Annotated in this window: 43 protein-coding genes and 1 riboswitch (1 of these 44 running past the window's edge); of the genes, 27 read left to right on the forward strand and 16 right to left on the reverse strand. The window is 70.8% G+C overall.

Annotated features, from left to right (window positions below):
- The coding region (locus ABS78_RS16675; RefSeq protein WP_293381802.1) for an acyl-CoA dehydrogenase family protein at positions 1-764 on the reverse strand (764 nt) is incomplete at its 3' end.
- Positions 765-1,042: 278 nt separating this feature from the next.
- Between ABS78_RS16675 and ABS78_RS16680 the strand changes: the two genes are divergently transcribed.
- The 5 genes from ABS78_RS16680 to ABS78_RS16700 all read left to right on the forward strand — a co-directional run bounded on the left by ABS78_RS16680 (position 1,043) and on the right by ABS78_RS16700 (position 7,768).
- Positions 1,043-1,726: a Plug domain-containing protein gene (locus tag ABS78_RS16680; protein ID WP_293381805.1), complete on the forward strand. Its 684-nt coding sequence runs from the start codon at positions 1,043-1,045 to the stop codon at positions 1,724-1,726.
- Positions 1,663-3,348 carry a TonB-dependent receptor gene (locus ABS78_RS16685; RefSeq protein ID WP_293381808.1) on the forward strand — a complete coding sequence of 562 codons (1,686 nt, stop codon included), beginning with the start codon at positions 1,663-1,665 and terminating at the stop codon, positions 3,346-3,348. Before ABS78_RS16680 ends, ABS78_RS16685 begins: the two co-directional genes overlap by 64 nt.
- 173 nt (positions 3,349-3,521) lie before the next feature.
- The gene (locus ABS78_RS16690) at positions 3,522-4,454 is read left to right on the forward strand and encodes a LysR family transcriptional regulator (protein ID WP_293381811.1); all 933 of its coding nucleotides are present in this window, start codon (positions 3,522-3,524) and stop codon (positions 4,452-4,454) included.
- Positions 4,455-4,573: 119 nt separating this feature from the next.
- Entirely contained in the window at positions 4,574-6,250 is a 1,677-nt protein-coding gene (locus ABS78_RS16695; protein ID WP_293381814.1) for a class I adenylate-forming enzyme family protein, read from the forward strand.
- Between the two features lie 72 nt (positions 6,251-6,322).
- Positions 6,323-7,768: a sulfatase-like hydrolase/transferase gene (locus ABS78_RS16700; protein ID WP_293381817.1), complete on the forward strand. Its 1,446-nt coding sequence runs from the start codon at positions 6,323-6,325 to the stop codon at positions 7,766-7,768.
- 73 nt (positions 7,769-7,841) lie between these two features.
- Here ABS78_RS16700 and ABS78_RS16705 read toward each other — a convergent pair whose 3' ends face one another.
- Positions 7,842-8,957 carry a membrane dipeptidase gene (locus ABS78_RS16705; RefSeq protein WP_293381820.1) on the reverse strand — a complete coding sequence of 372 codons (1,116 nt, stop codon included), beginning with the start codon at positions 8,955-8,957 and terminating at the stop codon, positions 7,842-7,844.
- The gene (locus ABS78_RS16710) at positions 8,954-10,471 is read right to left on the reverse strand and encodes a hypothetical protein (RefSeq protein ID WP_293381823.1); all 1,518 of its coding nucleotides are present in this window, start codon (positions 10,469-10,471) and stop codon (positions 8,954-8,956) included. The genes ABS78_RS16705 and ABS78_RS16710 overlap by 4 nt, the downstream gene beginning before the upstream one ends.
- Before the next feature lie 138 nt (positions 10,472-10,609).
- On the opposite strand from ABS78_RS16710, the gene ABS78_RS16715 reads away from it, so the two are divergent.
- From ABS78_RS16715 to ABS78_RS16770, 12 genes are all read left to right on the forward strand, one after another.
- Complete coding sequence (locus ABS78_RS16715; protein WP_293381827.1) at positions 10,610-12,283, forward strand: hypothetical protein; 1,674 nt, start codon at positions 10,610-10,612, stop codon at positions 12,281-12,283.
- Positions 12,284-12,294: 11 nt separating this feature from the next.
- Complete coding sequence (locus tag ABS78_RS16720) at positions 12,295-13,734, forward strand: CapA family protein (protein WP_293381830.1); 1,440 nt, start codon at positions 12,295-12,297, stop codon at positions 13,732-13,734.
- A 16-nt stretch (positions 13,735-13,750) separates the two neighbouring features.
- Positions 13,751-15,406: a hypothetical protein gene (locus ABS78_RS16725; protein WP_293381832.1), complete on the forward strand. Its 1,656-nt coding sequence runs from the start codon at positions 13,751-13,753 to the stop codon at positions 15,404-15,406.
- Between the two features lie 96 nt (positions 15,407-15,502).
- Positions 15,503-16,015: a sigma-70 family RNA polymerase sigma factor gene (locus ABS78_RS16730; RefSeq protein WP_293381834.1), complete on the forward strand. Its 513-nt coding sequence runs from the start codon at positions 15,503-15,505 to the stop codon at positions 16,013-16,015.
- The gene (locus tag ABS78_RS16735) at positions 16,012-17,079 is read left to right on the forward strand and encodes a FecR domain-containing protein (protein ID WP_293381837.1); all 1,068 of its coding nucleotides are present in this window, start codon (positions 16,012-16,014) and stop codon (positions 17,077-17,079) included. The genes ABS78_RS16730 and ABS78_RS16735 overlap by 4 nt, the downstream gene beginning before the upstream one ends.
- A gap of 88 nt (positions 17,080-17,167) precedes the next feature.
- Positions 17,168-20,371 carry a TonB-dependent receptor gene (locus tag ABS78_RS16740; protein ID WP_293381840.1) on the forward strand — a complete coding sequence of 1,068 codons (3,204 nt, stop codon included), beginning with the start codon at positions 17,168-17,170 and terminating at the stop codon, positions 20,369-20,371.
- An 80-nt stretch (positions 20,372-20,451) separates the two neighbouring features.
- Positions 20,452-22,326: a CocE/NonD family hydrolase gene (locus ABS78_RS16745; RefSeq protein ID WP_293381843.1), complete on the forward strand. Its 1,875-nt coding sequence runs from the start codon at positions 20,452-20,454 to the stop codon at positions 22,324-22,326.
- 5 nt (positions 22,327-22,331) lie between these two features.
- Positions 22,332-23,588 carry an aminotransferase class V-fold PLP-dependent enzyme gene (locus ABS78_RS16750; protein ID WP_293381846.1) on the forward strand — a complete coding sequence of 419 codons (1,257 nt, stop codon included), beginning with the start codon at positions 22,332-22,334 and terminating at the stop codon, positions 23,586-23,588.
- A gap of 81 nt (positions 23,589-23,669) precedes the next feature.
- Positions 23,670-26,093, forward strand: coding sequence for a CHAT domain-containing protein (locus ABS78_RS16755; RefSeq protein ID WP_293381849.1), 2,424 nt, complete (start codon positions 23,670-23,672; stop codon positions 26,091-26,093).
- Positions 26,090-29,803, forward strand: a complete 3,714-nt coding sequence (locus ABS78_RS16760) for a filamentous hemagglutinin N-terminal domain-containing protein (protein WP_293381852.1) — start codon at positions 26,090-26,092, stop codon at positions 29,801-29,803. The genes ABS78_RS16755 and ABS78_RS16760 overlap by 4 nt, the downstream gene beginning before the upstream one ends.
- Positions 29,800-31,665 carry a ShlB/FhaC/HecB family hemolysin secretion/activation protein gene (locus ABS78_RS16765; protein WP_293381856.1) on the forward strand — a complete coding sequence of 622 codons (1,866 nt, stop codon included), beginning with the start codon at positions 29,800-29,802 and terminating at the stop codon, positions 31,663-31,665. The genes ABS78_RS16760 and ABS78_RS16765 overlap by 4 nt, the downstream gene beginning before the upstream one ends.
- Positions 31,666-31,784: 119 nt before the next feature.
- Entirely contained in the window at positions 31,785-32,765 is a 981-nt protein-coding gene (locus ABS78_RS16770; protein WP_293381859.1) for a nitronate monooxygenase family protein, read from the forward strand.
- A gap of 161 nt (positions 32,766-32,926) precedes the next feature.
- Here the strand turns inward: ABS78_RS16770 and ABS78_RS16775 are convergent, their stop codons facing one another.
- Positions 32,927-33,709 carry a cyclase family protein gene (locus ABS78_RS16775; RefSeq protein ID WP_293381862.1) on the reverse strand — a complete coding sequence of 261 codons (783 nt, stop codon included), beginning with the start codon at positions 33,707-33,709 and terminating at the stop codon, positions 32,927-32,929.
- A gap of 230 nt (positions 33,710-33,939) precedes the next feature.
- On the opposite strand from ABS78_RS16775, the gene ABS78_RS16780 reads away from it, so the two are divergent.
- From ABS78_RS16780 to ABS78_RS16800, 5 genes are all read left to right on the forward strand, one after another.
- On the forward strand, positions 33,940-34,578 hold the full coding sequence (locus tag ABS78_RS16780; RefSeq protein WP_293381865.1) for a sugar transferase: 639 nt from the start codon (positions 33,940-33,942) through the stop codon (positions 34,576-34,578).
- A 72-nt stretch (positions 34,579-34,650) separates the two neighbouring features.
- Positions 34,651-35,559 carry a DMT family transporter gene (locus tag ABS78_RS16785; RefSeq protein ID WP_293381868.1) on the forward strand — a complete coding sequence of 303 codons (909 nt, stop codon included), beginning with the start codon at positions 34,651-34,653 and terminating at the stop codon, positions 35,557-35,559.
- The gene (locus ABS78_RS16790) at positions 35,556-36,212 is read left to right on the forward strand and encodes a hypothetical protein (RefSeq protein WP_293381871.1); all 657 of its coding nucleotides are present in this window, start codon (positions 35,556-35,558) and stop codon (positions 36,210-36,212) included. Before ABS78_RS16785 ends, ABS78_RS16790 begins: the two co-directional genes overlap by 4 nt.
- Positions 36,213-36,233: 21 nt before the next feature.
- Entirely contained in the window at positions 36,234-36,593 is a 360-nt protein-coding gene (locus ABS78_RS16795; RefSeq protein ID WP_293381874.1) for a hypothetical protein, read from the forward strand.
- Complete coding sequence (locus ABS78_RS16800; protein WP_293381877.1) at positions 36,593-37,441, forward strand: neutral zinc metallopeptidase; 849 nt, start codon at positions 36,593-36,595, stop codon at positions 37,439-37,441. Before ABS78_RS16795 ends, ABS78_RS16800 begins: the two co-directional genes overlap by 1 nt.
- A 19-nt stretch (positions 37,442-37,460) precedes the next feature.
- On the opposite strand, the gene ABS78_RS16805 is transcribed toward ABS78_RS16800, so the two are convergent.
- The 3 genes from ABS78_RS16805 to ABS78_RS16815 form a co-directional block, all read right to left on the reverse strand.
- Positions 37,461-38,165 (reverse strand): amino acid racemase, encoded by a 705-nt coding sequence (locus ABS78_RS16805; protein ID WP_293381879.1) that lies wholly within the window; start codon positions 38,163-38,165, stop codon positions 37,461-37,463.
- Positions 38,166-38,259: 94 nt separating this feature from the next.
- Positions 38,260-38,688 (reverse strand): DUF6491 family protein, encoded by a 429-nt coding sequence (locus ABS78_RS16810; protein WP_293381882.1) that lies wholly within the window; start codon positions 38,686-38,688, stop codon positions 38,260-38,262.
- A gap of 170 nt (positions 38,689-38,858) precedes the next feature.
- Positions 38,859-41,312, reverse strand: coding sequence for a TonB-dependent receptor (locus ABS78_RS16815; protein WP_293381885.1), 2,454 nt, complete (start codon positions 41,310-41,312; stop codon positions 38,859-38,861).
- A 134-nt stretch (positions 41,313-41,446) separates the two neighbouring features.
- Between ABS78_RS16815 and ABS78_RS16820 the strand changes: the two genes are divergently transcribed.
- The 3 genes from ABS78_RS16820 to ABS78_RS16830 all read left to right on the forward strand — a co-directional run bounded on the left by ABS78_RS16820 (position 41,447) and on the right by ABS78_RS16830 (position 45,639).
- Entirely contained in the window at positions 41,447-43,033 is a 1,587-nt protein-coding gene (locus ABS78_RS16820) for a tetratricopeptide repeat-containing sulfotransferase family protein (RefSeq protein WP_293381888.1), read from the forward strand.
- A 5-nt stretch (positions 43,034-43,038) separates the two neighbouring features.
- A riboswitch (TPP riboswitch) is annotated at positions 43,039-43,146 on the forward strand.
- Positions 43,147-43,187: 41 nt separating this feature from the next.
- Positions 43,188-45,023, forward strand: a complete 1,836-nt coding sequence (gene thiC, locus ABS78_RS16825; protein WP_293381891.1) for a phosphomethylpyrimidine synthase ThiC — start codon at positions 43,188-43,190, stop codon at positions 45,021-45,023.
- A 112-nt stretch (positions 45,024-45,135) separates the two neighbouring features.
- Positions 45,136-45,639, forward strand: coding sequence for a c-type cytochrome (locus ABS78_RS16830; RefSeq protein ID WP_293381894.1), 504 nt, complete (start codon positions 45,136-45,138; stop codon positions 45,637-45,639).
- 18 nt (positions 45,640-45,657) lie between these two features.
- On the opposite strand, the gene ABS78_RS16835 is transcribed toward ABS78_RS16830, so the two are convergent.
- From ABS78_RS16835 to ABS78_RS16865, 7 genes are all read right to left on the reverse strand, one after another.
- Entirely contained in the window at positions 45,658-46,410 is a 753-nt protein-coding gene (locus ABS78_RS16835; protein ID WP_293381897.1) for a PEPxxWA-CTERM sorting domain-containing protein, read from the reverse strand.
- 195 nt (positions 46,411-46,605) lie between these two features.
- Positions 46,606-48,969, reverse strand: a complete 2,364-nt coding sequence (locus ABS78_RS16840; RefSeq protein WP_293381900.1) for a serine/threonine-protein kinase — start codon at positions 48,967-48,969, stop codon at positions 46,606-46,608.
- The gene (locus tag ABS78_RS16845) at positions 48,962-49,525 is read right to left on the reverse strand and encodes an ECF-type sigma factor (protein ID WP_293381903.1); all 564 of its coding nucleotides are present in this window, start codon (positions 49,523-49,525) and stop codon (positions 48,962-48,964) included. The genes ABS78_RS16840 and ABS78_RS16845 overlap by 8 nt, the downstream gene beginning before the upstream one ends.
- Before the next feature lie 268 nt (positions 49,526-49,793).
- Positions 49,794-50,003, reverse strand: coding sequence for a hypothetical protein (locus tag ABS78_RS16850; protein WP_293381906.1), 210 nt, complete (start codon positions 50,001-50,003; stop codon positions 49,794-49,796).
- Between the two features lie 138 nt (positions 50,004-50,141).
- A complete protein-coding gene (locus tag ABS78_RS16855) occupies positions 50,142-51,308 on the reverse strand; it encodes a LuxR C-terminal-related transcriptional regulator (protein WP_293381909.1) in 1,167 nt (388 codons plus the stop codon).
- 40 nt (positions 51,309-51,348) lie between these two features.
- Positions 51,349-53,868: an FtsX-like permease family protein gene (locus ABS78_RS16860; protein WP_293381912.1), complete on the reverse strand. Its 2,520-nt coding sequence runs from the start codon at positions 53,866-53,868 to the stop codon at positions 51,349-51,351.
- A complete protein-coding gene (locus ABS78_RS16865; protein ID WP_293381915.1) occupies positions 53,865-54,554 on the reverse strand; it encodes an ATP-binding cassette domain-containing protein in 690 nt (229 codons plus the stop codon). The genes ABS78_RS16860 and ABS78_RS16865 overlap by 4 nt, the downstream gene beginning before the upstream one ends.
- Positions 54,555-54,620: 66 nt before the next feature.
- Here ABS78_RS16865 and ABS78_RS16870 point away from each other — a divergent pair, with 66 nt between their 5' ends.
- A complete protein-coding gene (locus ABS78_RS16870; protein WP_293381918.1) occupies positions 54,621-55,292 on the forward strand; it encodes a GDSL-type esterase/lipase family protein in 672 nt (223 codons plus the stop codon).
- 38 nt (positions 55,293-55,330) lie between these two features.
- On the forward strand, positions 55,331-56,188 hold the full coding sequence (locus tag ABS78_RS16875; protein ID WP_293381921.1) for an MBL fold metallo-hydrolase: 858 nt from the start codon (positions 55,331-55,333) through the stop codon (positions 56,186-56,188).
- A gap of 6 nt (positions 56,189-56,194) precedes the next feature.
- On the opposite strand, the gene ABS78_RS16880 is transcribed toward ABS78_RS16875, so the two are convergent.
- On the reverse strand, positions 56,195-56,899 hold the full coding sequence (locus tag ABS78_RS16880) for a hypothetical protein (protein ID WP_293381924.1): 705 nt from the start codon (positions 56,897-56,899) through the stop codon (positions 56,195-56,197).
- Positions 56,900-57,228: 329 nt separating this feature from the next.
- Positions 57,229-57,671, reverse strand: partial view of a cytochrome P450 gene (locus tag ABS78_RS16885; protein ID WP_293381927.1) — the 3' end only. 772 nt of this gene lie beyond the right edge of the window; the window shows 443 of its 1,215 coding nt (coding positions 773-1,215); its start codon lies off the right edge, out of view — the gene reads right to left on this strand; the stop codon is at positions 57,229-57,231.

A 57,671-nucleotide genomic window follows, 5' to 3' on the forward strand; every position in this document is an offset into this window, starting at 1 on the left:
ATGTGCATGTGGCCGTGCGGCGCGTCGGGATCGCCGAACACCTGCTGGCCCTGGACGATCTCGACGCCCTCGGTCGGCAGCGGCACCAGGATCTGCGACAGCTGCAGGTGCGGCGGGTCGTTCGCGCCGCCGGTGCGCACCATGCAGATCATCACCTTGCAGCGTGGATCGCCCGCGCCCGAGATGTAGTGCTTCTCGCCGTTGATGATGTATTCGTCACCGACGCGGACGGCGCGGGTGTCGATGTTCTTGGCGTCCGAGCTGGCGGTGTTCAGCTCGGTCATGCAGTAGGCCGACCGGATCTTTCCTTCCAGAAGCGGTTCGAGCCACTGCTTCTTCTGCTCGGGCGTGCCCACGCGCTCCAGCACTTCCATGTTGCCGGTGTCGGGGGCCGAGCAGTTCATCGCCGGCGAAGCCAGGTGGTTCTTCCCGAGTTCGAAGGCGATGTAGGCGTAGTCGAGGTTCGACAGGCCCTCGCCGGTCTCGGCGTTCGGAAGGAAGAAGTTCCAGAGGCCCGCGGCCTTGGCCTTGTCCTTGGCGGCTTCCAGCACTTCGAGCTGGCCCGGAGCATGCCGCCAGATGTCCGGCCGGCCCTCGCCGAGACGATGGAATTCCACCGACATCGGATCGACGACGTCGCGGATGAAAGCCTTGACCTGATCGTAGAGCGGGATCGCCTTGTCGGACATCCGCAGGTCGTTCAGCGCGTCCTGCGGGCGCAGGCCGAAGCCCGACATTGCGCGATCGTGTAGGTCGGGCCCCATGTGCGTCCTGTTCCCCAATGGCGTAGCCGGCTCTGTTGGCGGGACATGCCCGGGGCGGCCGTCATCCGCACTGCGCCCTGAGGCTAGTCCTCGCCGTCGACGGCGGGGATAGAAGAAGGTTGGGGGCAGTCATGCATCCGGAACATGGTTGAATTCGCCCCCGTGTCGCGAGCGGCGCCCATGTCCGGGAGCTATGAGTCCGGTCAAATGCTTTCGATATCAGGTATGGCCTGCGATCCGTACACTTCCCTTCAATAAATAATCGTCGGGAGGAAATGATGATCAAGCTACGGGCTCGCCTTGCCGCCAGTACGGCGCTGGTGTTCGCGTCGTCGTTCTTCGGCATGGCGCAGGCTCAGGAGAGCGCCGCCGTCGAGGAGGTGGTCGTCACGGCGCAGAAGCGGGCCGAGAATGTCCAGGATGTGCCGATCTCGGTGACGGCCTTCAGCGGAGAGACCCTGGAAGCGGCCGGCGTGCAGGATGTCCGCGATCTCCGCCGGATCACGCCGAGCCTCTACCTGGCCACCTCCTCCAACACCAGCAACACGCGGATCATGATGCGCGGCGTCGGCACCAGCGGGAACACCGCGGTGGAGCCGAGCGTCGCGACCTTCGTGGACGGGGTCTATGTCCCGCGGATCGGCTCGCTTCTCGCGGGGCTCAACGACATCGGTTCGGTGGAAGTTCTCCGCGGTCCGCAGGGCACCCTGTTCGGGCGCAACGCGTCGATGGGCGCCGTGCTGATCCGCACCCAGGCGCCGGGCGACGTGCTTTCCGGCGAAGCGTCCGCCACGGTCGGAACCTACGGCGTGCGCCGCGTTGCGGCGGCAAGACCCGCGTCTCGCTGCTGGGCTACAAGGGCGACGGCTTCGGCCGAAACGACCTCACCGGCAAGCGCATGGGCCGCAACGACGGCTTCTCCGCTCGCGCGGCCGTGGAATGGAACATCACGCCCGAGGTGACCTGGACGTTGCGGGGCGACTACCAGAACCTCAGCGGCGACGGGTACAACACCATCACGGTGGTCACCGACACCGTGACCCCGCAGACGCTGGCGAACTGGCAGACGCGGCTGGATCCGGACGGCGCCGGGCCCCTGGTCGGGGTGCTTCCCTATACCTCCGACACCTATTCGCGACGGGTGCGCCAGTCCACCGAGGGCGACCTCAAGGACTATCAGACCGGAGTCGCCAGCGACCTGACCTGGGACATGGCGGGCGGCTATCAGCTCAAGCTGATCAGCGGCTATCGCGACTGGAAGAACATCCAGTATCAGGTCTCGAACGGGAACATCCCGCTGGAGCTTCAGCGCCGCACCACCTTCGCCGACAGCCAGAACCATTCGCAGGAGCTGCAACTGCTGTCGCCGGACACGCTGTTCGACGGGCGGTTCAACTTCGTCGCGGGCCTCTTCTACTACAAGGAGGCCTACGACATCGGCCAGAACATCGACCTCACGCGGGACTTCTGTGAGGTCTTCCTCCGCAACACGGCGACCGCAGCGCGCCTCAACCAGTGCCGGACCAATCCCCTAGAGGGGGCGTCGTTCTACGTGTTCACCCAGGACACCGAGTCGGTCGCGGCCTACGCCCAGGGCGTGTTCAAGCTCAGCGAGCAGTTCAGCGTCACCGGCGGGCTCCGCTACTCGGAGGATGAGAAGATCGCGACCTTCCGGGCGCTGACGCGCAATCCGGCGGCGGCCCAGGCGGCGGAGTCGACCGACATGTCGCTGAAGGAGGACAAGATCACCTGGCGGATCAGCGGCGCCTATCGGCCGAACGACGACCTGATGGTCTTCGCCAGCTACTCGACCGGCTTCAAGTCGGGCGGGTTCGACTCCGCGCCGGCGACGGGGACTCCCTCCACAGCCTTCGCCCGGACCTTCCAGGCGGAGACGGTCGAGAACTGGGAGCTGGGGGTGAAGTCGCAGCTCTTCGACCGACGGCTGGTGGCCAATGCGACGCTGTTCCGGACCGAGATCGACGACCTGCAGTTCCGGAGCTACGACGGGCTGCAGTTCCGGACCCGCAACAACGGCAAGGCCCGCCAGCAGGGGATCGAGTTCGAGACGGTGGCGCGACCGATTCCGCCGCTGACCCTGACCCTGGCGGGGACATTGCTCGATTCCGAATACCTCGACTTCCGGGGCGCGCCCGGGCTGCCGGGGCTCGGCGGGGACCAGGACCTCACCGGGCAACGGCTGCCCTACTCGCCGAAGTGGCAGGGCGCGGCGTCCGCGCAGTACATCGGCGACCTCTCCAACGGGATGTCGTGGCTCGTCCGTGCGGACCTGAGCTTCACGAGCCGCGCCAACCTCGCCACGGCGGGCGACAACAACCCGGACGCCGACCAGGGCGGCTACGCCGTCCTCGGCGGGCGCATCGCGCTGCGCGGTCCCCAGCAGACATGGGAGGTCGCGATGATCGGCCAGAACCTCACCGACAAGGCGTTCTGCACGGGGATCTTCAATCAGCCCAACAACGCGGCCTTCGGTCTCAACAACGCCGTGACCGGCGCCACGGCCCTGCGATGCACGCTCAACGATCCGCGGCAGGTCGCGGTCGAGGCGCGGGTGCGCTTCTAGGGGCCGCGACACACGGCGGGCGACCTCCCCCGATCCGCCGTGTGTCGTCGCCTATGGACGGTTCGATGCGAGCCGTCCGCCATGTCCTCGGGACCGGAAAGGGGCAGCCCTTGAGCCAGCCGGACAAGGGGGCGAGTCTTGTGGCCCGCTCCTGCAACGCTTACCCAAACCGCATGGACGTCCGACATGCTCGGCAGATACTCGAGATCTGGAGGCGAAAGAGTCTCGGCGGGGCGGCGCGCGCGCTGAAGATTTCCCAGCCTACGCTCAGCCGAAGTCTGGCCCGCGTCGAGGATCAACTCGGGGTCACCCTCTTCGAGCGCGGGCCCAACGGCGCGACGCCGACCACCTACGCCGAGTACATCGTCTCCCGCATCGCGCCGGCGCTCGAGCGCATGGACGCTCTGGCGATGGAGGTCCAGCAGATGGCGCGGGGCGAGGCCGGGCGCCTGCGCATCGGCGCGGCGCCGCTCGCCCGCGCCACGATCCTGGAGGACGTCTGTCTCGAAGTGTCCCGGCGCTTTCCGAACCTGCGCGTGCAGGTGTCGCTGGATCCGGCGGAAGCGCTCGCCCAGAAGCTGGTGGGGCGTCAGCTCGACATCGCCTTCTCGTCCTCGGAGATCCTGACCTCCGAGGCCCTGCGCCATGACCCCGAGGCCCGGGCGTTTTCGCTGTTCGCGTACGACACCCGCTTCCACGCCCATCACGAGCACCCGATCGTGGCCTTGAAACGCGAACTCACGGCCGACGACGTGCTCGCCTATCCCATCGCCTCGCTCTCGATCTCGCGCACGCTGCGGGAGTCGTTCCCGATTTCCCTGACCGACGCGCAGAACGGGCATCTGCGCGCGCTGCAGACCGGCGACTACGACCTCCTGCGCCGGGTGGTGTCGGAAGGCCGGGCGATCGGCTTCGGTCCGGCGCCGCTGTTCGAGCGGGATGTCCGGGAGGGACGGATCGTCTCCCTGCGGTTCGGCGCCGTGCGCGAGCGCCGCGGCATTGCGCTCCTGATGCCGGAGTACCTGCAATCGCCCCTGGCGCGGCAGATCATCGAAATCGCCATCCAGGCGGCGCGCCGGATGGAAGGGACGCGCGATCCCGGCTGATCGCGTCATGCATCCGGAACATGGCGCCGGACAAACATTCGCAGCAGCGAAGAGCCGCGGCCGGGCGCAAGGTGCGCCGAAGAGATCGAAGGATCCTGGGAAAAAGGGGAGGGGGAGACATGACGCGCGACAAGGCCCTCGCCCGCCTGACCGGGCCCGGCGAAGCCTACGAACTCATCGAATGCGAGGTGCTGGGTCGGCGTCGCCGGGTGTTCCGGAACGCGCCGGAATCGCTTCGGGACCTGTTCGAAGCGACCGCATCCGACGCGCCGTTCCTGGTCTTCGAGGACGAGCGCCTGACCTTCGCCCAGGCCTGGGCCCGCGCGCGGAGTCTTGCGGCCTGGCTCGTCCGGGACGCCGGGGTCGCCCGCGGCGATCGGGTCGCCATCGCCATGCGCAACTATCCGGAATGGATGATCGCGTTCCAGGCGATCACGGCGGTCGGCGCGGTGGCCGTGGCCCTCAACGCCCTGTGGACGGCCCAGGAGCTGGCGTTCGGCGTCGCCGATTCCGGCGCTGGGGTGCTGATCGCGGATCCGGAGCGCATCCAGCGCTGGCGGGACGCCGGCGGCGCAGCCGAGGTTCGGGTCGTCGGCGTTCGTCTCGCCGAGCCTCAGCCCGGCGTCACGCCCTGGGCGATGGCCGCGAGCCGGCGCGATCTTCCGTCCGACCTGCCGGTGCCGCGGGCCGATGACGACGCGACCATCCTCTACACCTCCGGCAGCACGGGCCGGCCGAAGGGCGTGGTGTCCACGCACCGCAACATCCTGAGCGCGCTGCTCTCGTGGGAACTGGACGTCAAGGTGGCCGAGCTGCGCAGCGACGGGCCGCCGGCGGCGCCCGCCGCGCGGCCGGCGGTCCTCCTGGCCATCCCGCTCTTCCATGTGACCGGCCTGCATGCGGTCTTCCTGAGTTCGTTCCGGGCCCAGCGGCGGGTGGTGTCGATGTACCGGTGGGATCCCGCCGTCGCCGCAGACCTGATCGCCCGCGAGGAGATCTCCCAGATCAATGCGCCGGCCGCCGTGACCGGCGACCTGCTGGAGCACGTTCGCCGGACCGGCCGCGACCTGCCGTCGCTGCGTCTCGTGGGCGGCGGCGGGGTGGCGCGTGCGCCCGAGCAGGTGCGGGCGATCCCCGAAGTGCTGCCCGCCGCCCTGCCGGTCACGGGCTGGGGGATGACGGAAACCAACGCCATCGGCGCGGGAATCCGCGGCCGGGACTACCTGGATCATCCGGGCAGCGTCGGCCAGGCGGCCGCCGTCCTCGACCTGCGCGTGAGGAACGCGGCGGGCGATCCCGATGCGCCGGGCGAACTGCAGGTCCGCGGCGCCTCGGTCATGCGGGGATATTGGGGACGCCCCGACGCCGACGCCGAGGTCTTCGACGGAGAGTGGCTGCGCACGGGCGATGTCGCCCGGATCGACCGGGACGGCTATGTCTGGATCGTCGACCGCCTCAAGGACCTGATCATCCGGGGCGGCGAGAACATCGCCTGCGCGACGGTCGAGGCGGCGCTGCTCGAGCATCCGGCGATCCTCGAGGCCGCGGTCTTCGCGACGCCGGACCCGCGGCTGGGTGAGGCCGTGGGCGCCGCGATCTTCGTTCGCGACGCGGTCTCGGCCGGCGAACTCGGGAGCTTTCTGGAGGGACGTCTGGCGCGTTTCGAGACGCCCACGCAACTCTGGGTCCACGACGGACCGCTTCCGCGTACGGCCTCGGGCAAGCTCTTCAAGCACGGCGTCCGCGACGCGGTCCTGAACGGCGCGCCGGCCTATCGGCGGCTGCTCCGTGGGTGAGCCGCTCGAACCCCCGCCCGGGACCCGCTCCGCGGCGTCGCCGCGTCCGGACCTCTCCAAAGGAGTAAGACCATGTCCCTGAAGCGTCCGCGCCAGCGCCGGTCCTGGAAGGTCTCCGCCTGCGGGTTCGCCATCGCCGTCGCGATGGGGGCCGCCCCCGCCACCGCGGCGCCCCCCAAGCGGCCCAACATCATCGTCATCGTGGCGGACGACCTCGGCTATGGCGACCTGTCGAGCTACGGGGCGCCGTACAGCACGCCGAACATCGACCGCCTTGCAAGCGACGGCGTGCGTTTCACTCAGGGCTATGCGACCGCCGCGCTCTGCAGCCCGTCGCGCGCGGCGTTGATGACCGGGCGCTATCAGCAGCGGTTCGGCCACGAGTACCAGCTCTACGACAACGCGCGCGACGGCGTCGACGCAGCGCAGCCGACGCTGGCCCGCACGCTGCGCGCGGCAGGTTATCGGACGGCGCTCTACGGGAAATGGCACCTGGGCATGCTGCCCGAGCGGCAGCCGCAGCAGATGGGTTTCGACGAGTTCTTCGGAATCCTGGGGGGACAGGCGCCCTACGCCGCCCCGACGCGGCCCGATGTCGTATCCAGTCCCCCACCCGCGCTAATGCCCCGGACCTACGCCGTCACGCCCACGAGCAAGTACCAGGAGAACGGGCGGCCGGTGGACATGCCTGACTATGCGACGACGGCCTTCACCGACCGCGCGCTGAGCTTCATCGACCGGAACAAGGACGGCCCCTTCTTCCTGATGCTGACCTACACGGCGCCGCACACGCCGCTTCAGGCGACACAGGCGCAACTCGCGAAGCTGGCCGAGATCCCGGATCCGGAGATGCGGCTCTACCGCGCCGTGATCGACGAACTCGACATCGGGGTCGGACAGATCCGCGAGCGGCTCGCCCGGCACGGCCTGACGAACGACACGATGATCGTCTTCGTCAGCGACAACGGCTGTCCCGACTACGTTCGCACGGTCTGCTCGAACGGGCCGCTGAACGCCTGGAAGCGCTACCTCACCGAAGGGGGCGTGCGCGTGCCCTACATGATGGCCTGGCCGGGAAAGATCCGCGGGGGGCAGACCTACGGGAACGCCGTCAGCACGCTGGACATATTTCCGACGGCCGTCGCGGCGGCCGGCGCCAAGGGCGATCCCGAAAGGCCCACCGACGGACGCAACCTGCTCCCGTTCCTCCAGGGCCTCGACAAGGGCCGTCCGCACGAGCGGCTCTACTGGCGCTCGCTTCCGTCCTACGCGATCCGCGACGGCGACTGGAAGCTGCTGGTCAACGCCAATCCGAAGGGCGAGACGGTGACCATGCTCTTCAACCTGGCGGGCGACCCATCCGAACAGAAGGACCTCGCGGCCCGGAACCCCGAGATCGTCGCGCGCCTGAACCAGGCGTGGAAGGCCTGGAGCGACGGCCTGGCCGCGCCGCGCTGGCCGACCGCCAAAGCGTTCGACGTGGAGATCAACGGCGTGCCGGTGCGGACCACCAACTGATGGCGTCGCAAGACCTGCTGTCCTCGGGCGCGGACGGACTCGAGCCGGCCTCGTTCGAGTGCGGCCCCGTAGGTCAGTCGCCCCAGATGTCGCGGGCGTAGCGGACGAAGTTCAGCCCCAGGATCTTCTCGATCCGGGCCGGCTTGTGGCCGCGTTCGGACAGGAGCCGGTGGAGCTTGCGGAACTGGTCGGGGCCGCGCAGGTCGAGGACGAACGGGTGCGTGTCGGCGCGTTCGCCGGGCGCGGCCACGCCCTTGGCCTTGCGGTCCTCGTGCTCCTGCCGGAGCATCTCCTTGTAGGTTTCCATGTTGTCGATGGGCGTCGTGCCGCCGTCGGTCCCGATACCCACGTGGTCTTCGCCGCAGATCTTGATGGCGTGCTCGATGTGCTGGACCACATCGGCGGCGGTGGCGTGGCCCGACAGATTCAGGAACGGCATAAAGTAGATGCCGACGAAGCCGCCCTTCTCGGCCACCAGGCGCAGTTCCTCGTCGGTCTTGTTGCGCGGCAGGTCGACCAGTGCGCGGCATCCGGTGTGGTTGATCGAGATCGGCTGGCGGGACGCCTGGATCGCGTCGAGGCAGATCTGGCGGCCCGAGTGGCTGAGGTCGACCATGATGCGGTTGGCGTTGAGGCGGTCGACGACCTTGCGGCCGAACTCGGTGAGCCCGCGGCCCTCGGGGACGATGGCGCCGTCGCCGAGCTGGTTGCGCAGATTGTAGGTGAGTTGGATCACCCGGACGCCCATGTCGGCGAAGATGTCGACGCGGCTGGCGTCGTCGCCCATCTGCGCGGCGTTCTGGAAGCCGAAGATGACCCCGATCTTCCCGTCGCGCTTGGCCCTGGCGATGTCGGCGGCGGTGAGGATCAGGGTGACGTCGTTCGGGTTTTCCCGGATCAGCCGGGTCCACTGGGCGACCTCGGCGACCGAGGCCTGGAACGGCTCGGCCTGGCCAGCGACGAAGCCGATCGTGATGTTGACCGCCGTCGTGCCCGAGGCGCGGGCGTCGGCCAGGATGCGCGGGGTCAGGACTGGGCGCGGGGGCTCGGGGAAATTGGGGTCGCCCAGTCCGCCCAGCGCGTTCACGACGATGACGTTCCTGAGCGGATCGGCTGTGGCGGCGGCCGCGGCCGGACTGGCGGCCGCAGCGGCGGAGAGGGCGAGCAGGGTGCGGCGGTCGAGAGTCATGGTTTGGCTCCGGAAAGGGGCGCCTGGACCTTCCGGGCCAGGGCGCGCATGTCTTGGGCGAATTCCGCGCGCGCAGGGGCGTCGCGGTAGATGGCGTGGCCGGCCAGGTAGCAGCGGAAAGTCACGCGCTCGCGGTCGGGCGGCGGCAGGCGGCGGCCCAGCTCGGCGTCGATCGAGCAGCCGCCCAGGGGGTCGTAGGCCCCGTGGGGAACCAGCACCTGGAGGCCGGGGCTGAGCGCCATGGCTTCGGCCGCGCCCGACAGGTTGGGTCCGAACTTGCCCAGGCCGATCGCGCCGGTGCGCGCGAAGTCGGCGCGGGCCTGGGCGATCTGCTCGTCGGTGGCGCCGTAGACGGTCGAGTGGGTCCAGGTGGCGTTGACGGGTTTCGGATGGACGCCGTCGGGGGCGAACCCGTCGTCGATCGGCTCGACCCCGAAGTAGGGCAGGTCGGTGGCGTAGCCCAGGTCGTGACGGAGATAGCGCACCCCGAGCCGTAGCGACGGGGCGACGTACGGCTCCTCACGACGATAGTCGGAATAGTAGAGGCGCTTTCCCCCGCCGATACGTCCCAGGAAGAGGCCCTGGGTGACCGACAGGGTCTTCGGATCTATGTCGGCGGCCGTCAGGCCGATGCGGCGGGCGAGGTCGACGGCCAGCGCCGCGCGTTCGGCGTCCGAAAGCTGGTCGAGGCGGCGCAGGGCGGGGAGGTAGACGTCGCGCGCCCATTGCTCGGCGATCGTGCGGGCCTGGTCGGGCGTCGTCCCGAGTTCGGGCGGCAGCCGGCCGAAATGGAGCGCCGCGACCGCATAGTCGCCGGTGTGCATGGCCAGGGCGATGCGGGGCCGGTCGGGATAGTCGGGCAGGCCGGTGGTGTTCGAGATCAGCGCCAGGCCGCGCACGTCGAACCCGCGCTTGAGCAGCTGGTACGTCACCGCGCCCGCCCGCACGGCGCCATAGCTCTGGCCGGCGATGATGAGCGGCGCCTCCTCGGCGCCGTGGCGCAGCACCCAGGCCCGGACGAACTCGGTGGTCGCCATCGCGTCGCCGATCCAGCTCGTGAACGCCTTCTGCGCCTCGGGGCTGACGGCGCGCGAGAAGCCGGTGGCCACGGGGTCCATGAACACGAGATCGGTGTCGGTCAGCCAGGTGTCGGCGTTGTCGACCAAGCGGTCGCCTTCGATCCGGCGCGGGCCGGCGCCCTCGAAGTGCAGCGAGGCGGCGGGCAGTCCCGGGCCGCCGTTCCACACGAAGGTGACCGGCCGGACCGCGCCGCGCCGGGCCGGCGCGCGATAGGCGACGTAGAAGACGTGGGCCAGCGGCTCGCCCGTGGCGACGTCGCGAATGGGTATGCGTCCGGCCTCGGCCGTATACTCCAGGGGACGGCCGCCGATCTCGATCCGGTGACGGGTCAGGATCGGGGGTGGCTCGGCGGCCGTGGCCGGGCCTGGGCGGGCTGCGAACGTCAGGCTCGCCGCGACCACGGCCAGCAACAGGCTGCGACAGCCGATCCGCATATCCGCGTCTCCCCCTCGGATCCCTGCTCCTAATACGCATGCGGCGGCCAAACCCGTCCGCCAAACCCGTCTGGGGGCGCCGGGATTTTGTCGGCTGGGGCGTACTAACAGGCGACGGTGACGAGCATGGAGGGGGCGATGCGGGCGGCATGGCGCGTAGGCGCGATCGCGGCGATCCTGGCTTTGGGGGGCGTAGCCCAGGCGGCGGCCGAGGCCCCGCTTGCGACGGTGGTCATCCGGCCCGGCAAGGTGGTGGACGCCAAGGCGCCCGTGGAGGTCACCATGACCCTTCCCGGTGTCGATGCGCCGGCCGGCCGGCCCTTCGTCTCGGCGGGCCTGTTCACCCCGGGCCTCTCGCGGCCCGCCGAACTGCTCGACCTCAGCGTCCGCGATGCGGCCGGGCCCGTCCCGCTTACGGTCGAGTCGGCGGGTGACGGCCCCCGCCGCTGGAGCCCGGCACGGGCGATCCGCGGCCAGACGGTGCTGAAGTACACGTTGCTGGCCGAGAACATTCCGGCCCTGTCGGGCGGCCCGCCCACGGCGCTGCGCGTGGACGGCGAGGGCGTCTCAGGCGTCGGCGGCGCCCTGATGATCACGCCCGACGTTCCCGGCGACCATCGCATCGCGCTGAAATGGGACATCTCGGCCATGGGGCGTGGGTTCGAGGGCGTTTCGAGCTGGGGGGACGGCGATGTGATCGTTCCGGCCGGCCCGCTCAGCCAGCTCGGTCGCGGCGTCTACATGGCGGGTCCGATCGAGCGCGAGACCCACGGCGCCTTCTCGGCGGTCTGGATCAAGGGGCAGCCGCCTTTCGACCCCCGGCCGTCGATGCAGTGGACCGCCAGGCTCCACAGCTTCATGAGCGGCTATTTCAAGGACACGACCGAGCCGCCCTACCGGGTGTTCATGCGCTTCAATCCGATGAACGCGGGCGGTGGCGCGGCGCTCACCCATTCCTTCCTCGTCACCTACGGCAAGGACGTCACCGGCGAGAGCTTCAAGGCCATCCTGGGCCATGAGATGACCCACACCTGGACGGCCAGTGGGGCGGTCGGGAATTGGTACTCGGAGGGCAATGCGGTCTTCTACCAGGCCATGATCCCGTGGAAGGCGGGCCTGTTCACCACCGACCAGTACCTCCAGGACATCAACGAAACCGCCTACCGCTACTTCACCAACGCCCTGCGCGACACGCCCGAGGATCAGGTCGTTCCGCGCTTCTGGGAGGACACCCGCATCCGGGTGCTGCCCTACGACCGGGGGGCCATGTACTTCGCGGTCCTGAACGGCAAGGTTCGCCGTGCATCGAGCGGCAGGCGGTCGATCGACGACCTGATCCTGGTGATGATGCAGAAGGCCCGGTCGCGGGAGCCGCTGAGTGAGCAGGTCTGGGTCGATCTGGTGCGCCAGGAACTGGGCGAGGACGGAGTGGCCGTGCACCGGTCGATGATGGCAGGAGGCTTGATGCTCCCGGAGTCCGACGATTTCGGCCCCTGTTTCCGCCGCACGACGACGAAGATGCGCCAGTTCGACCTTGGCTTCGACAACGCCTCGATCGTCTCGAACCCGAAGGTGATCAAGGGGCTGAAGCCCGGGTCCGAGGCCGAGAAGGCGGGCCTGCGCAACGGCGACATCGTCACCTACGGCGTGGCGCTGGACGCTGTCCAGGGCGACATCGGCCGCAAGCTGGAGATGAAGGTCACCCGCGACGGCAAGACCTTCGACGTCGCCTACCGCCCGCGCGGCGCCGAGGTCGAGACCTATCAGTGGGAGCGCGTCCCCGACGCCTCCGATCCGATCTGCAAGTCGTGAAGGGGGACGGAATGACCAAGACGACGATACGGCTGGCCGCCGGCGTGGCCGTGGCCGCGCTCCTGGCCGGCGTGGCCGTGGCCCAGCCTGCGGCGGCGCCCGAGACTCCGCGCCCGTCCAACGATCCCGCGGAGTTCCTGCGCGACCCGCCCAAACCGGCCAGCCCGAAGGGCAGGTTCTCGCTCGTCCTGCTGGGTGACCTCCTCTACTCGCGCCCGATGGCCGAGCGCCCCGACCCGAAGCTTCAGGAGGTGATCTCCCTGATCCGCTCGGGGGACGTGACGATCGCCAACCGCGAGAGCCCGATCCTCGACCTGGAGACCTTCCAGGGCACCGGCTACGCCAACGGCCTGCTGTGGGGCGAGGCGTCCCTGGCCAAGGATCAGAAGGCGATGGGCATCGACATGGTCTCGATGGCCAACAACCATTCCACCGACTGGGGGCCGGAGGGCGTGATCGAGACGATCCGCCTGCACGACGAGGCGGGCATCGTCCACTCGGGCGCGGGGCGCAACCTCCAGGAAGCGCGGCGTGCGGGCATCCTGACCACGCCGAAGGCCCGGGTCGCCCTGGTGTCGACCGCCTCGACCGTGAAGCCCAACGCCGGCGCCAACGATGCGTTCGGCGAGGTGAAGCAGCGGACCGGCATCAGCGTGCTGCGCGTGCGGCCGATCCAGATGGTGACCGCCGACCAGATGGCCCTGGTGCGGAAGATGGCCACCGAGTTCGCCTCGCCCCGCAAGCCGGCGCCGGCCGCCGACGCGGTGGAGGTGACGGTCAACGAGCAGATTTATCGCCTGGGACCGAAGACCGAGCTCAAGTGGGAGATGGACCTCTACGACCACGCGGGCCTGCTGAAGGCGGTGCGCGAGGCGAAGGACAACGCCGACGTTGTCGTCTTCACGATCCACGCCCACGAAAGCACCACGGGGGTCGACGACGACACGCCGCCGCCGCCCGACTTCCTGATCAGGCTGTTCCACGATGCGGTGGACGCGGGGGCCGACGTGATCCTGGGCGGCGGCCCCCACTCGCTGCGCGGCGTCGAGATCTACAAGGGCAAGGTCGTCCTCTACGGGATGGGCGTCTTCTTCATCAACGGCGAGATCAAGGCGCTGCAGGAGACCGCGCTGCGGGTCTGGCCCGATCCGGCGACCGGCAAGGCGCCGCCGCCCAGACCCGAGGAGCGCTCGGTGCGCGCCGGCGGCAATCCCGCGAGCTGGTACGACAGCGTGGTTGCAGTCACCGAGTTCGACGGACCGAAGATCAAGACGGTGAAGCTGTATCCGCTGGACATGGGCAATACCTACGACCGGTCGCGCCGGGGCATCCCTCACTTCGCCGATCCCGAGAACGCCCGGCGCATCCTGGCCAACCTCCAGCGCGACTCCGCCCCGTTCGGCACGAAGATCGACATCGAAGGGTCGGTCGGCGTCATACGCATCCCTTGAGGCCGGGGGCGAACCGATGAGACGGCTGACGGCGACGGTCCTGATGACTGCGGGCCTTGTCGCGGGCGCCGCGCGGGCCGAGCCCGCGCCCCTGATGACGGTCCTGCTGAAGCCGAGCGCCATGACGGCGCCGGCCGACGGCCACGTGGACGTGACGGTGACCGTGCCGGGCATGGACGTGGCGGCCGGCCAGCCGCTGTTCGTCCTGCCGACCATGGCGCCCAACATGCCGTCGCCGCAGCCTCGCACCGACCTCTCGGTCACCGACGCCGACGGGGCTGTGCCCCTCGTCACCGGCCAGACGGGCGATGCGCCGTGGACCTCGTCGCGGCGGGTGCATGGCGAGGTCGTGGCTCGCTATCGTCTGCCGATCGACAACGCGCGGGGCAGCGGCCCGCCCATCAACCTGCGCATCGACGGCGCCAGCTTCTCGACCCCGGGGCGCATGCTGGTCGCCATTCCGCAATCCGGCGCGGCCTATCGCGTGGCGATCCGCTGGGACGTGAGCGCCATGGGGCCGGGCGCGGTGGGCGTCACGGGCTATGGCGACGGCGACGTGGAGATTCCGGCAGGCCCTCCGGGGCGCCTGGCGACGACCATGTTCGCCGGCGGCCGTTTCTCGCGCGAGCCGGCTTTGGCCCAGGGTGGCTTCTCGGCGCTCTGGGGCGGCGAGCCGCCGTTCGATCCGCGCCCGCTGATGCAGTGGACCGGCCGGCTCCACGGCTGGATGAGCAGGTTCTTCAAGGACGAGGTCGAGCCGCCCTACCGCGTGATCCTGCGCTCGAACCCGCAGAATCCGGGTGGCGGCGTGGCCATGACCCAATCGTTCGCCGTGGGCTATGGCGAGGGCACGGATCCGGAGGCGCTGAAGTCGATCCTGGGCCACGAGATGACCCACACCTGGACGGCGATCGAGCCCCTGGGCAAATGGTGGAGCGAGGGCAACGCGGTCTACTATCAGGAACTGCTGCCCTGGCGCGCGGGCCAGATCACCACCGAGCAGTACCTGGCGGGCGTCAACCGCACGGCGATGCGCTACTACGCCAACACCCGGAAGCACACGCCGGAAGCCGAGGTGGCGGACCAGTTCTGGGACGACACCCGCGTGAGGCTCATGCCCTACGACCGGGGCGCGCTCTACTTCGCGGTGCTGAACGGCCAGATCGTACGGGCGTCGGGGGGCAGGCGATCGGTGGACGATCTGGTTCGGACCATGATGATGCGGTTCCGCGGCGGCGAGGAGATCACCGAGGCCAAATGGCTGGAGGTCCTGCGCGCCGAACTGGGCGAGGCGGGCCCGGCGACGCACCGGGCGATGATGAGCGGCCAACTCGTGCTGCCCGCCTCCGGCGACTACGGCCCCTGCTTCCGCCGCGTCGTGCGCAAGGCGCGCGTCTTCGAACCCGGCTACGACCTGCGGGCGACGGCGTCGGACAAGGTGGTGCGCGGCCTGGTGGCGGGGTCCGAGGCCGAGGCGGCGGGCCTGCGCGACGGGGACAGGATCGTCGCCGCGCCTTTCGGCGACTCCATGCAGCACGATCACGCGCGGGTCGTCACCGTGGAGGTCACGCGCGGCGACCAACCCCTCTCGTTCACCTATCTGCCGCGCGGCGAGTGGGTGGACGTCTACCAATGGGAGCGGACGGCCGTTCCCGAGACCTCCTGTCGATAGGGGAAATATCGGCCGCCGTTCTGGCGTTTCGGTGGGAATCCGTTCGCTGCGCGTACTACCCCGCGTTAGCGTCCCGGTTGAGAACTGGAGCAGATCGTGCAACCCGACGCCAAGGCGGCCGCCAGCGCGATGAGCCAACGGTTTCGACCGGCTCTCATCGCATTCTTCCTGCGGCGGATCCGTAACCATTCGGAGGCGGAAGACCTGACCCAGGAAGTGCTCTTGCGGGTCGCTCAGAGAGGCGCCGAGATCGATGCGGCCCGTCCCGACGCCTATGTGTTCCAGATCGCGGCCAACCTGCTGCGCGACCGCGGCCGCCGCCAGAAGGTGCGTGCGGCCTACCAGGCGGCCCTGGCCTCGAACGACGCGGCCTGGGTCGAGGAGCGTGACCCCGATCGGGTGCTCCAGGCCAAGCAGTCGCTGTCGACCGTGCTCGGCGCGCTTCAGGAACTGCCCGACCGGACGCGCACCATCTTCGTCCTCTTCCGCCTTGAGAACATGAAGCAGCGCGAGATCGCCGACATGCTCGGAATCTCGGTGCGCACCGTGGAGCAGCACGTGGTGCGCGCCAGCGTGCATCTGCGCGCCTGCTTCGGGAGCCAGCCGTGAGCTCCGTGTCCGACGAGGTGATCGAGCGCGCCGCGCTGTGGGCGGCCCGACTCGCCGACGGCCAGGTTCCCCGGGATCAGCAGCGCGAGTTCCAGGCCTGGCTCGACGCCGACCCAGCCCATGAGGTCGCGCTGTTCGAGATCGTCGGCTCCTGGGAGGCGGTGGGGCACTACGCCGCCAGCGCCGAGGTGATGGCGCTGCGCGAGGCGGCCCTGGCGTCGGCGCGCCGAAGCTTTCACCGCCATACGCGTGGCGAGATGCCGAGGCGTCGCGTCCTGGCGCTCATCGCCGCGACGCTGGCCGTGGCCATCGTGGGCCTGGGCGGCCTCGGGGTGTGGCTGTCGCCGCGCACCTATGAGACGGCCGTGGGCGAACGTCGCGTGGTGGTGCTGGCCGACGGGTCCAAGGTTTCGCTCGACGCCGCCACCGTGGTGAAGGTGCGCTACACCGGCGAGAAGCGCCGCCTGTGGCTGCAGCGCGGCCGGGCCAAGTTCGATGTGGCGCGCGATCCGCTGCGACCCTTCTCGGTCACCGCCGCCAATGAAATGGTGGTGGCCACCGGCACGGCCTTCAGTGTCGAACTGCTGCACGATCAGGTCCGCGTCGTCCTCTACGAGGGCCATGTGATGGTGCTGGATCGCGAGGGCGGGGCGGAGCGCCGGACCGTGGCGGTGGGGCCGCGGCGGGTCCCGGCCGACCAGCTCCTGGCGCCCGGCCGCGAACTGATCCTGCCGACGGCTCCCGTCGCGCAGGCCGTCACCGTGGCTGCGGCCGCCGTCGTTGCGCATACCGACCCCGTCCGTTCGTTGTCCTGGGAGGCGGGCCAGCTCGTGTTCGAGGACGAACCGCTGGGCGTCGTGGTCCAGCGGATGAACCGCTATGCGGACCGGCCGCTGGCGGTGGGCGACCAGGCGGCGGCGAACGTCCGGGTCTCGGGCGTCTTTCGGGCCGGAGACACCACCGCTCTGCTCCAGGGTCTGGCCGCGGCCTTCGATCTGGAGGCGCGGGGCGGGCCGGCCGGGATGACGATTTTCGGGGGTGAAGACACGCCGCCGCCCACTTGAGGTTCGGCTTTCCGAGGCTCGTGCGTACCACCCCATAAGACGGTTTGGCGACAACCGCCGATCGTCCGGAACGAAGGGGGCTTCGGACATGATGGGGATAAAGTTGGCGGGCCTCGGCGGCTCGGCCGCCGCGGCGGCGCTTCTGGTGTTCGCGGGACCGGCCGCGGCCCAGGTTCAGCAGCAGACATATCGCTTCGACGTACCGGCGCAGAACCTGGGCGGGGCGCTGCGGGTGTTCGGCCAGGCGTCGCGTCAGCAGATCATTTTCGCCGAGGACGACGTGCGTGGTAAGACGAGCCCCGCGCTGGTCGGTTCGTTCACTGCCGACGAGGGTCTTCAGCGTCTGCTCGCCGGCAGTGGCCTGTCGGTGCGCCGCACCGCCGCCGGAGTGATCTACGTGGGGCGAGACGGCGCCGCGTCCGCCGGGGCAAACGCCAGCGCCGCGGCCTCACAGGAAGTCGCCGAAGTCCTCGTGACCGGTTCGCGTATTCCGCGGACGTCCACCTCCACCGCGGCGCCGGTGACCATCCTGGACGACGAGGCGATCACCGAGCGCGGTTACGTGAACCTGGGTGAGATGCTGAACCAAGTCACGTCCAACGTTCCCTCGTTCCCGATCTCGGTCACTTCGGGCTTCCCGGCGGGTTCGGGCGCGACCTCGCCCAACCTGTTCAACCTCGGAGCCGGGCGCACGCTGACCCTGCTGAACGGCCGGCGGATGGTCACGTCCTCCTCGGGTCTGGGCGACCGTACGGTGGACACCAACGTCATCCCCACGGGCCTGATCCAGCGGGTCGATATCGTCCAGGCGGGCGGCGCGGCCGTCTACGGTTCGGACGCCATCGCCGGCGTGGTGAACTACATCCTCAAGGACAGCTTCGAGGGCCTGGAGCTCGACGCCCAGTACGGCGAGAGTACGAAGGGCGACTATCCCCGGACCTTCCTGCGCGCGACCTGGGGCAAGAACTTCGCCGAGGGCCGCGGCAACATCGCCGTCGATCTCGAGTATTCCAAGACCCGGCCGCTGCTGGAATATGCGCGTCGCCGTACGGCGGAGGGGCCCCGCAACGTCCCGAACCTCGCCAACCGAACGACCACGGACGGCATCCCGCCGACCGTCTGGGTGTTCAACGGCCACTTTTGGTCGCAGAACTATGACGGCGTCATCTTCCAGACCAACACCTCCCTGCCGACGGGCCTCCTGCGCCTGAACGGCGGCGCGCTGCAGTTCTCGCCGGGCGGGCAGGTGATCCCGTACGACACGGGCCTGATCCAGGGCACCAGCAGCACCGCCATCGGCGGTCAGGGCCTGGACGTGCGCGAGAACTCGACCCTCGCGGCCGGCGTCGAGCGCTGGAACGGCACGGTGATCGGGCGTTACGATCTCACCGACAGCATCCGGCTCTCGGGCGAGCTGCTCGTCGGCCGCCAGGAGGGCCGCGATCCCTACGGCACGCAGCAGATCTTCCGCACCGCCGGCAGCAACGCGGTGGCGTTCAACCGCAACAACCCGTTCCTGTCGGCCCAGGACATCGCGACCCTGAGCGCCGCCAGCCCGACCTTCGCCGCCGGCGGCAACCTGTTCGTGTCGCGGCGGTTCAACATCCTGCCGACCCGCGAGCGCTATTCCCGCACCGAGACCTTCCGCGGCCTCGTCGCCCTGGATGGCGACTTCGCGTTCGCCGAGCGGAACTTCAACTGGAGTCTCTCGTACAGCCGGGCCGAGACCGACGGCACCCAGCGGGTCTGGACGCCCAACGTGCAGACCATCGACCGGGCGCTCAACGCCACCCGCAACGCCGCCGGCCAGATCGTCTGCTCGATCAACGCCGACGCGAATCCCGCCAACGACGATCCGCGCTGCGTGCCGCTGAACCCCTTCGGTTCGCAGACCGCCTCGCAGGAGGCGATCCTGTATGTGTCGGTGCTTCAGGGGCAGAACTACAAGAACACCCAGGACGCCTTCCTCGCCGTCATGAGCGGCGATGTGATCAACCTGCCGGCCGGCCCCGCCAAGTTCAGCGTCTCCTACGAGCATCGCGCCGAGAGCGTGGCGTTCCGGCCGTTCGAAGCCGACCTGCGCGGCCTCACCACTACCGGCACGGCCCCGATCAACCGCGACGGCGAGTTCAATACGGACGAGTTCGCCGGCGAACTGCTGGTGCCGGTCCTGGGCGGCGACTTCACCCTGCCGTTCGTCGAGGCCCTCGAGTTTTCCGGCTCCTATCGCTTCGTCGACCACTCGCTGGCGGGCAAGGAAGAGGTCTGGGGCGTCGGGGGGCGCTGGGAGGTGGGCTACGGCCTGAGCTTCCGCGCTTCGAAGAGCCGCAATTTCCGGGCGCCGACCCTGGACCAGCTGTTCGCGCCGACCTTCGCGGCGCCCGGCAACCCCATCGGGACCGACCCCTGCGACGCCGACCGGATCAACGGCGGCCCGGCGCCGGCGACCCGCCTCGCCAACTGTCAGGCCGAGTGGGCCCGCAATCCGGGGTACGATCCGCTGGTGGGCTTCCAGGACCCGGCCGAGAACACCGGCCTAGTCACCATCACGAGCGGCGGCAACCCGAACCTGCGCAACGAACTGTCCGAGACCGTCACCTGGGGGATCAGCTTCCAGCCGAGCTACATTCCGGGCCTGACCTTCACGGCGGACCGGATCCAGGTGGACCTGACGGACGGCCTGTCCGCGTTCACGCCCGCCAGCTTCCTCGCCACCTGCTACGACAGTTCGCCTCAGCCGGCGGACATCTGCGCCACCTTCCAGCGCAACGCCATGGGCCACATCATCGCGGCGCGGCAGACGACGTTCAACGCGGGCAAGGTGCTGTACCGCGGCGAGGTCTACAACTTCAGCTACCGCTTCCCGATCGGGCGGTTCTTCGACGACGCCGACTTCGGCACGCTGGAGATCGCGGCCGAGGCCACCCACACCACGCGCCTCCTGACCTCGGTGACGGGCTTCGACAGCAGCCGTTCTGACGGCACGACGGCCACGCCCGACTGGCGCGTGCGCGGCGACCTCCGCTACTCGAAGGGCCCGCTGCGCCTGTTCTACTCGGTCTACTACCTGCCCAGCGTCAAGGCGGCCTTCACCGATACGATCGAGACCAATCCGATCCCGGTCGTGAAGGCGAACTACACCCACACGATCTCGGCGGCGTACGAGTGGGAGAACTACACGTTCCGCGCCGGCGTGAACAACCTGACCAACGAGATGCCGTCGTTCCCGACCCGGACCTACGGCGACATCTTCGGGCGGCAGTTCTTCGTCGGGGTGCGGGCGCGCTACTAGGCCGCCCGTGATCGATCATCCGACGCGTCCGGTCCCGTCGAGGCGGGGCCGGCGCTTCCGCCCGGCGGAGCGCTGAGACCATGCGTCACCGTCTTCTGTCGCTGCTCGCGGGCCTCGTCCTGGGGCTGACGGCGCCGGCCGTCGCGGGCTTGGCCGTCGCGGGGCCGGTCGACACCCTGCCGTCCGACGTGGCGACGGGGTATCAGCCGCCCGCGTCCGTCGGGCGTGTCCGGCGCGAGGCGATGATCCCCATGCGTGACGGCGTGCGGCTGCACACCGTCATCGTGATGAAGCCGGGCGCGCGCGACGCGCCGCTGGTGATGGAGCGAACGCCCTACGGCGCCGACGGGGCGTCGGCGCGGCCGTTGTCGCCGCTGGACGCCGAACTGGTCGACGACGGCTACATCCGCGTCTGGCAGGACGTTCGGGGGCGCTACCGCTCCGAGGGGACCTACGTCACCAACCGGCCGCTGTCGGGCCCGCTCAACCCCACCGGCATCGATCACGCGACCGATGCGGCCGACACCCTGGACTGGCTGGTCCGCAACGTGCCCGAAGCGAACGGACGGGTCGGCGTGATCGGCGGCTCCTACGCCGGCTTCACGGCGCTCATGGCGACGTTGTCCGGACATCCGGCGCTGAAGGCCGCGGTCCCGGTCAATCCGATGGTCGACGTCTGGATGGGCGACGACTGGTTCCATCACGGCGCCTTCCGGCAGATCACGCTGCCCGTGCTGCCGATCCTCATGGCCGGACGGCAGGGCGCCCCGCCCGCCGGCGGCGGGGTGGAACTCTACGCCCACATGCTGGAGCTGGGGTCGGCCGGCGCCTTCATGCGCCGCTACGGCCTGGACCGGTTTCCGATGGCCCGGCGGTTCGTGGCGCATCCGGCCTACGACGCCTTCTGGCAGGCCCAGGCGCTGGACAGGTTGCTCGCGGCGCATCCGATCCGCACGCCGATGCTGCTCGTGGGCGGCCTCTACGACGAGCAGGACCAGTACGGCGCGCCGGCCGTCTTCCGCGCGCTCGCGCCCCTCGATCGCGACCGCCGGGTCCACCTGCTGCTGGGGCCCTGGGCGCACATGGGGGTGTTCGGAGACGGCTCGGGACTGGGTGTCTTCCGGTTCGAGGAGGACACCGCCGCGCGGGCCCGGTGCGAGACGATCAAGCCCTTCCTCGACGCCCACCTGAAGACCGGCGCGCCCTCCGCAGCCCTGGCGCCGATCACCAGCTATGCGATGGGCGGCGGCTGGCGGCGGTCCGAGGCGATCCCCGAAGCGACCTGGCCCCTGTACCTGCGGGCGGGCGGCCGGCTCTCGGCGGGTCCGCCGGAGTCGGGCGAGCCGGCGCGCGACGACTATGTCTCCGATCCCGCGCGGCCGGTTCCGGTCATCGCCCGTCCGTTCTTCTTCGGCAGCCGCACGGACGGTTGGAAGACCTCGCTGGTCGCCGACCAGAGGTTCGCGGCCCAGCGGCCCGACGTCCTCACCTATGTGACCGAGCCGCTCGACCGGCCCGTGCGCATCTTCGGGCGGACCCAGGTTGAGCTGTTCGCCGCATCCACGGGCGCCGACGCCGACTTCGTCGTCAAGCTGATCGACGTCCATCCCGACGGGATGGACGATCCCGCCCTGGCCGGCTACCAGGCGCCGATCGCCATGGACATCTTCCGGGGCCGCTACCGGCGGGGGTTCGACCGGCCCGAGCCGTTGACGCCCGGCCGGACCGAGGCGTTCCGGTTCGCCCTGCCCATGGCCGACCACGTCGTAGGCAAGGGGCATCGCATCATGGTCCAGATCCAGTCGAGCTGGTTTCCCGTATACGACCGCAACCCCCAGACCTGGGTCGCCGACATCTTCAACGCGCCGCCCGAGGCCTATCGCAAGGCGACGCAGAGCGTCGCCCATACGCCGGCCCACCCCAGCGCGGTGCGGCTGCCCGTGGCGGCGGAGTAGGGCGCATGGCCCCGTCCGGCCGCGGACTTCCGTCACGCCGGGGCAGTCTCTCGCGACGTGGGGTTCTGGCGGCCGGCGTTCTGCCCGCCGGGGCCGCGGTCGGCGCAGCCGGCCTCCCCCGAGCAGGGACCCCGCCGGACGGCCCGGTCGGCTTCGCGGTGGAAGGGACCTATCTCGACGCCGCGTTCACACATCCCGTGGGCGACTTCGCCGCCGACGCGGCCGCGCGCTACGTCGAAGCCCGTCGCCGCGATCCTCAGGCCGTGGGACCTCGGGCGAACCCCCGCCGGGGCGCCGTGGAGCGGTTCGCCCGTCTCATCAACGCCGCGCCCGCCGACGTCGCCGTCGTTCCCAGCACCCTGGTGGGAGAGAACATGCTGGCCGCGTCCCTGGGGCTTGGACCGGACGCCGGGGTGGTGACCGACGCCTTCCACTACGACGGGTCGCTGGCCCTCTACGGCGAACTGGCCCGGCGTGGGGCGCCGCTCACGGTCGTCGCGCCGCGGGCCGGCCGCATCGACCTCGCCGACATCCGCGCCGCGATCGCGCCGAAGACGCGGCTGATCGCCGTCTCGCTGGTTTCGGGAGTCACGGGCTTCACGCACGATCTCGCCGAGCTGTGCGCACTGGCGCACGCCCGGGGCGTGCTGGTCTACGCCGACATCATCCAGGCCGCCGGGGCCATGCCGGTTGACGTTCAGGCCAGCGGCGTCGATTTCGCCGCCTGCGGGACCTACAAGTGGCTGATGGGCGACTTCGGCGCCGCCTTCCTCTACGTGCGTCCCGATCGGCTGGACCGCCTTGCGCGGGTCGAGGTGGGCTGGCGGCAGGTCGTCCGCCAGGCCAGCCATGTCCTGCCTTTCGAGCCGCCTGGCCCGGCGCTGGGCGCCTACGAACTGGCCGGCGGCGCGGCGGGCCTCTTCGAGGTCAGCACGCCGGCCTGGGGCGCGCTGGCCGTGGCCCAGGCGTCTCTGGATCACATCCTCGCGGTGGGCGTCGCCGATATCGCCGCTCACCGCCGTCCCCTGATCGACCGGCTTCAGGCCGAGTTGCCGTCCAGGGGCTTCCGGCCCCTGACGCCGGCCGGCGCCCCAGGGCCGGTGGTGGCTTTCGCGGCGCGCGACGCCGCCGCGCGCTATGGCGAACGGCTCCGCCGTCGGGACGTCCGGGTGTCGGTCTACGAGCACCGCATCCGTATCTCGCCGTCCGTCTACAACACCCAGGACGACATCGATCGCCTCCTCGTCGCGCTGGCCGACTGAACCCGAAGTCTCGAGACCAACGTATCGTTGACAAGCGGCGCCGTTGAGCGCCGTTAGGCGGCGTTACTGGGGGGAGTCGATATGGCGCGCACGGTGTCGGCGACCGGGCTGGGACGGCGACTTGCGCCGGCTGCGGCGAGCGTCGTCCTGCTGTGGGCGGGGGCCGCGCAGGCGGCGCTGACCGACACCCTGTGCATCCCCTCGGGGGGCGCGGCCCTGGCGGCCTATCCGTCCGACGAAGCGCTTCGACAAGCGACGGCGGCGGCCGAGGCCCGCCTGGCTCAGCGCGGCGCAGACGATCCCTATGCGGAGATTGCGCCGGTTCTGGAGCTGTCCGGCTCCGTCGGCGCCCGACCGTCGGCGCGGGCGGTGTCCGAATACTGCGCCGCCGCGGGCGAACTGATGCGGGTGAGCGTCCAGGGCAGCCAGTATCAGGCCCAGACCTATCTCCTGGGCGCATTCCAGGCGGCGAGCGCGGCGGGGCTGAACCGGCCGGCCTCGCTGGCGGCCTATCGCCTGGGCCTGGTGTCGCTGTCGGGTTCGACGGCTTCGGGCACGCGCGGCGGCGCGCGTCGCGGGGTCCGCGGCGCGGCGGCGGCCGTGGACGAAGTGCGCCAGCAGACCGCGGCTGTGACCTCGGGGCCTTGCGACCTGCTGCGCAACACCGCGCTGCTGATCAACGCCAACCTGGGGGTCTCGACCGCGTCGCTGGCGTGCGCCGCCGAGCAGGCGCGCCTGTCGGGCGACGAGCGGACGGCGGCGCTCGCCGACCTTCGCCTGGCCCGGCTGCGGCTCGCGGTCGCCGAGTCCGACGCCGCCGGAGCCGCCGACTTCCGCCGCCAGGCCGGCGAGGCCGCGTCGAGCGGCCTGGCTTCGGCGCATCGTCTGGCCGACCCGGCGCTGCGGGCCGAAGTGCTGGGCCGGCTGGCCCAGGCGGCCCTCGATGCTCGCGGTCTCGCCGCGGCGCCCGAGGTGGCTCACGCCGCGGATGCGATCCGCATGGCCCAGCCCGACGGTCCGGCCGCCCAGGCCGTGGCTGCGGCGCTGGAGGCGCGGGTCGCCTTCCTGGCGGGCGACGTCGCGCGCGCCCGTGGTCTGATGGACGCAGCCCTGCTGGCCGAGAGCCAGCGCGACCTGCCCGCGCGCCTGCCGGAATGGCGGCTGCTGCTGGCCGAGATGGACCCCGACCATCGGGAAGCCCACGTCCTGGCCGCCTACGACGCGCTGGAGGCCGTCCGTCCGCTCCTGCCGCGCTTCGATCCGCTGACCGAGGAGACGGCCTTCTCGCTCTACATGCGCCGCATCTTCCAGAGCGCCGTGGACGTCCAGCTCGCCGGCGCCGTAGGCGCGCGCGAGGCCATCCGGGTCCGGGACGCCCAGCAGATCGTGGAAGCCTACCGTCAGGCCGAGCTTCAGAGCGTGTTCGGCAGCGAGTGTATTCCCGCCCGCGAGCCGCTGACCCCCGAGGCCCTCAAGGCCGGAGAGGTGCTGCTCTATCCCATCCTTCTGCCCGACCGTCTGGAGTTGCTCTACGTGGCGGGCGGTGCGGGCGGCGAGGCGCGTTTCCGACGCCTTCCCCCCAATCGCGCGATCGACCGCCAGGCCCTGTCGCGGCTGGTCGAGCGCGCGGTCCTGTCGCTGAGCTATGGCGAGGACGAGACCTGGCGGCCGGCTTCCCGCCAGCTCTACGACCTGCTGATCCGCCCGATCGAGGGCGAACTGGCCGAAGGCTCCCTGCTGGTCGTGGTGCCCGACGGCGCGCTTCGCAGCCTGCCGTTCGCCATGCTGCTGGACGGCCAGGATCGCTACCTCGTCCAGAGAAGCCGGATCGCGGTGGCCCCCGCCCTGGCCTATTCCCAGGCGGGCGGCGCCGGACAGGACGAGCGCCTGCAACTCCTGGCGGCCTCGCTCGAGCTGGAGGTGCGGGTCCCCGCCGGCTACTTCGAGAAACTGGAGGGCACCGCCAACGAGGCCAAGGTGGCCGCCGTGGCCGACGGCCAGCGGATCGAACGGGCCCGGCTGATCGAGAACTTCCGCAAGGCCGACCTCGTCCAGGCGCTCACCCGCGAGCAGGTCAACGTCCTGCACCTCGCCACCCACGCCTCGTTCAACGGGCGGTCCGACCGGGCCTTCATCGTCGCCAACGGCGAGGTGATCCTGCTGTCCGAGCTGCGCCAGATCCTCAGCGCCAACCGCACCCGCGGCGACGAACTCGACCTCCTCGTGCTCAGCGCGTGCGAGACGGCGGTGGGCGACGACGAGGCCAGCATGGGCCTGGCCGGCGCCGCGGTGCAGGCGGGCGCCAGGAGCGCCATCGCCTCTCTGTGGCCCGTCAACGACGCCGGGACCGCCGAACTCATGAAGACCTTCTACAGCCTCTATCGCGACGGCCGCTCCAAGTCCGAGGCCCTGCGCGAGGCGCAGCTCGCCCTGATCGACGGCGGCGGCGAGAACGCCGCGCCCGGCATCTGGGCCGCCTTCACCCTGCTGGGAGCCTGGCGTTGAACCGGTCCCAGGCGGTCGCCGCCGTATCCCGCATCGCCTTGGCCGTCGCCCTCGGGCTCGCGGCGACCGCGCCGGCGCGCGCCCAGACGGCGATCACGCCCGACGTCGGCAACGCCTTCGCGGTAGGCACCACGGTCTCCGACATCGGCGGCGCCATCACCATCGACGGCGGGACGCGCGCCGGCGCCAACCTGTTCCACAGCTTCACCCGCTTCGACCTGGGCGTCGGCGCGACCGCGCGCTGGACGGCGGCGGACCCGGGCGGGATCGCGAACGTCGTCAACCGCGTGACCGGCGGCCAGGCCTCGACGATCGCGGGCACGCTCGATTCCATGGCCCTGCCGAACGCGGCGTTCTGGTTCATCAATCCGGCGGGCGTCGTCTTCGGCGCCGGCGCCCAGGTGAACGTGCCCGGCGCGGCGCATTTCTCGACGGCGTCGTACCTCGACTTCGCGGACGGTCAGCGCTTCACCGTCGCCGCGCCCGGCGGCTCGACGCTGTCGGTGGCCGCCCCCGAGGCCTGGGGCTTCGTCGGCGGCGAGGGCGCCATCTCGATCGCGAACGTGGGCCCCGAGTTCGCCCCGGTCACGGCCGGCCTGGCGTTCACGGCGTCAGACGTCGCCGTCGTCGACACCACCTTCGGCGTTCGCGGCCTCGACATGATCGCGGTCGGTGATCTGGCGACGCGCGTCAGCCTTGCCGATCCGCTCTCGGCCGGGCGAGGGGGCCGGATTCGCCTCGACGGCAGCCGGTTGAGCGTCCAGACCCAGGATGCGGCGGGGGCGCCGCTCCGCGTTTCGGCCGGAGAGGTTTTGATCTCGGCCGGCAATCTCGTGTCCGACACCGCAGGGATCGGTCGCGGGGGTGATGTTCTGCTGCAGGGTGACCGTGTCGTCGTCGCCCCAGACGCCATCGTGATCACGTCCGCGCGCGGCGGCGGAGACGGCGGCGACCTGCTCGTGACGGCCGGAAGCCTCGAGATCGACGCGCGGGGGGCCACGACCACCACAGGTTTCGGCGCCGTCTCCTCGGGCGCCGGCGCGGCCGGCGGAATCGCCATCGGGGCCGAGACCATCCGGCTCACGGGCGAGATCGACAATCCCACCGGCAGCGGCAACGCCTTCATCGGGTCCAACGTCATCGGTTCCGGCGGGGCGGGGGACATCCGGCTTGCGGCCGATCGCCTTGTCATCGACATCGGCCTGATCAGTTCGTCCTCGATCGGCGCCGGGGATGGCGGGAACATCAGGATCGACGCCGCGACGCAGGAACTCGGGGCCGCCCTCGTGCTGACCGGCGCGTTTGGCGGCGGGCGACCTGGTGACGTCCATATCGCAGGCGAGACCATCACGATCTCGGGAGGGTCGTTCGGCGCGGTTCCGGGCGCCAATCAGGAGTCCGGCGCGCTCTTGATCTCCGCCACACGCAGCCTGGAGGCCGAGGGCGGCGGATTTCAGGCCGTCAGCGCCAGCCCGAATTCGTCCGGCTCCATCACCCTCAGGGCGCCGTCGGTGTTCCTGTCCCAGAGCCGTATAGACACCCAGGCCTTTGACGAGGGCCTGGCCGGCCAGGTTCTGATCGAGTCCGACTCTCTGCTGCTCGATCGCGTGGACCTGCGGTCGGACGCCGCGAACGGACCTCGGGCCACCGGCGTCGTGCGGCTGAGTTCCACGGGCGACCTCGTCATGTACCAGGGCGCCTATTCGGCGAGCGCGTTCGGCGCCGCGAACGGGGGCCGGATCGAGATCGACGGTCGCAACGTCGAGTTGCTGGGCGCCATCGTCCGAACCGACGCCACCGCCTTTGGCTCGGGCGACGCGGGGCAGGTCGCGATCTCCGCCGAGACGCTACGGCTCGACAACGCCCTCGTCTCGTCCAGCAGCGGCGGCGACGGGCGGGGCGGCGACGTGACCCTCACCGCCAGAACGGTCCGGATCGAGAACACCTCCTTCGTACTGTCCGAGTCGAATTTCGCGGGCGACGCCGGCAGCGTCTCGATCGTGGCCGACACGCTCGACCTCGCGGACGCCACCATCTCCTCCAGAGCGGACAGAGGCACGGGCAACGCCGGGGCCGTCCGGATCGAGGCGGGCCGACTTTCCATGTTCGACGCGACGATTTCGTCCGAGTCGCGCACGACGGGCCGGGGCGGGACGGTCGATATCCGGGCGAACGACATCGACCTGGACGGCGGCGGGCGCGAATTCACGGGAATATCTTCCGAAGCGCTGAGCCTGGGCGACGCGGGCGACGTCAGGATCGAGGCGAGGAATACGCTGAAGGTCAGGAACCTGGCCTACATCTCGTCCGCGAGCTTCAGCGCGGCCAGCGCCGGCAACGTGGATATCCGGGGTGGCGAGGTCTCGCTGCTGGGTGGCGGCAATATCACCTCAACGGGCTTCCGAGGCGGCGACTCCGGCGACATCTCGATCGGTGTGGACAAGCTGCTGGTGCAGGGCGGCGGGGGCGTGAGGTCGTTCATCGCGTCCGCCGCCGACGGCGGCGAGGGGCATGCGGGCGACGTCGTCATAAACGCCGGGTCGTTGGTGGTGGACGACGGCGCCATCTCGTCCGACACCTTCGGCGCCGGCGACGCCGGTCAGCTGCGCATCACGGCCAAGGATATCGTTCTCAGGAACGTGGGCAGCATCAGCTCCAGCACGGCCAGCTTCGGCGACGCGGGTTCGGTGGACGTGAAGGCGAGCAGCCTGGTTCTGGAGGACTTGTCGGTCATCCTGTCGGTGGCCACCTCGATCTCCCAAGGCGCCGCCGGCGCGGTCAGTGTCGCCGCGGACGATGTCGTGGTCGGCAAGGACGCCGTCATCACGACCGCCACCTTCGGCAGCGGCGACGCCGGGGGCCTCGACATCGTCGCGAAATCCCTGCGGATCGACGGGGGCCAGGTGTCGTCGTCGGCTGAAGGGGACGCAACGGGGCGGGCCTCTCGGGTCAGCATCGGCGTCGAGCGGCTCGACGTGCTGAACGGCGGGGCGATCCTCACGCTTTCGGTCAACCCGAACCACGCGGGTGAAATCGAGATTTCCGCGGGCCAGGCCCGCGTGGATGGACTCGGCTCGATCATCTCCAGCGAGAACTTGTCCGAAGCCGGCGGCGACGCGGGCACGATCCGGATCCGCGCGCAGAACCTCACCATCGCGAACGGTGGGCGGGTGACCACGAACTCGGTCTCCGGCGCCGCGGGCGACATCAACCTGGCGATCCCGCGGCCCGGCATCCTGCTGCTGGAAGGCGCCCGGGCGCCGGGGATCATCCAGACCTCGTCGGGCAGCGCCACGGGCGGCCGGATCGCCATTTCGGACCCGCTGGCGATCATCTCCAACGGGGGCAGCATCCTGGCGCTGGGCGAGCTGCGCGGAGCCAACGTCACGATCCAGAGCCGCTATTTCGTCAACTCCAGCGACCGGGTGAACACCGTGGCCGTGGACGGCGACTTCCGGCTGGAGACCGGCCTCTACGACATCAGCAGCGGGGTGGTGAGCCGCGACCTGTCGGTGCTGGACGCCTCGCGCGTCCTGCGGGGCCAATGCCCGGCGGCGCGTTCGACCGGCTCGGTCAGCCAGCTCATCACCCGGCCGGTCGGCCCCTATGTGCGGGAGGCCGCGCCCGAGGGACTGCGAGCCCCCGATGTCGGCGCCCCCGATGTCCGCACTCCAGATGTCGGCGTCTCGGCGCCGGGAGCCTGCCATTGAGCCTCTCCATCGGACGCCTCGCGCTGCTGGCCTGCGCCGCGCCCACGGTCGCCTGGGCGCAGCCGGCCGGCGATCTCTCCCAGGGACGCACAGGCCCGGGCGCCGTCCCGCCCGCGACGCCGGCCTACGCCGAACCGTCCGCGGGGCTGCCGAGGCCGCCGGCCGCCGGTGCGTCGCCCGCGCCCGCAGCGACGCTCGCCGCACCGCTGCGCGAGGTCCGGATCGTCGCCGACGCCCCGGTCGGCCCGGCCGCCCGGCCGCCCGCAGCCTGGCGTCCAGAGGCGGCCAGCGGCGACCTCTCTCTGTCCCACACGCCCGGCGAAGCGCTGGACGAGGCCTGGGTGCGTCGCCAGTTCGCGGCCAACGGCCTGCCTGACGCGGGCGGCTTCGCCCGCGCGCTCGCCCTGGTCCAGGTGCTCAACCGCGCCTACCTGGGCGCGGGCTTCATCAATTCCGGCCTCGTGGTGCGGCCCTCGCCCGAGCCCGGGGTTCTCGACCTGCGGCTCGTCTACGGTGGCCTCGCCCCGCCCGCGGACGACGTCCCGCCGATCACGGTGGAATGGACGGGCGGCCAGGCCAAGGGCCTTACGGCGGCCTACGTCCGCGATCGGATGGCCGCCGCCGGGCGTCGTCCCCTCAGCGCCGCCGATCTGGAGCGCGATTTCCGCCTCCTGGCCGAGGATCCGGCGGTCCGGACCGTCAACGCCGACCTGCGTCCCGGCCGTCGACCCGGCGAGGCCAGCCTGGGCCTGGCCATCTATCCGGCCGACCGCTTCGACCTCTATGTCACGGCGGCCAACAGCCGCTCGCCCTCGGTGGGCGGCGAACGGCTGTCGGCGGGCGGATCGGTCCGCAACGTCCTGGCCGCCGGCGACCTGCTGAGCGGCGAGGCCGGCGTCACCGACGGCGTCGAGGATTTCACGCTGGGCTACGCCGTCCCGTTCCTGACCCCGCGGACGACAGTCTCGGTCCGCGGGTCCTACAACGACGCGGCGGTCACCGACACGCCGCTGCTGCCGCTGGACATCTCGGCCCGCGACCGCGCCGTCGAGGCCGGAATCCTTCACAAGGTCTACGAGAGCCCGCTATTGCCCACCGACCAGCCGGGCCGCTGGTCTTCGGCTCGGACCGTCAGCCTCGGCGCCCAGGTGGCGTGGCGGCGATCCGACACCTTCCTGCTGGGCCAGCGGTTCTCGTTCGCGCCGGGCGCGGTCGACGGGCGGGCGCAATACACGGTCCTGCGGCTCGTGGCCGACTATGTGGAGCGCAACGTCGACCGGGTGTTCGCCGTCTCGCTCACGGGCGTCCAGGGGCTGGAGGGCACGCGCACCGACATCCCCGGCCTCCCGACACCCAAGAAGGGCTTCCACACCGCCCTGGTCCAGGTGAACTACGCGCGCCGCCTCCCGGACTACGGCGTCGAGCTGCGGGCGCGTCTCTCGGGCCAGTGGGCCGACAGCGTCCTCTACTCGGGCGAGCGCTTCACGGCGGGCGGCGAGTACACGGTGCGGGGCTATCGCGAAAATCTGGTCCTGGCCGACAAGGGGCTGGTCGGATCGGTGGAGGTCGCGCGGGCGATCCGGTTCGGCCGGCCGGCCGGCGGTCGCGCCTTCGACTGGGGCGCCTTCACCGTCTCGGCCTTCGCCGACGGCGCCTACATGCGCAATCATGAACCGCCCCAGCCGGTGAAGACCCTCTATTCGGTGGGAACCTCCCTGGCCTGGACGCCGTCGGATGCGCTGTCCGCCCGCATCACCTATGCGAAGTCCCTGAAGGACGTCGAGACGGCGGGCCGGCGCGACCTCCAGGACCGCGGTCTGCAGTTCCGCGTGACCACCAGGCCGCTGCGCTGGTTCCGCTGACGCAGGGTGAGGGATGTGGCCGGCGGCCGCGCTCGGGTGTGGCCGCCCGGGACGTCTGACGCTACCGTCCCGCCCGAGTGGAACGAAGAGGGCGCCTGGGCGCCGAGGGGAAGAACGCCATGATCAAGACCCGTATCACCGAAATGTTCGGCGTGGAGACGCCGCTCGTCATGGGCGGCATGACCGGGGTGGGCTATGCGCCGCTGGTGGCCGCGGTGGCCAACGCCGGCGCGCTGGGCTTCATCACCGCCCACCATTCGCAGTCGGCCGAGGAGCTCCACAAGGAGATCCAGCGCTGCCGCGACCTGACCGACAAGCCGTTCGGCGTGAACCTGACGTTGCTGCCGTCGCTGAACCCCATCCCCTACGACGAGTATCGCCAGGCGATCATCGAGAGCGGGATCAAGATCGTCGAGACCGCGGGCCGCGCGCCCGTCGACCATCTGCCGGCCTTCAAGGAAGCGGGCGTGAAGGTGATCCACAAGTGCACCTCGGTCCGCCACTCGATCTCGGCGGTGAAGCACGGCGTGGACGTGATCTCGATCGACGGTTTCGAATGCGCGGGCCACCCCGGCGAGGACGACATCGGCCTCATCGTCCTGCTGCCCGCGACGGTGGACGCGGTGAACGTGCCGGTCATCGCCTCGGGCGGCATGGCCGACGGCCGCAGCCTGGTCGCCGCGTTGGCCCTGGGCGCCGAGGGCGTCAACATGGGCACCCGCTTCATGGCCACCCAGGAGTGCGCCATCCATGAGAACGTCAAGAAGAAGATCGTCGAGAACACCGAGCGCGACACGCTCCTCACCAACCGCACCCTGCGCAACACCAGCCGCGTGGCGCGCAACGCCATCTCGGAAGAGGTGGTGAAGATTCAGACCGATCCGACCAAGACCATCGAGGACGTCCGCCACCTGGTGGCCGGCGTGCGGGGCCGCACCAACGTTCTGGGCCAGGGCGACACCGACGGCGGCATCTGGACGGTCGGCCAGGCCCAGGGCCTGATCCACGACATTCCCACCTGCAAGGAGATGGTGGCCAACATCATGCGCCAGGCCGAAGCGCTGCTGGAATCCAACGCCAAGCGCCGCGTCGCCGCCTGAACCCCGGGTCTCCGGAGCCTCCGCACGAGCGGAGGCTCTGTCATCCAGCGACGGACCAACACCGACCATCACGGACCGGGCGGGCGGATGTCCGTGTTGGACCGTGATGGTTCGTGGTTCCTGGAGTGTGGACGTCGCCGCTTCGCGGCCTCGGCGGCGCCTCAGTCCAGTATCGCCACCGCCCGGATCCAGCCGGCCGAGGCGCCGGCGATCTTCACCGGGAAGCACGACAGGACGAAGCCGGTCGCGGGCAGGGCCTCCAGGTTCGTCAGCTTCTCGATCTGGTAGTATTCGCGCAGCCGCCCGGCCTTGTGGCCCTCCCAGATGATCCTGGGGTCCCGGCGCTCGGCCCAGCGGCGGGCGGTGTGCGAGAACGGCGCGTCCCATGACCAGGCGTCGGTTCCCACCACCTTCACGCCCCGCTCGGTGAGGTAGAGCGTGGCCGCTTCGCCCATGCCGCAGCCCTTGTGGATGTAGCCGGGGTCGCCGTAGGCCGCGCCCGCGGCGGTGTTCACCAGCACGATGTCCAGCGGCTTCAGCGTGTGGCCGATCCGCGCCAGCTCGGCCTCCACGTCGGCCGCCGTCGCCACATAGCCGTCGGCGAACCCGCGGAAATCCAGTTTCACGCCCGGCTGGAGGAAGTATTCCAGCGGCCCCTCGTCGATCGTCGGCGCCCGGCGGGTCCCCACCGCCTGGTCGGTGGTGGAGTGGAAGTGCCACGGCGCGTCCATGTGGGTGCCGTTGTGGGTGGACAGCCGGACCTGCTCCACGGCCCAGCCTTCGCCGTCGGGCAGGTCGTCCGCCTCCAGGCCGGGGAAGAAGCCGGCGATCTGTCCGACGGTCTCCTTGTGGCGGGAGTAGGAGATGCTGGGCCGCATCACGTCGGGGTCCGAGATGATGTCGTTGGTGATCGGGATCGACAGGTCCACCAGCCGCCGCGCCATCGTCTTGCTCCTCCCCGGCTCTTTTCTGTGCGGCGACCCTCCCCCGAACCGATTTTTCCGGCAAGTGGCCGCATCTCCGGAACTTCGAGGCCAGCTCGGGGTTTGCGGTGGAGGTCGGGCCGGAGGCGGGCCGGAAACGCGGCGATGCGCGCCAGGGCCGGAGAACCGGTTCGGGCGCGCGCGGACGCGCCGGTTTCACATGCGCGCATGTTGGGGTGGGCTCTGCGGTCGTGTTGAAGATCCTCCTGCCGCATCGGCGGCCGACCCTGCGAAGGGTGGCCGCCAGCCGGCGAAAGCGCCTGTTCGACCTCATGGTCGCCGGAACCGCGCTCCTGACCTTTCTGCCTCTCCTCCTGCTGATCGGCACGGCGATCTGGATGGAGAGTCCGGGACCGATCCTGTTCCGCCAGCAGCGGACGGGCCTCGACGGCCGGCCGTTCCGGATCTTCAAGTTCCGCACCATGCGCGTGCTGGAGGACGGGCGGGCGGTGGTCCAGGCGGCGCGCGGCGATGCGCGGATCACGCCTCTGGGCGCCGTACTGCGGCGGATGAGCCTCGACGAACTGCCCCAGCTCCTGAACGTGCTGCGCGGCGACATGTCGATCGTCGGACCCCGGCCGCACGCGCTCGCCCATGACGCGGCCTGGGCCGAACGGGTCCCGGGTTACGCCGGCCGGTTCCGCGCCCGCCCCGGGCTGACCGGCGCCGCCCAGGTCGGGGGACATCGCGGCGAGATCGCCGACGATGCGGCCCTGCTGGCCCGGATCGCGGCCGACAACGCCTACATCGACCGCTGGCGGTTCCGCGACGACCTGATCCTGGTGGCCCGCACCGTCCCGCTGCTCTTCGGAGACGAACGCGCCTTCTAGGTGAGGCGCCACAGGCTTCCACGGCGCGTTCGGAGGTTGACGGCGGCCCCTTCGCCACGCCTAAGGGCGCCCGTGTCGCCCTCCGCCTCTCCTCCGACCTCCAATGTCGTCCTGGGCATCGCCTATCGCGTGGCGGCGATGGCCTGCATGGCCGTGCTGTCGGCGCTGGTGAAGTGGACGGGCTCTCGCGGCGTGCCGGTCTTCGAGATCATCCTGTTCCGCAACCTCTTCGCCTTCCTGCCGCTCGGTCTCTACATCTGGCGCACCACCGGCTTTGAGGTCCTCAAGACCCGTCGGCCTCTCGGCCATTTCGCACGGGCCACCGTCGGTCTCTTCGGGATGGTGTGCGGGTTTTCGGCGGTCCAGTACCTGCCGCTCACCGAGGCGACGGCGCTCCAGTTCACCTCGCCGCTCTTCATGACCGCCCTGTCGGCGATGCTGCTGTCCGAGAAGGTGGGCCGCCATCGCTGGGCCGCCGTGTGCGTGGGCTTTCTCGGCGTCCTGATGATGGCGCGGCCGTTGCCGGGCCAGATGAACGTGCCCGGAGTCACCCTGGGTATCCTGGCCGCTCTGGGCGCCGCCGGAGCGATGGTCGCCATCCGCCAGATCTCGGACACCGAGCGCGGCGCCACCATCGTCTTCTACTTCACGCTCGGCGGGGTGGTGATCGGGCTGATCGGCTCGCTGTTCCACTGGGTGACGCCCGATCCCCTCACGCTCGCCATGCTGGTGCTGGCCGGGGTGATCGGCGGCGTCGGCCAGCTTTTCCTCACTGAGGCGTTGCGGCAGGCGCCCGTGGGGGTGATCGCGCCGTTCGACTACACCCAGCTCGTGTGGGCCGCGCTGCTCGGACTGGTGATCTGGGGCGAACTGCCCCATCCGCTCACCCTCGTCGGCGCGGTGGTGGTCGCGGGCAGCGGCGTCTACATCCTGCATCGGGAGCTGCGGCGCTACCGCGCTCCGGAGAGCGGGCCGAATTGACAGAACCGGATTGCGGGCGGACGCTGTCGATCATCAGCCAGGCTGTGGAGCAGGCCATGCTCAGCACCTCCCGACGCGTTCTCTCCTTCGGCTCGCCGTCGGTCGTCGCCACCGCCGCCCTCGTTGCGACCGCCGTCCTGGCCTGGGCGGGCGGGGCTCAGGCCGCCGTCACCGTCCTGGGCGGAGGTCTGGCGCGCGAGTGCTCGAACGCCGCCCTCGGCGGCCAGTCCGACAGCCGCTCGGAGGAGGCCTGCACCCAGGCCCTGTCGACCGAACTGCTCGACCTGCGGGATCGGGCCGGCACCTATGTGAACCGCGGCGTCATCAAGCTCCGGCGCAAGGAGTTCGCCTCCGCCGAGTGGGATTTCAACCGCGCCATCGAGACCAAGCCCGACCTGGGCGAGGCCTATGTGAACCGCGGCGCCGCCTGGGTCGGCGCGCGGCGCTACGCGGACGGCCTGGCCGACATCAACCGGGCGCTCGAGCTGGGTGTCAGCGAGCCGGAGAAGGCCTATTACAACCGCGCGCTCGCGCACGAGGGCCTGGAGGACCTCAGGGCCGCCTACTTCGACTACCGCAAGGCCGTGGAGCTCAAGCCCGACTGGGCTCCGCCCCAGAAAGAGCTGGCGCGGTTCACCGTGGAACGCCGATAGAGGCCATACGTTCGCCCCCTGATGTCACGCTTGTTCGCCTGCGCCCTTTCCACGACGTTCCTGGCCCTCGCCGCGGCGCCCGCGGGCGCCTTCGCCCAGCCGACGCAGTTCCAGCTCGACGATCTCCGCGCGCGCGAGGAGGCCGCTCAGCGTCGCGCGGTCGACCAGGCCAATCAGCTCCAGGCGCTGGAGACGCGCCTGCGGGCGGAACAGGCCGTCCGCGACCTCGCCCGCCCTTCGCCGCTGGTTCCTGCGCCCGACGTTCCGCCGCGCGCATCGGCCGCCACCGCTCCCGCCCTGCAGGACTATCCCATGATCCCTGACGCCGCCCTCGCCGAGTCCAATCGCCGCGTCCGCGCGGCCGCCCGGGATCCCCGCTGATGCGCTGGCGGGGCGGTGAGGGCGGCGGCAACATCGAGGATCGCCGCGGCATGGGCGCCGTGGGTGTCGGCGGCCTGGGCGTGGGCGGTGTCATCCTGGCGCTGGTGGGCTACTTCGTCTTCGGCATCGATCCTTCCACCACCCTGGGCGTGGTCCAGGGGGCGGCGCCCGCCCAGCAGCAGGAAGGCGCCCGCGGCGCGCCCGAGGACGAGGCGGGACGGTTCGTCGACGTGGTCTCCGGCAATGTGGACGCGGTCTGGGCCCAGCTCTTCCGCCAGTCCGGCCGCACCTACGAACCGCCGGCGTCCATCGTGCTGTATCAACAGGCCACCGGCACCGGCTGCGGCACGGGCCAGGCGGCGATGGGGCCGTTCTATTGTCCGGCGGACCGCAAGGTCTATCTGGACCTCTCGTTCTGGCAGGAGCTGGAGACCAAGTTCGGCGCCGGCGGCGAGGCGGCCCGCGCCTATGTCATCGCCCACGAGATCGGGCACCACGTCCAGACCCTGACCGGCGCGTCCGAGCGCTCGCGGCGCCTGGGCGCGCGGGGGGCCGAGAGCGGCGCCGTGCGGCTGGAGCTGCAGGCCGATTGCTACGCCGGGGTGTGGGTGGCCCACGCCGCCGCCGTGTCGGGCGGCCAGGTGGCGCTCGACGCGCGCGACATCGAGGATGGCCTGCGCGCCGCCGCCGCGGTGGGCGACGACACGCTCCAGAAGCGTTCGCAGGGCCAGGTTGTGCCCGACGCCTTCACCCACGGATCGTCCGAGCAGCGGATGCGCTGGTTCCGCCGCGGCGCCGAGACCGGGGACCCGAACGCCTGCGACACCTTCGGCGCCCAGCGGCTCTGAGCCGCGGGCGAGCCGCCCCTCAATCCAGGGCGACCGGCGCGGCCTCCCAGCCCAGGCACACCGCGACCGCCTTGCGGGCCAGGAGGTCGGCCGGGTCCACCATCTCCAGCCGCACGTCCCGCGGCGACAGCACCAGAGGAACCTCGGTGCATCCGGCGATCAGGACCTCGGCGCCGGCCTGGCGCAGGGCTTCGGCGTGGGCCTGCATCTCGCGCGTCACGTCGGCGGACCGTTCCCCGGCCTTGATCCGTTGGAGGGTGACCATGAATGCCTCCTGGCGTTCGGGTGGCAGGCTGACGAGGCCCATGGCCCGCGCGGCGAGGTACTCGCGATACAGCTTCAGCGCGCCACGCTCGCCCAGAACGCCTGCCCGCATGGCCCCGGTCCGGCCGGCGGCCTCGGCGCCCAGGCCGATCATATCGATCAGCGGCAGGCCGCTGGCCCGCTGGATCAGGTCGGCGTGGGCGTGGGCGCTGTTGCAAGGCATGGCCAGCACCTCGGCGCCCGCCCCGCGCAGGCCGCCGGCCATCTCGGCCAGCGCGCCGCCGGCGCTGGCGCCCGGGACGCCGGGCGCGGCCGTCCGGGGATTGATGTCGGCGATCACCCGGATGTGGTCCTGGTCCTGGTGGGCGGGCGTGCAGGCCTGCACCTTCGCCAGGAAGTCCACGGTGGCCGCCGGACCCATGCCGCCCAGCACGCCCAGGACAAGGGTGGGCTGGCTCACGGCTGGTCTCCCGGAAGCGACATCGGGCGGGGAGCGGTGCGGCGGGCGGGTGTGAAGCCGGTGGAGCGCATGCCTGCTCCCTAGGCGCTCGTCGTCAGGGCTTCAACTTCGGCGGCAGGGCGGCCACCTCCTCGGGCGTCATCTTCACGATGGAATCCACGATGCAGGGCGAGCGAAAGCCGGCGCGCGAGATCGAGATATCCATGTCGATGGGCTTGCAGATCAGCGTCGCGCCCGGCGGGCTGCGGGTCACGATCGGGTCCGACGACGTGGCGCCGGCCAGGCAGGCGCCCTTCATGGTGACGCGATAGGCGCCCTTGCCCTGAACGTCGACCAGCAGGGTCTGGCGGTCGCCGATGGTGTGGTTGCGCATGTCGCTGGAGCGGAAGCAGTCTCCCGGGGCCAGCCCTGCGCCGGACGGGGGCGACGGCGTCGGCAGCGGCGAGGGCTTCTGCGCGGCGGCGCCCGTCGCGATGGCCGTGGCGGCCGCCGCGACCGCCAAGGTCAAGATCGGAAGCTTCATGGGTGGTCTCCTGAGGCAGGTCCGGGAAGTCCCTCGCCTCAGGATACGTCGTCCGGCCGCCGCCGTCTGCAAGTCTGCGGCCCTCGGGCGTCCGACCTGCGAGTTCCGGCGGTGCCCCCGCCCCCCCGCCGTCAGCTCCCGCCGTCAGCCCCCGCCGTCAACCTGGGCCGTCAGCCCCCGAACTTCTTGGTGAACCGCACGCCGACCTTCCGGGGCGGCAGCGGGTTGGTGAACGACCGGACGAAGACGGTGCGGCCGGTCTCGTCGGTCACCGTGCCGTTGTTGTACCAGGGGTTCCCGTTGCCGCCGCTCTCGGCGAACTTGTCGAAGATGTTCTCGGCGTACAGCGTCACCGACCAGTCGCGCCCATCGCCCGACAGCGTGGCCGACAGGTTGTGCATCGTATAGTCGTCGAAGGTGATGGCGCCCCCGCGGTTGCCCACCGCCGACAGGATGTCCGACACGTAGCGGCCCGAGTAGTTCAGCTCCAGGTTCAGGCCCTCGGCGATGGGCTGCTCATAGGTGACGAACACGCTGGCCTGGTGCTTGGGCGAGCCGGGCAGGCGGTCGCCGTCGAAGGCGTCGACCAGGGTGTTGCGGAACGGATTGCCCGTGGGGTTCGTCGCGGGATCGGGGATCGTGCGGACGAACTTGGGCGCGTCGGCGGTCAGCTTGGCGTCGGTGTAGGCGTAGCTGGCCCGCACCGTCAGTTGCTCGGTCACCCGGGCGTCGAACGAGACGTCGAAGCCCTTGGTCTCGGCCCCGCCGCCGTTGCGCGTGATGGTGCCCCCGCCGTTGATCGTCGCCGACAGGAGCTGCGGATCCTTCCATTCGATGTAGTACAGCGAGGTGTTGAGGGTCAGGCGGCCGTCCAGCCACTGGGTCTTGGCGCCCAGCTCGTAGTTGATCGTCTTGTCCGGGCTGTAGGCGATCTCGTCGGGCAGGGCGCAGACGTTCTGGAAATTGCCCAGCGGCACCGGGCAGGGCGCGATGCCGTTGCCGCCGCCGATCCGATAGCCCTCGCTGTAGGTGAAGTAGGCCAGCACGTCGGGCGTGATCTGGTACGAGGTGTTGAACTTGTAGAGGAAGCCGTCGTCCTTCTGGCCGTCCGCCTCGAAGTCGAGCCGCACCTCGGTGGGCGTCCGCCCGTCCGGCGCGATGCTGGTGTAGAGCAGCGGCAGGTCGACCGCGTTCAAGGTCTTCAGTTTGTAGTCGTAGTAGCGGACGCCCCCGGTGACCTGCCACTTGTCGGTGATCTGGTAGCTGACCTCGCCGAACGCGGCGACCTGATCCAGCTTGGCCGAGCCGACCGCCAGGTACTCCAGCGAGTCGGGACGCAGCTCGGCGCCCGTGCCGAAGGCGTCGATGGCGTAGCGGTCGAAGTTCGGCGTGAACTCCTTCGAGAAGCCGTCGGTGTCGTACTTCGAGAAGAAGCCGCCCACGATCCAGCTCAGCGGCCCGTCGGTCTTGGAGACGAGGCGGATCTCCTGCGTCCAGGTCTCGTCGTCCTGGTCTTCGAGCGTGTAGCCCACGAACGAGGGGAACAGCTCGTAGCCGTAGGCGAAGCCCACCAGCAGGTTGGTCTGGTCGCGCTGGCCGCGTTCCTTGTAGCGCGAATAGCCGGTGGCCGAGGTCAGCTCGGCGAAACCGAGGTCGAGGCTCATTTCCAGGGCCAGCAGGCCGTTCTCGCGGCGGTTGGGCTCCAGCACGCGCGTGGGCGAGACGTAGCGGCCGGTGGCGATGGCGCTGCGATGGCCGCTGATGGTCCGGCCTTCCGAGCGCTGGTCCTGGTAGTAATAGGTGAGGTTGGCGTCGAAGATGTCGGTCGGGCGCCACCGGACCGCCAGGCGGCCCGAGACGGTCTTCTCGCCGTTGGCGTCCTTCTTGGGGGCCAGGTCGTAGCCCGGTCCGGCGAGGATGTTGGGATTGCTGACGCCGGGGACGCGGACCACGTAGTCGTAGTCGACGAAGCCCGTGTCCTTCAGGAAGTCGAGCGAGGCGCGCACCGCCACGGTCTCGCCGATCGGGAAGTTGCCCGTCGCCCCGTAGTCGTAGCTCAGGCCGCTGGCCTTGGAATAGCCGTAGCCGTCGCCCCGCACCTCGAAGCTGCCGACACCGAACTGCGGGCGCTTGGGGATGTAGCGGATCGCGCCGCCCATCGTGCCTGCGCCGTAGAGCGTGCCCTGCGGGCCCAGCAGGAATTCGACCCGCTCCATGTCGTTGAGCTTCAGGTCGATGTAGATCGGGATCTCGCCCAGATAGGTCGAGACGATGTCGCCCGCGTTGTTGCCCAGCACGTCGGTCTGGCCGATGGCGTCGACGTTCAGGCCGCGCACGACGATCCGGTCCGAGGTCCGGCCCCCCTGGTCCACCAGATGGACGCCGGGGATGAACCCGGCCAACTCGGCCAGGTCGGTGGCGCCTTGCCGCTGGATGAAGGATTCGCCCACGGCGGCGATGTTGATCGGAACGCTCTGGACGTTCGCCTCCCGCCGCGTGGCGGTGACGATCAGTTCCTCGACTTCCGCGCCGCCCTGCGCGGCTGCGATGGCGGGCGTCGCGATCGCGACGGCGCTGATCGAAGCAAGCAGAATGCGGCGACGGTGCAGAGGCGATATCTTCATTGCGGAGTTCCCCGGATTTCTGAAAGGCTCATGCGAGCTTTGGGGAAATCTGGAGACATCCATCCGGAGCGCCGCAACCCCGACGGCCCGGGTATGCGACAGGAAGCGGCCTCGTTGCGGTGAGCGATACAAAAATGATGCAATTCGATCAGGGGCTCGCGGAGGCCGAAAAACTGATGGCCCGCCGCGCCTACGAGCCCGCGCACCGGATCTGCATGCAGGCGCTCGAGCGCGACCCCGAGGCCGCCGCCGCCTGGTTTCTCCTCGGTGTCCTGGCCGCGGATCACGGCAATGTCGGCCGGGCGGCCGATCTGTTCGAGAAGGCGGCGGCCCTGGCGCCGGTCGATCCGAGGCCTCGCGCCCACCTGGCGCGGACGCTCATGCTGCTCAACGAACAGGCAGATGCGGTCGCGGCCGCGGAAATCGCTGCGGCGTTGCATCCGCGCGACGCTGTGACGCTCGACACCCTGGGCGTGGTGTTCAGCCGCGCCGGCCTGCACGCCCGCGCGATCCCGTTCTTCGAGGCGGCGGTGGAGAGCCACGGACGCAACGCCGAACTGTTGTTCAACCTGGGCGCCTCGCGCCAGTTTCTCGGCGATTTCGCGGGGGCCGAGGCCGCCTACGCCGGCGCCGTCGCGGTCGACCCCGCCGCCCATCGCGCCTGGTCGTCCCGCGTCACCCTGGCGCGCCAGACGCCGGAGCGGAACTTCCGGCCCGAACTGGAACGCCTCTTCGCGACTCATGCCCACGATCCCGAGCGTGCGCTTCACCTCGCCCACGCCCTGGCCAAGACCTGCGAGGATCTGGGCGACCCCGCCGCCGCCCTGGCCTGGCTGCAACGGGGCAAGGCGCTGCGGCGCGCGCGCGCAGGCTACGATCCGGACGCCGACGCCCGGGTGTTCGAGGCGGCGGCGGCGACGTTCGCGGCCGGCGACCGGGCCGCCGGCTTCCGGTCCGATGCGCCCATCTTCGTCGTGGGGCTGCCGCGAACCGGGACAACCCTGGTGGACCGCATCCTGTCCAGCCACCGCGACGTGGAATCGCTGGGCGAGCTGGCCAACTTCGGGCTGCTCGTGAAGCGGATGGCGGGGACGGCCTCCAGCCTCGTGCTCGATCCGCCGACCCTGCGCGCAGGCCGCGCCGTCGATCCCGAGGCTCTGGGCCGGGCGTTCCTGGACGACGTCGCCGGCCTGCGGGGCGCGAGCGCGAGGTTCGTCGACAAGATGCCGCTCAATGTCGTCTATGCCGGCCTGATCCATCGGGCCCTGCCGGACGCGCGGATCGTCTGCCTGCGCCGCCATCCGATGGATTCCTGTCTGGCCAATTACCGCCAGCTCTTCGCCACCGGCATTCCGCAGTACGACTACGCTCTCGATCTGGAGGACCTCGGCCGCTACTACCTGGGCTTCGACCGCCTGGTGGCGCACTGGCGCGCGGTCCTGCCGCCCGACCGCTTCCGCGAGGTGGCCTACGAGGACCTCGTCCACGATCAGGAGGCCCGGACGCGCGGCCTGCTCGCCTTCTGCGGCCTGGACTGGGACCCGGCCTGCCTGGCGTTCCACGAGAACGCCGCGCCCGTCGCCACCGCCAGTTCGGTCCAGGTGCGCCAGCCGATGTACGCGTCGTCCATCGGCCGCTGGCGCGCCTATGGCGACGGCCTCACGCCCCTGCGGCGGATTCTGGAGTCCGGCGGCCTCGACGTGGAGGTCGATCGCGCCTAACCTGCCGGACATCCTCGGGGGGCCGCGCTTGAGCGGCTGAGAGGTGGGTGAGCCCACGACCCGTCGAACCTGATCCGGGTCATGCCGGCGAAGGGAAGGGCGCTTCATCACCCAACCTACGCCCGTGATCCGTCCGAACCTGAGGACGCACGCGATGAACAAGCCGACCGGAAAGCTCGACGCCGCCACGATCCCGACCGGTGAACGGCCGGGGTCCAGGAAGGTCTACCAGCCCGGCGTGGTCTGGCCGGACATCCGCGTCCCGTTCCGCGAGGTGGCCGTCCACGAGAGCGCGGGCGAGCCGCCGCTCACCATCTACGATCCGTCGGGTCCCTACACCGACCCCACGGTCGCCATCGACATCGAGAAGGGGCTCTCGAAGACCCGCGAACCCTGGGTGGTCAGCCGCGGCGACGTCGAGATCGTCGAAAATCCGCGCGCCGTGAAGCCCGAGGACAACGGCTTCGCGAAAGGCGCGCACCTGGCGCCCGAGTTCACGGCGCCGCGCCGGGTCTACCGCGCCAGGGCCGGCGCCAACGTGACCCAGCTCGAATACGCCCGCCGGGGGATCATCACCCCGGAAATGGAGTACGTCGCCATCCGCGAGAACCTGCGCCGCAAGGAGACCGACGCCTTCATCCGCGACGGCGAGGACTTCGGCGCCTCGATCCCCGACTTCGTGACGCCCGAGTTCGTGCGCGACGAGATCGCCCGGGGCCGCGCCATCATCCCGGCCAACATCAACCACACCGAGCTGGAGCCGATGATCATCGGCCGCAACTTCCTGGTGAAGATCAACGCCAACATCGGCAATTCGGCCGTCCTCAGCCACGTCGCCGACGAGGTGGACAAGATGGTCTGGTCGATCCGCTGCGGGGCCGACACGGTCATGGACCTCTCCACCGGCCGCAACATCCACAACATCCGCGACTGGATCCTCCGCAACAGCCCCGTCCCGATCGGAACGGTGCCGATCTATCAGGCGCTGGAGAAGGTGAACGGCGTCGCCGAGGACCTGACCTGGGAGGTGTTCCGCGACACCCTGATCGAACAGGCCGAACAGGGCGTGGACTACTTCACCATCCACGCCGGCGTGCGCCTGGCCTATGTCCCGCTGACGGCCGGCCGCGTCACCGGCATCGTCAGCCGCGGCGGCTCGATCATGGCCAAGTGGTGCCTCGCGCACCACAAGGAGAACTTCCTCTACGAGCACTTCGAAGAGATCTGCGAGATCATGAAGGCGTACGACGTGTCGTTCAGCCTGGGCGACGGCCTGCGCCCCGGCTCGATCGCCGACGCCAACGACGCGGCCCAGTTCGGCGAACTGGAGACCCTGGGCGAACTCACCCAGATCGCCTGGAAGCACAATGTCCAGGTGATGATCGAAGGCCCCGGCCACGTGCCGATGCACAAGATCAAGGCCAACATGGACAAGCAGCTGAAGACCTGCGGCGAGGCGCCGTTCTACACCCTCGGCCCGCTCACCACCGACGTCGCCCCGGGCTACGACCACATCACCTCGGCCATCGGCGCGGCGATGATCGGCTGGTTCGGCACGGCGATGCTCTGCTACGTCACGCCCAAGGAGCACCTCGGCCTGCCCAACCGCGACGACGTGAAGGTCGGCGTGATGACCTACAAGCTGGCCGCCCACGCCGCCGACCTGGCCAAGGGCCACCCGGCCGCCCGCCTGTGGGACGACGCCATCAGCCGGGCGCGGTTCGAGTTCCGCTGGGAGGACCAGTTCAACCTGGGGATCGATCCCGAGACGGCGCGCGAGTACCACGACGAGAGCCTGCCCAAGGAGGCGTTCAAGACCGCGCACTTCTGCTCGATGTGCGGTCCCAAGTTCTGCTCCATGAAGATCAGCCAGGACATCCGCGACGCGGCCCGGCAGCAGAACGACGTCGACACCGGCATGGCCGAGATGGCGCAGAAGTTCCGCGCGGGCGGGGGCGAGATCCTGGTCCCCGTGGCGCCGGCGGAATAGGCTTCGTCGCCGATCGGGCGGGGTTCGGCGCAAAGTCTGACGCCTGCGCCGTATATGCGGCATCCTTCGGCGGTCCGGTCCCGTAAAGGTTCCGGCAAAACGAGGGATATCCATGCGCTGGATCATGTTCGCCGCCGCGGTTGCGGCGATGCTGTCGGCCTGTTCGAAGCCGGCAGAGCCGCCGGCCGGCCAACCCCATGTGGTGGCCGCCAATGACATCGAGGCGGGGCGCTATCTGGTCATGGTGGGCAGTTGCAACGACTGCCACACCGAGGGCTTCCCCCAGGCCGGCGGGAACATTCCCGAGGCGCAGCGGCTGACCGGCCGCGCGATCGGCTACCAGGGGCCGTGGGGCGTGTCCTACGCCACCAACCTGCGGCTGCTCGCGCAGAGCACGACCGAGGACGGCTGGGTCGAGATCCTGAAGACCAAGCCGCTGCTGCCGCCGATGCCCACCCAGAACATCTCGAAGATGACCGAGAGGGATATGAGGGCGATCTACCGGTACATCCACGCGCTGGGCGAGGCGGGCGGGCCCGAGCCTGACAACCTCCCGCCCGGCGTCGCGCCTACGACGCCGGTCGAGAACATGGTTCCCATCCCGCCCAAGGTCTGACCTGACGCTGCCGGCGCGTCAGGCGGCCCGTTCGCGCCGGGGACGGCGGAGCGCCGCGCCGGCCAGGCCGAAGCCGCCGATCATCAGCGCCCAGGTTCCCGGCTCGGGGATGGCGCCGGTCGGGGCGCCGGTCTCGAAGACCCGGACGCTCATGACCGAGCCCTTGATGTCGTAGGCCTGGTCGAACCCACGGCCGGCGTTCCTCACCTGGCGCAGGAAGCTCGACAGGCCCGAGCCGCCGACCGGCGACCAGGGTTCCGCCATGTCGAAGGCGATGGACGTCGGTGACGCGAAGCCCGAACTCGCCGTGTGATAGTCGTAGGCCAGCCCGCCCGTCGGTGAGGGCACGTCTCGGCCGCCGACGCCGCTCACGTAGAGTTCGCCCGTAGGGCTGGCGGGATAGTTCACCCGCTCGATGCGGCCGTTGAACAGTTCGTCGGACTGGAAATCCATCACGTCCTGATGGCCGTTGATGGTGATCGTCAGCGAGCGGACGGGCGAGGCGTCGCCGGCGCCCGCGCGGATGTAGTCGAAGACCCCGCCACCGGGATCGTAGAGCGACGTCGTCCCCACCGAGGGATCGAACTCATACGTGGCCGTGTAGTCGAGGCCGATCAGGTTGTACGACCCGAAGGTCAGGTCGGTCACCGCATAGGTGATCTTGCCCGAGAACGTGGCGAACAGCGCCGCGGCGGCCGGCGCGGGCGTCGCCGCCGCGCCGGTGGCGAGCACAAGGGCGGCCGCGCCGCCCGCCCAACTCCTGAAACCCATGACCTGCTCCGTTCCATTCCGCTTCGCGCCCCAGGGGCGTGGACACCGGACTAGCGGGCGCGGGCGCGCTTCGATCCCCCGTTTGGGGGGCGCTGTGGGGAGCGAGGACGATGTTTTCGCCGGAAATTCCCCCTGTGCCTGCGTTCTTCCCCCGATGCGGGATTCGGGGGCAGGGCGCGCAAGCGGGGAGCCTCTTCAGGTCCGGCAGGCCTTCAGGCTGTCCTCGACGGGTTGCAGGTTGTTCTCCCGGTCGTAGTCCGACAGGTCGTCGCGGTCGGCGTAGCTGCGCAGGATCGTCCGGGATTCCTGCAAGGCGCCGCAGGCCTGGGCCGAGCGCCCGGCCTGGCGGTAGACCGCCGCGGCGTCCTTCAGGCCCACGGCGAGATGCAGCCGAGAGCCCTTGTTGCCGCCGCTGCGCTGGGCGAGCCGGCGGCGGATGGCCACGGCCTCGTCGGCCGCGGCGACGGCCTGGGCGTGCGCGCCGCGGGCGCTCTGGACCTGGGACAGCACGATGCCGGTCAGGGCGATCGACTCGGCCGCCCCCGCGTCGGTGGGACTGCGCGCCGCCATGGCGCGGGCGATGGCCTGCCCGTCCTGGATCGTCGCCAGCGCCGCGTCCAGCCGCCCGGCCTCGCGCTGGATGTCGCCCAGCGACCACAGAGAGGCGATCAGCCGCCGGGTCCAGGTGGGATCGTCCTCGGTCGCCGCCAGCCGCGCGCGGTTCAGCGCGACGCCTTCCTGCATGCGGGCCACGGCGTCGTCGATGCGGCCGGTATGCAGATAGACGTTGCCGCTCTGTCGCAGCAGGCCGCTCAGCGAGACGGCGACCGGATCGCTCTCGCGCAGGGCCGGCGGCAGGTCGGCCACGATCTTCAGGCCCTGCTCGTACACGCGCCCCGCGCCGGGGATGTCGTTGTCCCAGCCGTAGCTGTCGCCTTCGTAGAGATACGCGGCCGCCAGGGCGCCGGCGCTGCGTTCGGACGGCTCGGGCAGCGCCGTCAGCAGGGCGCGGGCGCGGGTGGTCCGGGCGCGCGCGGCCTTGCTGTCGCCGTCGGCGTACAGGCTCTCGCCGGCCAGGAACGACAGCAGGTGGCCCAGGGCCAGGCTGACGTCGGCCCGCGCCGGCTGTTCGGCGTGGAGCCGCTCCAGGATCGCCTCGGCGCGGCCGTACAGAGCCTTGCTTTCCTCGCGCCGGCCGAGCGAGCCGCCGCCGGTGGATCCCATCACCCGGCCCAGGCGGAAATAGCCTTCGCCCGCCTCCAGTCGCACATCGAACGGCGCGTGCGGGTCGGCGGCCAGCCGGTCGAGGTAGGTCTGGGCGGTCTGCGCCAGTTTCAGCCGCGCGTCGACCGAACCCTGGACCTTGGCCACCTCGTCGTAGACGTCGAACATCATCGACTTGGCCAGGGCGCGCACGTCCTCGAACCGCGCCTCCGCGTCGGCGCGGGCGGCCTCGGCGCGGGCGTTGGCCGCCAGCGTCAGGCCGAAGGCGGCCACCAGCAGCGTCGCCGCCGTCGCCGCCGCGCCCACGGCCAGCCGGTGGCGGCCGACGAACTTGCGGAAGACGTAGCCCCGCCCGCCGCTCGCGGCCGAGACGGGGAATCCGCTCCGCCAGGCCGCCACGTCGGCGCGCAGGGCCTCGACGGTGGAATAGCGATCGGCCGGATCGTCGGCGGTCGCCCGGGCGACGATGGCCGCGAGTTCGGGGGCGGGACGGTCGCCTTCGGTCAGCCAGGCCAGCACCTGGCCCAGCGAATAGATGTCCGACAGCGTGCTGGACGGCGCGCCCGCGATCCGCTCGGGCGCGGCGAAGCCGGGTGTGTGGATGCCGGCGTCGCCCCCCGGCGCCGTCGCCAGGGGCGTGGGCGCCGTCGCAGGCGCGGCGATGCCGAAGTCGATCAGCTTGGGCTGGTCGGCCGCGTCCACCAGGATGTTGGCCGGCGTCACGTCGCCGTGGACCACGAGGTTCTGGTGGGCGAAGGCCACGGCCGCCGCCGCGGCCAGGAACAGGTCCAGGCGGGCCGCGCGCGAGGGTTCGGCCGCCCGCCAGTCGGTCAGCGGCCGGCCTTCGACGTACTCCATCACGATGAAGGGTTCGCCGGCCGTCGTCTCGCCGCCGTCGAACAGGCGCGCGATGTTGGGATGGGCCAGCCGCGCCAGCGTCTGGCGCTCGCGGCGGAAACGCTCGACCAGCGCGCCCGACAGGGCGCCGGGTCGGATCACCTTGATCGCCACCGTGTGGTCGAAGTCGCCGGTCGCCCGTTCGCCGCGATAGACCGTTCCCATCCCGCCCTGGCCGATCCGGCCGGTGACGCGGTAGGCGCCGATCCGCTCGGGCGTCGGCGCCTCGCCGGCCAGACCCGGCGCGCCGCCCGTGGGCAGGATCGCCGCGGCGCCGGGGCTGAGCGACAGCAGCGTCAGGGCGCGGTCGCGCACCGCCGCGGGGACCGGGCGGCTGCGGATCCAGGTCTCCCGCGAGCCCGACGGCTGATCCATCGCCCCGTCGATCAGATCCAGCGCCTGCGCGTCGAGCGACGCCGGCGGCCGATCGTCAGACATCCTGGGCCTGCAACGCCTCGAAGAGCCACAGGCGCGCCGACTGCCAGCGACGCTTCACGGTGGATTCCGACAGGTTCAGGACCACGGCGATATCCGTGATCTCCATGCCGCCGAAGTAGCGCATCTCGACGATCTCGGCCCGCTGGGGATCGACCCGCGCCAGCCGGTCCAGGGCGTCGTTCACCTCGTCGAGGTCGGCGTTGCCCACGTCCGGCAGGTTGGTGATCAACTCCACCTTCATGTGGTCGCGCTTCGCCGCCCGCTTGGCCCGGACGTGTTCGATCAGCGCACGCCGCATCATGGTGGAGGTGAGCGCCATGAAATGGGCCCGGTCGCGCCAGTCGATACGGTCCAGCGCGATCAGCTTCAGGATCGTTTCATGGACGAGGTCGCCGATCGAGAGCGAGACGTGCCGCTCGCCACGCAGCATCGCCGCGGCGGCCTGGCGGAGCTCGGCGTAGAGGAGCGCGAACAGCCGGTCCCGCGCCGTCCTGTCACCGCGCCGCCACCCCCCCAGGAGGGCCCGAGCCTCGTCGTTCGGCGTACGCGTCAACATGGGCCGGCATACTGCTCAGCCGGGGCGGGCGTGGCAAGACGGCGCCCCTCCTGGGTGAAAAATCCGCCCATGCGAGAAAAATTTCACCGGACGTGACCCGTGGCGCGCGGTTCTGGCGCCTTCAAACCATGAGCGGACTCTCGAGGCGGGATCCGCTCGCCCGTCGGCGCCGCCGCGGCTTCCGGTCCCGTGTCATCCGGGATGCCGGGGCGGCGTCCGACCCCGCCTCGAACCGAAACCATCCTCCCGGTTTCAGATCATCGGCCGCTCACTCTTCGGCTTCTGCGCCCACGCGCGCGGGCCACACGCGCACGGCCACCGCCGCCGCCACCGAGCCCAGCACCGCCGCGGCCGCGCCCGCCATCTGCACGGGCGTCATGCCGACCGCCGCGAAATGGCCCGTCATTGCGCCCGACACGAAGACCAGCGCCGCCGAGCTCCACTCGGCCAGGTCCTGGTTTGTGAAACGGACGTTCATGCGCGCACTCCGGAAAAGGGGACGATATCCCACGCCATCCTCGCGCAGGGCGAATGCCAAAAGGTTGCCGACCGCGCGATGCGACACGGTTGCGCAGCGGTGCGGCGACGGTGCGGCGACGGGGCGGCCGGGCGCCTGTTATCGCCGCGCGCCACCGGCGGCGAGCAGCTTGGCGACGGCGTGGATGCGGTTCACGGCGCCCAGTTTGCGGCGGGCGTTGTCCACGTGGAAGCGCACGGTGGTTTCAGACAGGCCCAGGATGACGCCGATCTCCCAGTCGGACTTGCCTTCGGCCACCCAGGTGAGGGCGTCCCGCTCCCGCGAGGTCAGACGCGGGTCGTCGCCGGCCCCCGCTTCGGCGCAGGTGACGATCACCGCCGGCTGCTGACGGAAGACCGCCAGCCGCTCCGAACGCCCCCGGATTATCTCGACCGACAGGGGTGGTCGCCCCTCGGTTCCGGACAGCATCAGGCTTCCGTCGCGCCGCGCCGTCGGGTCGCGCGCGGCGGCGGCGGTGATCAGGCCCTCCAGCCGCTCCGAATGGTCCCCTGTGGCGGTCAGGCGCCCGCTGGCGACCGACAGGTCGTCTCGGTTCGCCAGCAAGGCCTCGGCGGCAGGGGTCATGCGTTGAAGCCGGCCATCTCCGTCCAGCAGGAACACGGCCGCCCCGGCCACGGCGTGCTCCAGGTCATCCTCCGCGAGCCCGCTCGACGCCAGCCGCTCGGTCATGCGGAAGGCCCGGCGCAGATGGCCGTGCAGCCGTTGCGCCTGCGCCAGCTCGGTGTGGCCGAAGGGTTCGCGTCCCCGCGGGCGATTGACGGTCAGGGAGCTGACGTCGAAGCCGTGCGCGGCCAGGCGGACGATCATGAACGAATGGATGTCCTGCGGGCGCATGAAATCATTGTAGTATTCCCGCTGCGCCAGGTCGGCCTTGGGCATCCAGGCCTCGTCCGTAAGGATGGTCGGCGTCCAGGCCGCCATGAAGGCGTCCGGGTCCGGCGCGTTCGAGAACGGGTTTATGCCCGCATAGTGTTCGGCGTAGAGCGTGGCCATGTCGGGATCGATCCGCGCCAGCACGCCTTCGCCCGAACCGTCGGCGACACTCAGCCGCGAGAGCCAGGCGCCCGAGCCCCCGAGCAGGTCGGCGAACTGCTCCATGGCGCACGGCCACAGGCCCGGCTCCACGGCGGCGGCGTAGAGCAGATCCAGGAATCCATCGTCCTGAGCGTGCGGCACGGCGGCGATCTTTTCATCCGGCGATGCGGAACCCTCCCAGGCTACACCGTGGCCGCAGTCCTGCGCCATGCCGCGCGCCCGCTGGGCGAGCGGAATTCCCCTGCGGCGCCTATGCGCCGCGCAGGGCGGCGGCCGGGCGCTTCGACAGCGCCTGGAACGAGGCCAGCAGGCCGCCGGCGCCCGCCAGGGCGGCCGCGCCCGCCAGCAGCGCCGCCACGCCGCCCCAGTCCACGCTCCAGGTCGCCTCGAACACCTGGGTCACGACCGGCCAGGCGGCCGCATAGCCCAGCGCCACGCCCGCCGCGCCCGCGACGAGGCCCACCAGGCCGTATTCCAGGACATAGGCCGCCAGCACCTGGGTCCGCGAGGCGCCCAGCACCTTCAGGATCGCCGCCTCCCGCGTCCGCTCCTGCGCCCGCGCCGCTATGGTCCCGGCCAGCACCAGCAGGGCCGCCAACAACGCCACGGCCGCCGCGCCCCGGACCGCCAGGGCCACCTGATCGAACAGCTCGGTCGCCGCCTCGAGCTGCTCGCGGACCGAGATCACGTTCACCTCCGGGAAGCTCCGGCCCAGGGCGCGGACGATCCGCTGCTCCTCGTCGCGGCTGGCCTTGGCGATCGCCACGTGTCGCGGCGCGGCGCCCTCCAGCGCGGTCGGCGTGACGATGAGGGGGAAGCTGGCGCCGAAACTCCCGAAATCCACGTCGCGGATCACGGCCAGGGTGGTCTCGATCTCGGCGCCCAGGACCGAGAGGGTGACCTTGTCGCCCACCTTCAGGTTCATGCCGCGCGCGGGCTCCTTCGACATCGCCAGCAGGGGAACGCCGTCGTGGTCCGCCGGCCACCAGCGCCCGCTCAGGATGTTCGCGTTCGGCGGTTCGGGGCCGATGGCCGAGAGGGTCACGTCGTTGTCGTAGGCCCAGCGGACGTTCGCCGGCACGCGCTCGGGCGTGACGGGCTCGCCGCGCACGGCGATGATCCGGCCGGTGAAGTAGGGTGCGCGCAGATAGGTGTCGGCGGTCGGCCGGCGGCCGTAGGCGCGGGCGAATTCGGCGTCGAAGGCGGCCGCGCGTTCGCCGGGGATCTGGGTGAAGACCAGGGCCGGCGCCGTCTGGGGCGCGATGCTGGAGATCTGGGCCAGCAGGCTGGACTGGATCAGGACCACGGCCGCCAGCAGGGCCACGCCCAGGCCGATGGCCGGCGCCGCCGTCCGGGCGGCCGAGCGCGGGCCGGCCAGATTGGCCAGCGCGATGCGCATCGCGCCCCGCGCGCCGCCCCTCAGTCGTCCCGCCAGGGCCGCCGCGGTCCAGCCGAAGGCCCAGAGGACGAGGAAGGCCGCCGCCACGCCGCCGATCATCACGCCGGCGGCGAACGGGGTGGGCGCGGTCACGACCGCCAGCGCCCCCAGCCCGGCTGCGGCCAGGCCGGCGGCGATCAGCTCGGGTCCCGGTCGCAGGCGGCCCGACAGGTCGCTGCGGAACAGGCTGGCCGGCGGCGTGGTCCGCGCCCGCGCCAGGGGCGCCAGCGCGAAGGCGGCCGCCGAAAGCAGGCCGAACGCGGCGGCCTTCAGGAGCGGGGCGGGATAGACGGCGAACAGGGCCGGGACCGGAAGCTGCGCCTGGATCGCGGCGCCCAGCAATAGCGGCGTGGCGGCGCCGACGACGAGGCCGATGGCCACGCCGGCCAGCGCCAGGAGGCCGATCTGGGCCAGGTACATGTTGCGGATCAGGGCGCTGTCGGCGCCCAGGGCCTTCAGGGTCGCGATGGCGGGCTTGCGTCCGTCCACATAGGCGCTGACCGCGCCGAACACCCCGAGCCCGCCGGCCACCAGGGACGCCAGGCCGATGAAACCCAGGAAGTATTCGAGCTGGTCGATCATCCGGCTGACGCCCGGTGCGGCGTCGTTGCGGTCGCGCACGCGGTAGACGCCCTTCATCGCCTTGCCGATCTCGGCCTTGGCCTCGGCCAGCGAGACGCCGGGCGCCAGCGCGATCCGCGCCGTCTGGGCGAACGGCAGGCCCGCCGTCAGGAAGCCGCCCGACTCCAGCGCGCCGGTCTGCGCCAGCACGCGCGGTCCCAGGGCGAAGCCGCGCGCGAGCCGGTCCGGCTCCGCCTTGAGGATCGCGGTCGCCTGCAAGGTGACGTTGCCCACCAGGAAGCGGTCGCCGAGCTTCAGGTTCAGTCGCTCCAGCAGCGACTCTTCCACCGCCGCGCCCCACACCGCCGCGCCCTGCCTGGCCAGCGCGGCGTCCAGCGACGGCGCGCCTTCGATCGTCACCGCGCCGGCCAGCGGATAGACCGCATCGACGCCGCGGAACTCCACCAGTCGGCGCTCGCCGGTCGGCGCCTCGCTCATCGCCTGCACGGCGACGGCCACGCTCACCCGGCCCAGGCGGTCGAAGAGCGCGCGCTCCGCTGGGGTGAAGCGGGTCTGCCCGCGTGACACCGACAGGTCGCCGCCCAGGATCTGCCGCGCCTCGGTGGCCAGTCCCTGCCGGAACGCCTCGGCGGTCGAGCTGGCGGCGGCGATGGCGGCGACGCCCAGCGCCAGGCAGGCCAGGAAGATGCGGAAGCCCTTGACGCCGCTGCGCAGCTCCCGGCCGGCGAACCGCATCCACAACGGGATCACGCGGCCTCCGCGGCGGCCTCGGGCCGTCCGTCGCGAAGCGTGACCACCCGCTGCGCCCGGTGGGCCAGGGTGGGGTCGTGCGTGACCAGCAGCAGCGCGGCGCCGGTGTGCTCGACCAGCTCGAACAGCAGGTCGGCCACGTGGCGGGCGTTCTTCGAATCCAGGTTGCCCGTGGGTTCGTCGGCGAAGATCAGGGCCGGGCTGGGCGCCAGCGCGCGGGCCAGGGCGACGCGTTGCTGCTCGCCGCCGGAAAGCTGGTGCGGATAGTGCCGTCGCCGCCCGCCCAGTCCCACGCGGTCCAGCCACGCGCGCGCCTCGGTCATGGCGCCCTGCCGGCGGGAGATCTCCATCGGCGCGGCCACGTTCTCCTCGGCGGTCATGTTGGGCAGGAGGTGGAACGACTGGAAGACCAGGCCCACCCGCCCGCGGCGCAGGCGGGCGCGGCCATCCTCGTCCAGCCGACCCAGGTCCTGGCCGAACAGGCGCACCGTCCCCGCCGTCGGGCGCTCCAGGCCGGCGGCCACGGCGATCAGCGAGCTCTTGCCCGATCCCGAAGGCCCCACCAGCGCCATACGTTCGCCGTGCGCAAGAGTCAGGGACAGTCCGCGCAGGATCTCCACCGGCCCCGCCGCGGACGGCAGGGTCAGGCTCACGTCGTCGAGGACGAGCGGCGGCGTGTCGGTCAAGGCGGTCCTCGGGTCGGGGCTTGCGGGAACGTTGTGCGTATCGGGCTTCTCTTACATAGGACGATCATGGCCGAGCCAAGACCCAGCCGCCGCGCGCTTTTCGCGGTTCCGCTCTTTCTCGCCGCCGGGCCGGTTCTGGCGCAGCCGGCGCCGCGTCAGCCCGGCCCGCGCGGCGCCCCGGGCCCGCGCATCGTCACGCTGCTGGGAGACTCGATCACGGCCGGCTACGGCCTGCCGGCCCAGGCCGCCCTGCCGGCCCAGCTCCAGGCCGCCCTCGCGCGGCTGGGCGCGAACGTCCTCGTCAGGGGCGCGGGCGTGTCGGGCGACACCACGGCCGGCGGTCTCGCCCGCGTGGATTTCAGCGTGCGCAAGGACACCGACGTCGCCGTCGTCGCCCTGGGCGCCAATGACCTGCTCCAGGGCCTGGACCCCCGTCGCACCCGCGCCAACCTCGACGGCATCGTCAGGAAGCTCAAGGGTCGGGGCTTCGGCGTGGTGCTGGTCGGGATCGATGCGCCGGCCCAGATCGGCGGCGGCTACGCCCGCGACTTCAATGCGGTCTTTCCGGCCGTGGCCCGCGCGCATGGGGTGACCCTGTATCCGAACCTCCTCGACGGCGTGGCCCGTCGGCCGGCGCTCAACCAGGCCGACGGCATCCACCCCAACGCCCGCGGCGCCGCCATCATCGCCGCCCGTCTGGCCCCCGTGGTCGCCAAGGCGCTCGCGGCCCGGCGCTAGGACGTGGCACACTCCCGGCCAAACGGGAGGAGAGGGCGATGCTGAAGTGGCGGGTGGGCGAGGTCACGATCACGCGGATCGTCGAGATGGAGACCACGGGCGGCACGCGCTTCCTGCTGCCCCAGGCGACCTACGAGGCGGTGCAGGACATCCCGTGGCTGGTCCCGCACTTCGCCGAACCGGGCGGCAAGCTGAAGATGAGCATCCACGCCCTGGTGGTCGAGGCGCCGGGCCGGCGGATCATCGTCGACACCTGCATCGGCAACGACAAATCGCGCGAAATGGGGCCGTGGAGCCATCTCCAGACCACCTTCCTGCAAGACCTCGAAGCCGCCGGCTTCGCCCGCGACAGCATCGACACGGTGCTCTGCACCCACCTGCACGTGGATCACGTGGGCTGGAACACCATGCGGGTGGACGGCGCCTGGGTCCCGACCTTCCCCAACGCCCGCTACCTGATCGGCCGCGCCGAGTACGAGCACTGGGCCGCCGAAGAGGCGGGAGTGGAGGACCTGTCCACCTCCTATTTCCACGACAGCGTGAAGCCGGTCTGGGACGCCGGCCTCGTGGACCTCGTGGAGACCGACCATGTCGTCTGCCCCGAGGTCTCGCTGGAGCCCACGCTGGGCCACACGCCGGGGCATGTCTCGATCCGCATCCGATCCGGGGGCGAGACGGCGCTGATCACCGGCGACTTCACCCACCATCCCTGCCAGTTCGCCCGGCCGGAGTGGGCGGCCCAGGTCGATTACGACCCGCAGGCGTCCACCGCCACCCGACGGCGGGTCTATGCGGCGCTGGAGGGGACCGACACCCTGGTCATCGGCACCCACTTCGCGGCGCCCTGCGCGGGCCATGTGGTGAAGGACGGCGAGGTCTGGCGCCTGGAGGTCTGAGCCGGATCAGCGTGGCAGGCTGAACAGCGCCCGGTCCGGCGTGATGAGTTCGATCTTCTCCAGCCGGCGCTCGACCGGCCGTGCGCGGCCGTCGCCCGTGATCGTCACCAGGAACGGCAGCATCAGGCGGCCGACCCGGCGATAATCCCCGAACTCCAGCGTCAGGGTTTCGGCGCCTCGGCCCTCGACCATGCGGCCCGGCAGGCCGGTGGCGCGGTCGAACCAGATCTCGCGCGGGGCGCCCGCTTCGGGGTGCACCCGCACCACGTCGAACGACTTCCCGCCGGCGGGCCGCACGCCCAGATAGGTGCTGCGGAAGTCGAAGCGTCCGGGGAAGAGGTAGCCATAGGCGCCGAAGAACGCCTCGGAGCGCGCGCGGGCCATCAGTTCGGCGTCCGAGCCCGGCGGCCGCGCCCTGCCGAACGGCTGCCACCAGGCGCCGTAACCGTTGTAGCCCTGCATGAACCGCTGCGGGCCTGCGCCCACCTCGGTGCGCTCGCCGTACCGGAGCGTGTCGATCCAGCGCTGGTAGGCCAGGCCCCCCTCGGTTCCGGTCTCATGGAAACCGCGCACGCCGGCCCAGGCGGCCGAACCGCCCATCGCCGTGCGCGCCTTTTCCAGCACCGGCGGCACGCCCGGCCCGTACTGCGCCAGCGCCGCCGCGGGCGCGGCCAGCAGGAGGAGAATCGCGAAGAGGAATCGGAGCGCCATGACTCCAGAGCCAACGCCGCGAGCGTGTCGTCAATGGGGCGTCGCGAAGCAGGTGCGGGTCCGGTTTGGGATTCCGCCTCGGACCCGCACGAAGAGCGCGAGCGGGTGGGCCGTCCCCGAGCCTCCGCACGAGCGGAGGCTCTGACAGGGAACCACGGACCATCACCGACCATCACCGACCATCACGGACGGTTCCCGGCGCCCTGTCCGTGATGGTCGATGATGGTCCGTGGTCTTCGAAAAGGCGCTCGCCGCTTCACGGCGTCGCCGGGCCCGACGCCGCGCTCTTCGCGGCTACGCTCATGCGGTCCGTGGCCGGATCGCGGGGCTCAGGCCACGCGGAACCGCACCGGCATCGCCTTCGGCCCCGAGATGAAGTTCGACGGCAGCCATTCCACCGGCGCGGCCCGCTCGAAGTCCCTCATCCGCGTCAGCACCTCGCGCAGCATGGCGTCGATCTCGATGCGGGCGATGTGCTGGCCAAGGCAGCCGTGCGGCCCGGTTCCGAAGGCGATATGCGGGTTCTCCGTCCGCGACAGGTCCAGCGTCTCGGGATGCGCGAACACCGCGGGATCGCGGTTGGCGGCGCCGAAGTACATCACCACCTTGTCGCCCTCGCGGATCGTCTGGCCGCCCAGCTCGGTGTCTCGCTTCGCGGTCCGGCGCATGTAGATCACCGGGCTGGCCCAGCGGAGGAGTTCCTCGCGCGCGGTCGGCAGGCGGGCGTCCAGGTCGGCCATCAGCCAGGCGTACTCGTCCGGGTTCTCCATCA

The sequence above is a fragment of the Phenylobacterium sp. SCN 70-31 genome (assembly GCF_001724605.1).
Lineage (GTDB): Bacteria > Pseudomonadota > Alphaproteobacteria > Caulobacterales > Caulobacteraceae > Phenylobacterium.

What these genes read in the sequence shown, in the direction of transcription:
- ABS78_RS16880 (WP_293381924.1), bottom strand. Translation starts at nt 56,899, where the DNA reads ATGGCGCTCCGATTCCTCTTCGCGATTCTCCTCCTGCTGGCCGCGCCC.
- ABS78_RS16720 (WP_293381830.1), top strand. Translation starts at nt 12,295, where the DNA reads ATGACCAAGACGACGATACGGCTGGCCGCCGGCGTGGCCGTGGCCGCG.
- ABS78_RS16830 (WP_293381894.1), top strand. Translation starts at nt 45,136, where the DNA reads ATGCGCTGGATCATGTTCGCCGCCGCGGTTGCGGCGATGCTGTCGGCC.
- ABS78_RS16870 (WP_293381918.1), top strand. Translation starts at nt 54,621, where the DNA reads ATGGCCGAGCCAAGACCCAGCCGCCGCGCGCTTTTCGCGGTTCCGCTC.
- ABS78_RS16700 (WP_293381817.1), top strand. Translation starts at nt 6,323, where the DNA reads ATGTCCCTGAAGCGTCCGCGCCAGCGCCGGTCCTGGAAGGTCTCCGCC.
- thiC (WP_293381891.1), top strand. Translation starts at nt 43,188, where the DNA reads ATGAACAAGCCGACCGGAAAGCTCGACGCCGCCACGATCCCGACCGGT.
- ABS78_RS16685 (WP_293381808.1), top strand. Translation starts at nt 1,663, where the DNA reads ATGGGCCGCAACGACGGCTTCTCCGCTCGCGCGGCCGTGGAATGGAAC.
- ABS78_RS16820 (WP_293381888.1), top strand. Translation starts at nt 41,447, where the DNA reads ATGATGCAATTCGATCAGGGGCTCGCGGAGGCCGAAAAACTGATGGCC.
- ABS78_RS16745 (WP_293381843.1), top strand. Translation starts at nt 20,452, where the DNA reads ATGCGTCACCGTCTTCTGTCGCTGCTCGCGGGCCTCGTCCTGGGGCTG.
- ABS78_RS16795 (WP_293381874.1), top strand. Translation starts at nt 36,234, where the DNA reads ATGTCACGCTTGTTCGCCTGCGCCCTTTCCACGACGTTCCTGGCCCTC.
- ABS78_RS16690 (WP_293381811.1), top strand. Translation starts at nt 3,522, where the DNA reads ATGGACGTCCGACATGCTCGGCAGATACTCGAGATCTGGAGGCGAAAG.
- ABS78_RS16750 (WP_293381846.1), top strand. Translation starts at nt 22,332, where the DNA reads ATGGCCCCGTCCGGCCGCGGACTTCCGTCACGCCGGGGCAGTCTCTCG.
- ABS78_RS16840 (WP_293381900.1), bottom strand. Translation starts at nt 48,969, where the DNA reads ATGTCTGACGATCGGCCGCCGGCGTCGCTCGACGCGCAGGCGCTGGAT.
- ABS78_RS16695 (WP_293381814.1), top strand. Translation starts at nt 4,574, where the DNA reads ATGACGCGCGACAAGGCCCTCGCCCGCCTGACCGGGCCCGGCGAAGCC.
- ABS78_RS16810 (WP_293381882.1), bottom strand. Translation starts at nt 38,688, where the DNA reads ATGAAGCTTCCGATCTTGACCTTGGCGGTCGCGGCGGCCGCCACGGCC.
- ABS78_RS16680 (WP_293381805.1), top strand. Translation starts at nt 1,043, where the DNA reads ATGATCAAGCTACGGGCTCGCCTTGCCGCCAGTACGGCGCTGGTGTTC.
- ABS78_RS16740 (WP_293381840.1), top strand. Translation starts at nt 17,168, where the DNA reads ATGATGGGGATAAAGTTGGCGGGCCTCGGCGGCTCGGCCGCCGCGGCG.
- ABS78_RS16835 (WP_293381897.1), bottom strand. Translation starts at nt 46,410, where the DNA reads ATGGGTTTCAGGAGTTGGGCGGGCGGCGCGGCCGCCCTTGTGCTCGCC.
- ABS78_RS16845 (WP_293381903.1), bottom strand. Translation starts at nt 49,525, where the DNA reads ATGTTGACGCGTACGCCGAACGACGAGGCTCGGGCCCTCCTGGGGGGG.
- ABS78_RS16875 (WP_293381921.1), top strand. Translation starts at nt 55,331, where the DNA reads ATGCTGAAGTGGCGGGTGGGCGAGGTCACGATCACGCGGATCGTCGAG.
- ABS78_RS16705 (WP_293381820.1), bottom strand. Translation starts at nt 8,957, where the DNA reads ATGACTCTCGACCGCCGCACCCTGCTCGCCCTCTCCGCCGCTGCGGCC.
- ABS78_RS16725 (WP_293381832.1), top strand. Translation starts at nt 13,751, where the DNA reads ATGAGACGGCTGACGGCGACGGTCCTGATGACTGCGGGCCTTGTCGCG.
- ABS78_RS16800 (WP_293381877.1), top strand. Translation starts at nt 36,593, where the DNA reads ATGCGCTGGCGGGGCGGTGAGGGCGGCGGCAACATCGAGGATCGCCGC.
- ABS78_RS16815 (WP_293381885.1), bottom strand. Translation starts at nt 41,312, where the DNA reads ATGAAGATATCGCCTCTGCACCGTCGCCGCATTCTGCTTGCTTCGATC.
- ABS78_RS16715 (WP_293381827.1), top strand. Translation starts at nt 10,610, where the DNA reads ATGCGGGCGGCATGGCGCGTAGGCGCGATCGCGGCGATCCTGGCTTTG.
- ABS78_RS16775 (WP_293381862.1), bottom strand. Translation starts at nt 33,709, where the DNA reads ATGGCGCGGCGGCTGGTGGACCTGTCGATCCCGATCACCAACGACATC.
- ABS78_RS16770 (WP_293381859.1), top strand. Translation starts at nt 31,785, where the DNA reads ATGATCAAGACCCGTATCACCGAAATGTTCGGCGTGGAGACGCCGCTC.
- ABS78_RS16850 (WP_293381906.1), bottom strand. Translation starts at nt 50,003, where the DNA reads ATGAACGTCCGTTTCACAAACCAGGACCTGGCCGAGTGGAGCTCGGCG.
- ABS78_RS16710 (WP_293381823.1), bottom strand. Translation starts at nt 10,471, where the DNA reads ATGCGGATCGGCTGTCGCAGCCTGTTGCTGGCCGTGGTCGCGGCGAGC.
- ABS78_RS16755 (WP_293381849.1), top strand. Translation starts at nt 23,670, where the DNA reads ATGGCGCGCACGGTGTCGGCGACCGGGCTGGGACGGCGACTTGCGCCG.
- ABS78_RS16855 (WP_293381909.1), bottom strand. Translation starts at nt 51,308, where the DNA reads ATGGCGCAGGACTGCGGCCACGGTGTAGCCTGGGAGGGTTCCGCATCG.